Source organism: Dechloromonas denitrificans, assembly GCF_020510685.1.
GTDB classification, from domain to species: domain Bacteria; phylum Pseudomonadota; class Gammaproteobacteria; order Burkholderiales; family Rhodocyclaceae; genus Azonexus; species Azonexus denitrificans_A.
The window spans coordinates 1,816,084-1,873,754 of record NZ_CP075185.1 but is presented as its reverse complement, the minus strand read 5'-3'; the positions used below and the strand labels follow the sequence as shown (position 1 = coordinate 1,873,754).

General features: G+C 61.3%; 50 protein-coding genes and 1 tRNA gene (1 of these 51 running past the window's edge). 21 read left to right on the top strand and 30 right to left on the bottom strand.

Features of this window, described 5'->3' with window-relative positions; all coding sequences use genetic code 11:
• Positions 1–64 precede the first annotated feature (64 nt).
• From KI611_RS09065 to KI611_RS09020, 10 genes are all read left to right on the top strand, one after another.
• The gene (locus tag KI611_RS09065) at positions 65–373 is read left to right on the top strand and encodes a c-type cytochrome (RefSeq protein ID WP_226419494.1); all 309 of its coding nucleotides are present in this window, start codon (positions 65–67) and stop codon (positions 371–373) included.
• A 111-nt stretch (positions 374–484) separates the two neighbouring features.
• A complete protein-coding gene (locus tag KI611_RS09060; protein ID WP_226419493.1) occupies positions 485–1,210 on the top strand; it encodes a c-type cytochrome in 726 nt (241 codons plus the stop codon).
• A 137-nt stretch (positions 1,211–1,347) separates the two neighbouring features.
• The gene (locus tag KI611_RS09055) at positions 1,348–2,322 is read left to right on the top strand and encodes a hypothetical protein (RefSeq protein ID WP_226419492.1); all 975 of its coding nucleotides are present in this window, start codon (positions 1,348–1,350) and stop codon (positions 2,320–2,322) included.
• Between the two features lie 6 nt (positions 2,323–2,328).
• A complete protein-coding gene (nosD, locus tag KI611_RS09050; RefSeq protein WP_226419491.1) occupies positions 2,329–3,693 on the top strand; it encodes a nitrous oxide reductase family maturation protein NosD in 1,365 nt (454 codons plus the stop codon).
• Positions 3,690–4,550 carry a 4Fe-4S dicluster domain-containing protein gene (locus KI611_RS09045; RefSeq protein WP_226419490.1) on the top strand — a complete coding sequence of 287 codons (861 nt, stop codon included), beginning with the start codon at positions 3,690–3,692 and terminating at the stop codon, positions 4,548–4,550. The genes nosD and KI611_RS09045 overlap by 4 nt, the downstream gene beginning before the upstream one ends.
• A complete protein-coding gene (locus tag KI611_RS09040; protein ID WP_226419489.1) occupies positions 4,547–5,530 on the top strand; it encodes a NapH/MauN family ferredoxin-type protein in 984 nt (327 codons plus the stop codon). The genes KI611_RS09045 and KI611_RS09040 overlap by 4 nt, the downstream gene beginning before the upstream one ends.
• Before the next feature lie 52 nt (positions 5,531–5,582).
• Positions 5,583–6,440, top strand: a complete 858-nt coding sequence (locus KI611_RS09035) for an ABC transporter ATP-binding protein (RefSeq protein WP_226419488.1) — start codon at positions 5,583–5,585, stop codon at positions 6,438–6,440.
• 2 nt (positions 6,441–6,442) lie between these two features.
• Positions 6,443–6,931, top strand: a complete 489-nt coding sequence (locus KI611_RS09030) for a hypothetical protein (RefSeq protein WP_226419487.1) — start codon at positions 6,443–6,445, stop codon at positions 6,929–6,931.
• Complete coding sequence (locus tag KI611_RS09025) at positions 6,932–7,759, top strand: ABC transporter permease (RefSeq protein ID WP_226419486.1); 828 nt, start codon at positions 6,932–6,934, stop codon at positions 7,757–7,759.
• Positions 7,756–8,250 carry a TlpA family protein disulfide reductase gene (locus tag KI611_RS09020; RefSeq protein WP_226419485.1) on the top strand — a complete coding sequence of 165 codons (495 nt, stop codon included), beginning with the start codon at positions 7,756–7,758 and terminating at the stop codon, positions 8,248–8,250. Before KI611_RS09025 ends, KI611_RS09020 begins: the two co-directional genes overlap by 4 nt.
• A gap of 85 nt (positions 8,251–8,335) precedes the next feature.
• Here KI611_RS09020 and KI611_RS09015 read toward each other — a convergent pair whose 3' ends face one another.
• On the bottom strand, positions 8,336–11,422 hold the full coding sequence (locus tag KI611_RS09015; protein ID WP_226419484.1) for a hybrid sensor histidine kinase/response regulator: 3,087 nt from the start codon (positions 11,420–11,422) through the stop codon (positions 8,336–8,338).
• Between the two features lie 291 nt (positions 11,423–11,713).
• Between KI611_RS09015 and KI611_RS09010 the strand changes: the two genes are divergently transcribed.
• From KI611_RS09010 to KI611_RS08985, 6 genes are all read left to right on the top strand, one after another.
• Positions 11,714–12,694, top strand: a complete 981-nt coding sequence (locus tag KI611_RS09010) for an ABC transporter substrate-binding protein (RefSeq protein WP_226419483.1) — start codon at positions 11,714–11,716, stop codon at positions 12,692–12,694.
• A 7-nt stretch (positions 12,695–12,701) separates the two neighbouring features.
• Positions 12,702–13,514: an ABC transporter permease gene (locus KI611_RS09005; RefSeq protein ID WP_226419482.1), complete on the top strand. Its 813-nt coding sequence runs from the start codon at positions 12,702–12,704 to the stop codon at positions 13,512–13,514.
• Position 13,515: 1 nt separating this feature from the next.
• On the top strand, positions 13,516–14,307 hold the full coding sequence (locus KI611_RS09000; RefSeq protein WP_226419481.1) for an ABC transporter ATP-binding protein: 792 nt from the start codon (positions 13,516–13,518) through the stop codon (positions 14,305–14,307).
• A gap of 61 nt (positions 14,308–14,368) precedes the next feature.
• Positions 14,369–16,183: a sensor histidine kinase gene (locus KI611_RS08995; RefSeq protein WP_226419480.1), complete on the top strand. Its 1,815-nt coding sequence runs from the start codon at positions 14,369–14,371 to the stop codon at positions 16,181–16,183.
• The gene (locus tag KI611_RS08990; RefSeq protein ID WP_226419479.1) at positions 16,164–16,526 is read left to right on the top strand and encodes a 5-carboxymethyl-2-hydroxymuconate Delta-isomerase; all 363 of its coding nucleotides are present in this window, start codon (positions 16,164–16,166) and stop codon (positions 16,524–16,526) included. The genes KI611_RS08995 and KI611_RS08990 overlap by 20 nt, the downstream gene beginning before the upstream one ends.
• A complete protein-coding gene (locus KI611_RS08985) occupies positions 16,519–17,847 on the top strand; it encodes a sigma-54-dependent transcriptional regulator (protein WP_226419478.1) in 1,329 nt (442 codons plus the stop codon). The genes KI611_RS08990 and KI611_RS08985 overlap by 8 nt, the downstream gene beginning before the upstream one ends.
• Before the next feature lie 61 nt (positions 17,848–17,908).
• Here the strand turns inward: KI611_RS08985 and KI611_RS08980 are convergent, their stop codons facing one another.
• The 3 genes from KI611_RS08980 to KI611_RS08970 form a co-directional block, all read right to left on the bottom strand.
• On the bottom strand, positions 17,909–19,006 hold the full coding sequence (locus tag KI611_RS08980; RefSeq protein ID WP_226419477.1) for an NADH:flavin oxidoreductase/NADH oxidase: 1,098 nt from the start codon (positions 19,004–19,006) through the stop codon (positions 17,909–17,911).
• 21 nt (positions 19,007–19,027) lie between these two features.
• Positions 19,028–19,300: a hypothetical protein gene (locus KI611_RS08975; RefSeq protein WP_226419476.1), complete on the bottom strand. Its 273-nt coding sequence runs from the start codon at positions 19,298–19,300 to the stop codon at positions 19,028–19,030.
• Between the two features lie 104 nt (positions 19,301–19,404).
• Positions 19,405–20,322, bottom strand: a complete 918-nt coding sequence (locus KI611_RS08970; protein WP_226419475.1) for a LysR family transcriptional regulator — start codon at positions 20,320–20,322, stop codon at positions 19,405–19,407.
• Between the two features lie 97 nt (positions 20,323–20,419).
• Between KI611_RS08970 and KI611_RS08965 the strand changes: the two genes are divergently transcribed.
• Both KI611_RS08965 and KI611_RS08960 read left to right on the top strand, forming a co-directional pair.
• Positions 20,420–21,016 carry an O-methyltransferase gene (locus KI611_RS08965; RefSeq protein WP_226419474.1) on the top strand — a complete coding sequence of 199 codons (597 nt, stop codon included), beginning with the start codon at positions 20,420–20,422 and terminating at the stop codon, positions 21,014–21,016.
• Positions 21,017–21,211: 195 nt separating this feature from the next.
• On the top strand, positions 21,212–21,655 hold the full coding sequence (locus KI611_RS08960) for a hypothetical protein (RefSeq protein WP_226419473.1): 444 nt from the start codon (positions 21,212–21,214) through the stop codon (positions 21,653–21,655).
• A 92-nt stretch (positions 21,656–21,747) separates the two neighbouring features.
• Here the strand turns inward: KI611_RS08960 and KI611_RS08955 are convergent, their stop codons facing one another.
• The 26 genes from KI611_RS08955 to KI611_RS08830 all read right to left on the bottom strand — a co-directional run bounded on the left by KI611_RS08955 (position 21,748) and on the right by KI611_RS08830 (position 53,730).
• A complete protein-coding gene (locus KI611_RS08955) occupies positions 21,748–22,302 on the bottom strand; it encodes a flavodoxin (RefSeq protein WP_226419472.1) in 555 nt (184 codons plus the stop codon).
• Positions 22,303–22,434: 132 nt separating this feature from the next.
• The gene (locus tag KI611_RS08950; RefSeq protein WP_226419471.1) at positions 22,435–22,926 is read right to left on the bottom strand and encodes an RNase H family protein; all 492 of its coding nucleotides are present in this window, start codon (positions 22,924–22,926) and stop codon (positions 22,435–22,437) included.
• A gap of 62 nt (positions 22,927–22,988) precedes the next feature.
• Positions 22,989–24,116, bottom strand: a complete 1,128-nt coding sequence (locus KI611_RS08945) for an HD domain-containing phosphohydrolase (protein WP_226419470.1) — start codon at positions 24,114–24,116, stop codon at positions 22,989–22,991.
• Between the two features lie 67 nt (positions 24,117–24,183).
• Positions 24,184–26,961 carry a hybrid sensor histidine kinase/response regulator gene (locus KI611_RS08940; RefSeq protein WP_226419469.1) on the bottom strand — a complete coding sequence of 926 codons (2,778 nt, stop codon included), beginning with the start codon at positions 26,959–26,961 and terminating at the stop codon, positions 24,184–24,186.
• A 6-nt stretch (positions 26,962–26,967) separates the two neighbouring features.
• On the bottom strand, positions 26,968–27,840 hold the full coding sequence (locus KI611_RS08935) for a phosphate/phosphite/phosphonate ABC transporter substrate-binding protein (RefSeq protein WP_226419468.1): 873 nt from the start codon (positions 27,838–27,840) through the stop codon (positions 26,968–26,970).
• Positions 27,841–28,103: 263 nt separating this feature from the next.
• The gene (locus tag KI611_RS08930) at positions 28,104–29,897 is read right to left on the bottom strand and encodes an acyl-CoA dehydrogenase C-terminal domain-containing protein (RefSeq protein ID WP_226419467.1); all 1,794 of its coding nucleotides are present in this window, start codon (positions 29,895–29,897) and stop codon (positions 28,104–28,106) included.
• 80 nt (positions 29,898–29,977) lie between these two features.
• On the bottom strand, positions 29,978–30,925 hold the full coding sequence (locus KI611_RS08925) for an NAD(P)H-dependent flavin oxidoreductase (RefSeq protein ID WP_226419466.1): 948 nt from the start codon (positions 30,923–30,925) through the stop codon (positions 29,978–29,980).
• A complete protein-coding gene (locus KI611_RS08920; RefSeq protein ID WP_226419465.1) occupies positions 30,925–32,586 on the bottom strand; it encodes a long-chain-fatty-acid--CoA ligase in 1,662 nt (553 codons plus the stop codon). The genes KI611_RS08925 and KI611_RS08920 overlap by 1 nt, the downstream gene beginning before the upstream one ends.
• Positions 32,587–32,608: 22 nt before the next feature.
• Positions 32,609–33,184: a chalcone isomerase family protein gene (locus tag KI611_RS08915; RefSeq protein WP_226419464.1), complete on the bottom strand. Its 576-nt coding sequence runs from the start codon at positions 33,182–33,184 to the stop codon at positions 32,609–32,611.
• Positions 33,181–33,690 carry a DUF4442 domain-containing protein gene (locus tag KI611_RS08910; protein WP_226419463.1) on the bottom strand — a complete coding sequence of 170 codons (510 nt, stop codon included), beginning with the start codon at positions 33,688–33,690 and terminating at the stop codon, positions 33,181–33,183. The genes KI611_RS08915 and KI611_RS08910 overlap by 4 nt, the downstream gene beginning before the upstream one ends.
• Before the next feature lie 49 nt (positions 33,691–33,739).
• Entirely contained in the window at positions 33,740–34,939 is a 1,200-nt protein-coding gene (locus KI611_RS08905) for an acetyl-CoA C-acyltransferase (RefSeq protein WP_226419462.1), read from the bottom strand.
• A gap of 92 nt (positions 34,940–35,031) precedes the next feature.
• Positions 35,032–37,431, bottom strand: a complete 2,400-nt coding sequence (locus tag KI611_RS08900; RefSeq protein WP_226419461.1) for a 3-hydroxyacyl-CoA dehydrogenase/enoyl-CoA hydratase family protein — start codon at positions 37,429–37,431, stop codon at positions 35,032–35,034.
• A gap of 157 nt (positions 37,432–37,588) precedes the next feature.
• A complete protein-coding gene (locus KI611_RS08895; protein WP_226419460.1) occupies positions 37,589–38,893 on the bottom strand; it encodes an OmpP1/FadL family transporter in 1,305 nt (434 codons plus the stop codon).
• A gap of 136 nt (positions 38,894–39,029) precedes the next feature.
• Positions 39,030–40,940 carry a 3-hydroxyacyl-CoA dehydrogenase NAD-binding domain-containing protein gene (locus KI611_RS08890; RefSeq protein ID WP_226419459.1) on the bottom strand — a complete coding sequence of 637 codons (1,911 nt, stop codon included), beginning with the start codon at positions 40,938–40,940 and terminating at the stop codon, positions 39,030–39,032.
• Between the two features lie 12 nt (positions 40,941–40,952).
• A complete protein-coding gene (locus tag KI611_RS08885; RefSeq protein ID WP_226419458.1) occupies positions 40,953–41,897 on the bottom strand; it encodes a DegV family protein in 945 nt (314 codons plus the stop codon).
• A gap of 2 nt (positions 41,898–41,899) precedes the next feature.
• Positions 41,900–43,183: an acetyl-CoA C-acetyltransferase gene (locus KI611_RS08880; protein WP_413463940.1), complete on the bottom strand. Its 1,284-nt coding sequence runs from the start codon at positions 43,181–43,183 to the stop codon at positions 41,900–41,902.
• Positions 43,183–45,537, bottom strand: a complete 2,355-nt coding sequence (locus KI611_RS08875) for an acyl-CoA dehydrogenase (protein ID WP_226419457.1) — start codon at positions 45,535–45,537, stop codon at positions 43,183–43,185. The genes KI611_RS08880 and KI611_RS08875 overlap by 1 nt, the downstream gene beginning before the upstream one ends.
• Before the next feature lie 53 nt (positions 45,538–45,590).
• Positions 45,591–46,289, bottom strand: coding sequence for a TetR/AcrR family transcriptional regulator (locus KI611_RS08870; protein ID WP_226419456.1), 699 nt, complete (start codon positions 46,287–46,289; stop codon positions 45,591–45,593).
• Positions 46,290–46,364: 75 nt separating this feature from the next.
• The gene (locus tag KI611_RS08865) at positions 46,365–49,313 is read right to left on the bottom strand and encodes an EAL domain-containing protein (protein WP_226419455.1); all 2,949 of its coding nucleotides are present in this window, start codon (positions 49,311–49,313) and stop codon (positions 46,365–46,367) included.
• A gap of 104 nt (positions 49,314–49,417) precedes the next feature.
• On the bottom strand, positions 49,418–49,990 hold the full coding sequence (locus tag KI611_RS08860) for a dihydrofolate reductase (RefSeq protein ID WP_226419454.1): 573 nt from the start codon (positions 49,988–49,990) through the stop codon (positions 49,418–49,420).
• Positions 49,969–50,352 carry a dihydroneopterin aldolase gene (locus KI611_RS08855; RefSeq protein ID WP_226419453.1) on the bottom strand — a complete coding sequence of 128 codons (384 nt, stop codon included), beginning with the start codon at positions 50,350–50,352 and terminating at the stop codon, positions 49,969–49,971. The genes KI611_RS08860 and KI611_RS08855 overlap by 22 nt, the downstream gene beginning before the upstream one ends.
• 125 nt (positions 50,353–50,477) lie before the next feature.
• The gene (locus KI611_RS08850; RefSeq protein WP_226419452.1) at positions 50,478–50,882 is read right to left on the bottom strand and encodes a hypothetical protein; all 405 of its coding nucleotides are present in this window, start codon (positions 50,880–50,882) and stop codon (positions 50,478–50,480) included.
• A gap of 41 nt (positions 50,883–50,923) precedes the next feature.
• On the bottom strand, positions 50,924–51,280 hold the full coding sequence (locus KI611_RS08845; protein WP_226419451.1) for a hypothetical protein: 357 nt from the start codon (positions 51,278–51,280) through the stop codon (positions 50,924–50,926).
• A gap of 68 nt (positions 51,281–51,348) precedes the next feature.
• Positions 51,349–51,441, bottom strand: a tRNA-Ser gene (locus KI611_RS08840).
• A 56-nt stretch (positions 51,442–51,497) separates the two neighbouring features.
• Positions 51,498–52,718 carry an aspartate kinase gene (locus KI611_RS08835; protein ID WP_226419450.1) on the bottom strand — a complete coding sequence of 407 codons (1,221 nt, stop codon included), beginning with the start codon at positions 52,716–52,718 and terminating at the stop codon, positions 51,498–51,500.
• 85 nt (positions 52,719–52,803) lie between these two features.
• A complete protein-coding gene (locus KI611_RS08830) occupies positions 52,804–53,730 on the bottom strand; it encodes a histone deacetylase family protein (RefSeq protein ID WP_226419449.1) in 927 nt (308 codons plus the stop codon).
• Positions 53,731–53,850: 120 nt separating this feature from the next.
• Here KI611_RS08830 and KI611_RS08825 point away from each other — a divergent pair, with 120 nt between their 5' ends.
• The 3 genes in view from KI611_RS08825 to KI611_RS08815 are tightly spaced (at most 7 nt apart) and all read left to right on the top strand, a layout consistent with a single transcriptional unit that may run on beyond the window.
• Positions 53,851–54,798 (top strand): AAA family ATPase, encoded by a 948-nt coding sequence (locus KI611_RS08825; protein WP_226419448.1) that lies wholly within the window; start codon positions 53,851–53,853, stop codon positions 54,796–54,798.
• A gap of 7 nt (positions 54,799–54,805) precedes the next feature.
• Positions 54,806–55,759 (top strand): DUF58 domain-containing protein, encoded by a 954-nt coding sequence (locus KI611_RS08820; RefSeq protein ID WP_226419447.1) that lies wholly within the window; start codon positions 54,806–54,808, stop codon positions 55,757–55,759.
• Positions 55,756–57,671: the 5' portion of a DUF3488 and DUF4129 domain-containing transglutaminase family protein gene (locus tag KI611_RS08815; RefSeq protein ID WP_226419446.1), read on the top strand. It continues 22 nt past the right edge of the window; only the first 1,916 of its 1,938 coding nucleotides appear in the window; the start codon lies at positions 55,756–55,758; the stop codon falls past the right edge of the window. Before KI611_RS08820 ends, KI611_RS08815 begins: the two co-directional genes overlap by 4 nt.

Sequence of the window (57,671 nt, the reverse complement as noted above, 5' to 3'; positions counted from 1 at the left end):
TTAAGGCAGGAACCGGGGGGTGGCAATTAACCTACCTTCCGGTTTCTTAAAATAGGGAAAAACCATGAAATTCATTATGTCTCTGATCGCCGCCGCGCTGGTTGCCAGCCCGGTAATCGCTGCTCCGGATGGCGCCAAACTGTTCGCCGAGAAGACCTGCAACGCCTGCCACGGCCCGAAGGGCGACAAGCCGCTGATGCCGAACTACCCGAAAATCGCCGGCCAGAACGCTGCCTACACCGAACAGCAAATGAAGGACATCAAGAGCGGCGCCCGTAACAATGGGCAAACCGCGGCAATGAAAGGCGTCATGCATCTGGTCAATGACGAGGAAATCAAGGCGATATCCGAGTACCTCGTAAAGCTCAAGTAAGACAAAAAGCCCTGCCACCAAGGCGTATGACGTGTATCAAGGAATGCTGATATTGATCCAACGACAATGATTCACGCGTTCCGCTTTACCTGCACACAAAGGACACCACCCATGAAAACATCATTACTACTGATCGGTCTGCTCTCGGCAGGCATCGCCTTTGCCGGACCTCCCGCGCCAAAACATGGCGGCATCGAGAGCAAGGACTACAAATGGAATGCCGACGAGGGCGAAAAATCCGAAGCCCTCAAGCTCAAGGGCGACAAGAAGCGTGGCGAAGAAGCCTATGAAGTCTGTGGCGCCTGTCACCTGCCCTCCGGCGCCGGTCGCCCGGACGGCACCTTCCCGCAACTGGCTGGCCAGCACACGACCGTGCTGATCAAGCAGATGGCCGACATCCGTGCCGGCACCCGCGACAATCCGACGATGTACCCGTTTGCCGCGACGCTGACCGATCCGCAGGAACTGGCCGATGCCGCCGCCTACATCGAAAGCCTGTGCATCCCGATCGAACATGGCAAATACGAAGGTGCCGACGCTGCCACGCAGGTCGCCAAGGGCAAGGAACTGTATGAAAAGCAGTGTCTCGAATGCCACGGCAAGAACGGTGAAGGCGTCAAGGACAAGTTCTACCCGGTGATCGCCGGTCAGCACTACAAGTATCTGTTGCGCCAAATGACTGAAATCCGCGATGGTCACCGCCGCAACGCCAACCCGGACATGGTCAAGATCATCAAGCCCTACACCAACGACCAACTGGTGGCGATTTCCGCCTACCAGTCCAGCCTGGTGATGCCGGGCAACATGTGCAAGCCGAAAGCCGGCAAGAAGAAGTAAGATTTGCCCCGCCTCGAAAAGGCGGAACAGGGAGGGGATGAGTTTGCTGATCAGTGCATGAACTCATTCCCCCTCTTCACCTCCCCATTCAAGTGGGAGGGATAGAGATGCACGAGAACACAAAGAGAGCAGCAAACATGGAAAAGCAGAACAAAATCGTCGGTGGCTTGAGCCTGATCGCCCTGATCGCCTTGATCGCCGCCTATTTCGCGCCGATCTGGTGGGTTTCCCTGACCGCTCCGAATTACCCGCCCGATGCCTTCCCGGACGGCATCCGCATCCACTTCCATTTCGACGGTGTCTATAACGGCTGCACGGCAGCCGGCAAGGGCACGCGAATGGCCGGCGAGATCATCCAGAAGGATCTCGCCCATGAAGACGAACGTTACAACCCGATCACCGACGACAAGAAAGACCTGAACAAGGGCGCCGAAGGTCTCGATTGCGTCCATGAAATGAACACCATCAATCACTACGTCGGGATGTATCCGATCGCTACCGGCGCCCCGGTCGAGAAGCCGCTGGCCAAGTTCTTCTTCGGCTTCTTCGCAGTGATGATGCTGGCCTTCGTGACGACCACCAAGAAAGCCCGCCTGACAACCTTGAGCGCGGGATTCGCCGCCGTGGCGGCGTGGATGATCGTCGATCAATTCGTCATGGGCCACCTGGAAAGCCATGTCCAGGCCTACATGCAGGAATCCGGCACCTTCTTCAAGGACATGGAGCGGATCAAGGTATGGGGCGACAACGTTCGCAATATCTCGAAAGTCGTCATCTTCGGTCTGCTCGCCGTGATGGCGGTTGTCATTGCCGGCGTCGCCAAGATACGGCCCTTCCAGTTGCTGCTCGCCCTGGTCCCCGCCCTGCTGCCGGTCTTTTTCGTCATTACCTACGCCGGCTGGCTGTGGTTCTTCGGCCACAACATGCATCCGTGGGGCGCCTTCACCGTCAAGCCGTTCATGCCGACGGTGTTCGGCGAAGGCAAGGTCGCGCAGTTCTCGACCTTCTCCTATCCGTACTGGGGCTTTGGCCTGCTGGTCATCATTTTCGTCTGCATGATGCTGGCCCTGCTGATCCGTCGCAAGCAACTGCGTGAAGGCAAGGCCGAGTAAGCGGCCATGCGTACACTGAGCAAACTCGGCAAGGTCGGTCTGGCGACGGCACTGATCCTTGCCTTTTCCTCCGGCAACACGCAGCAGGAACGCGGCTCCAATGCCGACCTGAGCACCGCGCCACGGGTCGGCATCGACCGCCCGAAGCAGACTTTCATGCTGCATGAGCGCGACAAGCGGGTGCATGGCCTGAAGCCGTTCCAGGAGCTGGTCGACCAGGCCCCCGAGGGCTCGGTACTCAAGCCGCCACCGGGCATCTATGCCGGACCGGTGGTCATCGACAAGCCGCTGACCATCGAAGGCAATGGGCAGGTCACCATCGATTCCGGCGACAAGGGCACGGTAATGATCCTCAATGCCAGCAACACCGTGCTGCGCGGACTGCACCTGACCGGTTCCGGCGACTCGCACGACACCGACGACTCCTGTCTCGACGTGCGCGGCAACAACAACGTGATCGAGAATATCAAGGCCGACAACTGCCTGTTCGGCCTCGATTTCAAACAGTCGAATCACAATCTGATTCGCGGCAACGAGATCCGCTCCAAGGCTTTCGAACTCGGCGTGCGCGGCGACGGCCTGCGCCTCTGGTACAGCAACGACAACGTGGTCGAAAAGAACCAGATCATCGATTCGCGCGACATGGTCGCCTGGTATTCGCATCGCAACGTCTTTCGCGAGAACCTCGGCCGGCGCAGCCGCTACTCCATTCACTTCATGTTCGCCAACGACAACGTCGTCGAGCGCAATCAGTTCTACGACAACGCGGTCGGTGTCTATTTCATGTACACCGAGGGCGGCGTCGTCCGCGACAACGTGATCTCCCACGCCACCGGCGCCACCGGCATGGGCATCGGCTTCAAGGAAGCCTCGGGAACGATCATCGAAAACAACGAGATCATTTATTGCGGCGTCGGCATCGGCTCCGACCTCTCGCCCTTCCAGCCCGATGCCACGATCGAGATCCGCAACAACCGTCTGGCCTACAACGGCATCGGCATCCTGTTCAACAGCGAGACCGGCGGCAACAACATGGTCGACAACGTCTTCGAGGGCAATCTCACGCAGGTCACCTACGGCGGCCGCGGCGACAACAACAATAATCCGAAGAACTTCTGGCAAGGCAACTACTGGGACGATTACCAGGGTTTCGACCGTGACGGCGACGGCTTCGGCGATCAGACCCACGGCCTGTATTCCTACACCGACCAGATCTGGGTGGAAATGCCGGTCGCCCGCTTTTTCCGTAGTTCGCCGGTCATGGAACTGCTCGACTTTCTCGAACGCCTGGCCCCGTTCTCGGCCCCCGACCTGATTCTGCGTGATGAAAAACCACGCTTCGTCAAACCTGTGAGGGTAGCGCAATCATGAGCGAGAACGAGAAGGACGACGGGCCGGTCGCCGGACCGACGCCCCCGCTTTCCAAAGCCAAACGGCAGACCAACCGCCGCCGTTTCCTGCGCACCGCGCTGCTCACCGGCGGCGTCCTGGGCGCCGCACTCTCCGGTTTCCTGCCGCTGATCTATGCGAAGAAGAAGCGCCTGCGGCCACCCGGCGCGCTCGACGAAAAAGATTTTCTCGGCAGTTGCATCAAATGTGGTCAGTGCGTCCAGGTCTGCCCCGTATCGGCCATCAAGCTGGCCGACCTGGTCGACGGCATGGGCGTCGGCACGCCCTATATCGATCCCCGCCGCCAGGCCTGCGATTTTTCCTGCGATGCGGTGCAGTGCATTCTCGCCTGCCCGACCGGCTCGCTGACCTATCACAAGCCGGATTTCCTGGCAGTGCGGGCCGGTGCCGCGCTCAAGGCCAAGCCGATCCTGCTGGCCAAGGAAAAGGATGCCGAGCCGACGCTGAACATGACCGAGCGGATTGGCGTGGCCCGCCTGAGTCGGCCGGAAGCCTGCCTGGCCACTCAGGGCAAGGGTTTCAAAGGCCAGGCCCGGGGTGCCGATTTCACCGGCGAACTGCGCTATATGGATGTCGATCGCTGGAAGCCGATCAGGGTCAGCGAGCACCCCTACGACGTTCCCGAATGCGACCTCTGTGTGCGGGCCTGCCCGATCAAGGGGGCCATTTCGATCGAAACCGTGATGGCGCCGAATGGCAGCCAGCACAAATCGCCCGTCGTCCATGAACCCTGTGTCGGCTGTGGCGTATGCGAAATGATCTGCCCGGTCGAGCCGGCCTGCATCACCATTGAAGCCGGCGAGGTCTGGAAAATATGAGCGACGTTCTGAAGCGCCGATTTACCGAACAGATCAAAATCATGTTCGGCTGGGAACCGCGGAAGCCGGAGAAAATCACCGAGCGGGCACAGCAAGTGCACATCATGAAGCGGATGACCAACAAGCAGGACTTGCAGGCCACCAAGAGCCACATGCGGGCGCACGAAGTCAAATCGACCAAGTGGCGCAATCGCCGCTGGATCACGTTGATCGCTGCCAACCTGCTGTTCACCCTGTCGTTTTCCCTCGATATCCAGATTCTCGAAGGTGCGCTGACCGCTTCCCGTTTTGTCGGCTTCCACCTGATCGACCTCAACTCGGCCCTGCAGGTCATGCTGGCCCACAAGCACATCATCAACAATCTGATCATCGGGACCGGCACGGTATTGCTGTTGTGGGGACTGCTCGGCGGCCGCACCTTCTGCTCCTGGGTTTGCCCCTACCATCTGCTGGCCGAATGGGCTGAAAAGCTGCACCTTTTCCTCGCCAAGAAGAAGCTGGTCACCGACCAGACCATGGACCGCCGCTTGCGCACCGTGTTCTGGGTCATCTTTGCGCTGCTCGCCCTGGGCACCGGGTACACCGTCTATGAAGCCATTTCGCCGACCGGCATTGTCTCCCGCGCCCTGGTCTATGGTCCCGGCCTGGCCCTGCTCTGGGTACTGGCCCTGCTCTTTTTCGAGGTCTTTTTCTCGCGCCGCGCCTGGTGCCGCTACGCCTGCCCTATCGGCCTGACCTACGGCGTGGTTGGCATCATTTCGCCGGTCCGCATCAAGTACAAGCTCGACGGCTGCTTCCACGAGGGCGATTGCCGCAAAGTCTGTCTGGTGCCGCACGTGCTGGATACCGTCATCAAGGGACGGGCCGTCGATCTCGAAGTTCCCATCGGGCCGGACTGTACCCGTTGCGGACTCTGCGTCGACGCCTGCCCAACCGGTTCGCTGACCTTCGAGGTCAAGGGCCTACAAAAGCTGCTCTGATTTTTGATCAAAATTCAAAGTCGAACGCAGCAGCCTCCCTATAATTGAAGCCATGATCCAGTTCACCAATGTTGCCAAGAATTTCCGCCGGGCTCGCGTGCTCGACGGCATCAACCTCAATATCGGCCTCGGCGAGCGCGTCGCGCTGATCGGCTCGAACGGCGCCGGCAAGACCACCCTGATCCGCTGCCTGCTCGGCGAATACACCTTCGAAGGCAGCGTCAGCATCAACGGCCTCGACCCGCGCAGCAACCGCACCGAGGTGCTCGGCAATATCGGTTTCGTGCCGCAGCTGCCGCCGCCACTGAAAATGCCGGTCGGCCAGCTGATCGAGTTCTCCGCCGCGCTGTGCGGCACCGACCCGCAGCACATCCACCAGATCGCCAAACGGCTCGGGCTGGATCTCGACAGCATTCTCTCCCGGCAATTCGTGCGTCTGTCCGGCGGCATGAAACAGAAGCTGCTGATCGCCATCGCCCTCGGTCGCGACGCTACCGTGCTGGTGATGGATGAGCCGGCCGCCAATCTCGATCCCGAAGCGCGCAAGATTTTCTTCGACCTGCTGGCCGAACGCCTCGACGATGCCACGATGATCATCTCCAGCCACCGTCTCGACGAAGTATCGTCCCTGGTCAATCGGGTGATCGAAATGGATACCGGCAAGGTGGTGCTCGACGACAAGGTCACCGATGCGGTTTCGCTGACCGCCGTCCTCAACTGCCGTATCGTGCTGCAGCGCTTCGAGCCGGCCTTCGCCAAGGCGCTGGACGGCTGGAAATTCACCAGCCGCGACGACAACCGGGTATGGGAAGGCGAAATCGCCGGGCCGGACCGACTGCGTTTCCTCGGCATCGTTTCCCGGTACACCGGGCTGGTCAGCGACCTGTCGCTGGCCGAAACCAAGGCCTGATCATGTGCGATAGCCAGCGCCGCGAATTTCTCGGCCGGCTCGGCATCGGCGGCCTGTTGCTGACGCCGCTCGCCGCCGCCCTGTCCGGCTGCAAAAAGGACGACTGGCCGGAAGGCATGGCCGAAATAAAATGGGACCGCGACACCTGTGTCCGTTGCAGCATGGTCATCTCCGACCGCCGGTTTGCCGCCCAGGTGCGTGGCGGGCCGGATAACACGGTATTCAAATTCGACGATCCCGGCTGCCTGGCCTTCTGGCTGAAGGAGAAGGTCGACCGCTACCCGTGGCTGGCCGACCCAGCCACCCGGATCTGGGTGGCCGACTTCAACAGCAAGAGCCGGGAACAAATGAACTGGCTGGACCCGAAGCGGGCGCATTTCATTACCAAGACCTCGCCGATGGGCTACAACTTCGCTGCCGTCTCCATTCCGATGCCCGGCAGCCTCGATTTCACCGACATGCGCCAGCACACGCTGGCCAAAGGCAAATAAATGAAGCAACTGTGGCTGACTGCCAAACTCGATATCGTCGAATCCCTGCGCGCCCGCTGGTTTCAGATCTACACCCTGGTCTTCGGTGGCATCGTCGCCCTGCTCTTCCTCTTCGGCCTGACCGAATCGCGGGTCCTTGGCTTCATCGGCCTGTCCCGCCTGCTCGTCACCTATATTCAGCTGACCATGGCCATCCTGCCGATTTTCGTCCTGATCACGACGGTCCGTTCGGTGGCCGGCGACCGTGAAGCGGGCGTCTTCGAATACCTGCTGTCGCTGCCCGTCTCGCTCTCCGCCTGGTTCTGGGGCAAGATCGTCGGCCGCTACATCGTTGTCTTCGCCCCGGTTTTTCTGGCCATGCTGGGTGCCGTCGGCTGGGCGACCATTCAGGGCATCGAAGTACCCTGGGAAATGTTCGGCTATTACACCGCCCTGCTCGCCGTGATGGCGATGTGCTTCCTCGGCATCGGCATGCTCATTTCAGCCGTCGCCCGCACCACCGACATGGCGCAAGGTGCCGCCTTCATGGTCTGGCTGGTGCTGCTGCTCTTCCTCGACCTGATCCTGCTCGGCGTGATGATCCAGGGCAAGGTCTCGCCGGAATTCGCCGTCACGCTGGCCCTGGCCAACCCTTTGCAGGTATTCCGGACCGCCGCGCTGGCCCTGTTCGATCCGCAACTGATCGTCCTCGGCCCCTCCGCCTACGTCATTCTCGACCTCTTCGGGGTGGCCGGCTACAAGGTTTTCGCGCTGGCCTACCCGGCGGCGCTCGGCCTGCTCAGTGCTACCATCGGCTACTTCATTTTCCGCCGTGGCGATCTGCCTTGAAAAACCTTCTGTCCGCCCTGGTTCTTGCCCTTTTTTCGACCTTGAGTGCCGCCCAGGAGCAACCCTCCTCGGCCCCGCTGTTCGCCGCCACGCTCAATGATCTCGACGACAAGCCGGTGGCGCTGGAGCGCTACAGGGGCAAGCCGCTGGTCGTCAATTTCTGGGCCCGCTGGTGCGGTCCCTGCCGGGCCGAGATTCCCGAACTGATCAGGTTCCGCGCCGCCCACAAGGGCAAGATCGAGGTCCTCGGCATCGGTATCGAGGACAAGGCCGAACCGGCCAGGGAATTCGCCAAGGCCTACGAAATGGACTATCCGGTCTTCGTCGCCAAGGAAAAAGGCATCCCGCTGATGCAGGCGCTGGCCAATACCAAGGGCGGCCTGCCCTTCACGCTGTTCATCGACCGTAACGGCAAGGTCATCGAGAAGAAACTGGGCCTGATCAAGAAAGCCGATCTCGATGCGGTAACGGAAAAACTGCTGAAAAACTAAGCCGGCTGCATTTTCCGGACATTCAACGCGCTGCGTCATCCGGCGAAACAGAAACGCACCGGCAATCGACGGGGAAATTCCGCCATTACACCAGTCTTGGCAGCCGCAACCACTTCAGCAAGGTCGCGTACAGTCGCTCGGGATCGACCGGCTTGGCAACGAAGTCGTTCATTCCCACCGCCAAACAGCGATCCCTGTCCTCACTGAAGGCATTGGCGGTCATCGCGATGATCGGAATACCGGTCGCCACCGGCAGCTTGCGAATCTGCATTGTTGCTTCCACCCCGCCCATTCTCGGCATTTGCATATCCATCAGAATCAGCTCGTAGGTTTCGGGGCCGGCGCGCGCCATCATCTCGACCGCCACCTGGCCGTCTTCGGCGACATCGACGGCGATGCCGACATCGGCAAGAATCTCCTGGGCGATTTCCTGGTTGATCAGATTGTCTTCGACCAGCAACAGACGCAGCCCGCTGAAGTCCCTAGTCAAAATTCCTTCGGCATTCTCGGTCGTGACCGGTGCAGATTCGACATGAATTTCGTTACAGCGCGCCAGGCTGGCCGAAAACCAGAAAGTGCTACCCGCCCCCGGCGTACTTTCGGCCCCTGCCGCGCCGCCCATCAACTCAGCCAGGCGCCGGGTAATCGCCAGGCCGAGTCCGGTACCACCGAAATTGCGCGTAATTGCTTGGTCGGCCTGCTGGAAAGGCGAAAACAGCCGCGGGATGAGTTCCGAAGAAATGCCGATACCGGTATCAATAACCTCAAAGCGGACGGTCACCCATTCAGGGGTTTCGGCAATGTTCAAGACGCGCAGGGTGACCGATCCGGCTGACGTAAACTTCACGGCATTGCTGGCCAAATTGAGCAATGACTGGGTCAGACGGGTCGGATCGCCACGCAGGCGATGCGGAAACTCGCCGAACTCGGTCCGCAATTGAACGCCCTTGGCCTCAACCACTTCGGTCAGCATCGATGTGACGTTGATGGCGATCGCTCGCACATCGACGTCACGTTCTTCGAGTTGAATCTTGCCCGCTTCGATTTTCGAGAAATCGAGAATGTCGTTGATGATGCCCAGCAAATGGTTGGCGGCGCTCGATATTTTGTTCAGCTTGTCGGCATGCTCCGGGGCGCAGTCCTGTTTGCGAAGCAGATGCGTCAGCCCGATGATGGCATTCATCGGTGTCCGAATTTCGTGACTCATATTGGCAAGGAAGGCGCTCTTTGCCTGCGAGGCGGTGTCGGCGGCGGCCTTCGCCTCGAGCAACGCGGCCTCGGCTTGTTTCCGCTCGGCGACCAACCGCTCCAGATCGGCCTTTTCAAGCACCAATTGCTTGCGTTCCGTCGCATCAAGACAAATGCCCGCCATGCGCAACGGCTTCCCGGAAGTATCGTAGGCGACATCGCCGTAAGCGTAGATCCAGCGAATATCGCCAGCCGGCAGCACAATCCGGTATTCGCTGAACAACGGTTGGCGCTCTTCGAGTGCAGCGGTAAGGCGCTGCTCTGCCTCCGTCCGGTCCTCAGGATGCAGCGCCGCCAGCCAGACCTCGAAGCTGGCCGGAGTGGTAGCGGGATCGAGCCCGAACAGACCAAAGAATCCTTTTGACCAGCTAAGCTTTCCCGTCTGTATATCCCAGTCCCAGGCGCCAGCTCTGGCACAGCGCTCGGCGAGCAACATCCGCTCGTCGGCCAGGCGCAGGTCGGTAATATCGTGCGTCACCGCCAGCATGCACGGCCTCCCTCCCAGGTTGATCACCGTTCCGGAAACCAGCGTGGTGATTACCTTGCCATCCTTGGTATTGAAATCGCATTCAATATTTTCACAGCGGCCGTTTGTCTGGATTGCCTCGATCAGGGGATAACGGAGTTCCCAGTTGTGCCAGATCCCCAGTTCGCGCGAGGTCCGCCCGATGAATTCATCCCGGGACCAGCCGAACACGCGGGTGAAGCTGTCGTTGACTTCGATGTACTGACCTTGGGCAAGGTCGGTGATGCTGACCGGATCGGGGATGGTCTGGAAGGCGGTTCGATAGAGCTCCTCGCTTTCCTTCAACGCTTGACGCCGCCGCTCAAGTTCGGCCACCAGGCGATTGAAACCGCCGACCACTTGATTGACTTCATCCTGCCGGGTTGCGGGCAGCGGGTGCAGCGGCTGATCGCTGTCCGACAACTCGGCCAGGGCCTTCGCCGTCGCCAGGAGCGGCGCGAGCTGGCGCCCCAGCACCCACCAGGTCAGCCCGCCAGCCAGCAAGGTCAGAAAAAGCGTGGCAAGAAAGATACGCTGCTGCAGCGCGATGATCGGCGCGAAAGCGGCGGTTGTTGGCAAGGTCACGGCGGCGTACCAGTCGGCCGTTGGGATTCCCTTGACTGAAGCCAGGATCTCGACCCCGAGCGAGTTGACGAGGACTTCGGAGCCTTCGTGTCCATGAAAAAACCGATCGATTACCGAATTTTCCGTGGGTACGGGAAGAACCTCCATCACGCGTTTTTTGTCGGAAGCCGCAACGATCAAGCGGTGGCGCGGCGCGACAATCAGATAGTTGGCAGAACGCCCGAATTTCGCTCTTTCGGCCCGGTCCAGGAAGTTCGGGCGACTGAGATCGATCACCCCGACCAGGGCACCGATCACCTTGCTGCCGGCCGCCCGAATCGGCACGCCGATGCCGATGATCGGCCGCCCCAGTGTTTTGCCGATCACCGGCTGGCCTATTGTCGCCTTGCCCTCCTTGAGCGGAGTGGCCACATAGTCGCGCTCGAGGTAACTGATATTGCGTCGTTCGACCGATTTCGATACGGCGGCAACCACTTTACCGGTGGGATCGGTAACGAAGGTGCCTCCGTTGAACAGCTCTTGGAAAACCGGCAGAGTTTCGAGTTTCGACTGCGCCGCCGCGACGTTAGCCGGCGAATCCGGATTTATCCTGGTCGATACATCTTCGAGGGCATGCAATCGCCTGTCGAGCTCGTCGTTGATTTCCGTGGCAACCAATGAAACAGTGGAGAACTGTTGATCGCCCAGGAGGGATTGCATGTCCTTGCGTAATAGCACACCGGAATGAAGTGCCAGAGACCAGATGCTCAACAGAAAAATAATCAGCGTCAGCAACGTGATGCGCGTCTTCAGCGAGTTCAGGGAAAACCTGCTGAAGCTGATGTTGTGGCTCATTTCAGTCGTCCTCCTGAAATATCCTATGCCGGAAATTTATCACGTTGCCATAAGACAAATTCCTGACAATTGCTCATTGGACAACCCACAACGCGTAATCATTCGTTTTTTATTTTGCCTTGTGCGGTAATCCGCACCAGGCAAACCGAAAATTCCGGCAATCCGCACAAACGCGCCCCGCCCCCCCCGCCAAATCGGCTGGTATGCCTGAAAAGCGGCCTGGCACGTCTCCTGCGAACGTATTTCGGCAATCCGCACTCGCGGCCCACGAAAATACTGGAGGAGATATCCATGAACAAGTCGATCCGTCTTGCCCTGCTCGCTGCCTTTGGCATCACCGCCCCGCTCGCCGCCCAGGCCCAGGCCCCCGATGTCGTCCGTCTGGGCAACCTGAAGTTCGCCCACTACGGCGCCGTCTCCTACATGAAGGAGGCCTGTGGCAAGTACAACCTGAAGGTCGAGGAACGGATGTTCCCGAAGGGGCCGGACATCATGCCGGCCATCGTCGCCGGCGAGATCGACATCGCCGCGCTGGCTTCCGACGGCGCGATTTCCGGCCGCGCCAACGGCGTGCCGATCTACACTGTGGCCGGCTTTGCCAAGGGTGGCGCACGCATCGTCGCCGGCGTCGATAGCGGCATCAAGTCGCTGGCCGACATGAAGGGCAAGAAGGTCGGCGTCACCCGCGGCGGCGCCCACGAACTGCTGCTCTACGCGGAACTGGAAAAGGCCGGCCTCTCCTGGTCCGACAAGCCGGGCAAGGACGTGCAGATCGTCTTCCTCGCCTTCGCCGACCTCAACCAGGCGCTGGCCGCCAAGCAGATCGACGCGATGTGCCAGTCCGAACCGCAATCCTCGCAGGCCCTGAACAAGAAGTTCGGCGTCGAGATCATGAAGCCCTACACCACCAAGATGGGCGAGCCGGTCCGCCTGCTGGTGATGACCGAGAAGATGTACACCGAGAAGAAGGACGTCGCCCAGCGCCTGATGAAGTGCTTCGTCGAAACCACGGCGCTGTTCAATACCGATACCGCCCTGGCCGAGAAGTACGTCCGCGACTCGATGTTCAAGGGCCAGATCTCCTCGCAGGATTTCCGCGATGCGATGGATAACGCCGACTACACCTACGACGTCAGCCTCGAGCACATCGACACGACCACCGACTTCATGCAGAAGTATGGCGTCGGCCGCATGGCCAAGCCGCCGAAGGCCGCCGAGTGGGTCAAGCTCGACCTGCTGCAGAAGGCCAAGGCCGAGCTGAAGGTGAAGTGAGGACGTCATGCAAAAACTGAAAGACTTCGCCCACGGTGCGCTGGTGCCGGCAATCCTGATCATCCTTTGGGAAGCCGGCTCGCGCTTCGGCCTGTTTTCGGAAGTGCTGCTGCCCTCGCCGACCGCGGTCGCCATCAAATGGTGGGCCTACCTGCTGCCGCTGCAACCGCAGGAAGCCGGCCAGAGCTATCTGGCCTGGCTGTTCTCCGGCGAGATGCTGCATGACGCCTATTCCAGCCTGTTCCGCGTCATTGCCGGTTTCATCATCGGCGCCGGCCTGGCCCTGCCGCTCGGCCTGCTGATGGGCGCCAGCCCGCGCACCTACGACCTGTTCAACCCGCTGATGCAGATCCTGCGTCCGATTCCGCCGATCGCCTACATTCCGCTGGCGATCCTCTGGTTCGGTCTGGGCAATCCGCCGTCCTTCTTCCTGATCGCCATCGGCGCCTTCTTCCCGGTGCTGATGAACACCATCGCCGGCGTCCGGCAGGTGGACGGCATCTACCTGCGGGCGGCGCGCAACCTCGGCGTCAATCAATGGACGATGTTCACCCGCGTCATCCTGCCTGCCGCGACGCCCTACATCCTGGCCGGCGTGCGGATCGGCATCGGTACCGCCTTCATCGTCGTGATCGTTTCCGAGATGATCGCGGTCAATGACGGCCTCGGCTTCCGCATCCTCGAAGCGCGCGAGTTCATGTGGTCGGACAAGATCATCGCCGGCATGATCACCATCGGCCTGCTCGGCCTGCTCATCGACACCGCGGTCAGCCGCCTCAATAACCATCTGCTGCGCTGGCACCGCGGCCTGGAGCACTAACATGGCCCAAATCATCGTCAACAACGTCCAGAAAGTCTTCAAGACGCCGGGCAAGGATGTCGTCGCGCTCAAGGACATCAATCTCGAAATCAAGGCCGGCGAATTCGTCTGCCTGCTCGGCCCCTCGGGCTGCGGCAAGTCGACGCTGCTCAACGCCGTGGCCGGTTTCGCCCTGCCCTCGGCCGGCGAGATCACCGTCGAAGGCAAGAAGATCAGCGGCCCCGGCCCGGATCGCGGCATGGTTTTCCAGGAATACGCGCTGTTCCCGTGGATGACCGTCGGCCAGAACATCGCCTTCGGCCTGGAAGTGCAGAAGAAGGAGAAGGCCGAGATCGACCTCACCGTCAATCAGCTGCTCGAGCTACTGCACCTCAACGACTTCCGCGACCGCTTCCCGAAGGATCTGTCCGGCGGCATGCGCCAGCGCGTCGCCATCGCCCGCGTATTGGCACTCGACTCGCCGATCATGCTGATGGACGAGCCGTTCGGCGCCCTCGATGCGCTGACCCGGCGCAACCTGCAGGATGAATTGCTGCGCATCTGGAACAAGCTCGGCAAGACCATCCTGTTCGTCACCCACTCGATTGAAGAGTCGATCTATCTGGCCGATCGCATCGTCGTGATGACCTATCGCCCGGGGACGGTGAAGCGCGACCAGGTGGTCGACATGCCGCGGCCGCGCGACCCGTCGTCGGCCGCCTTCAATGATCTGAAGCGCGAGCTTGGCCGGCTGGTCATGGAAGAACAGGCGCGCCATGCCAGCGACGAAATGAAGCTGGCGGCAGTCGATTAGAATCCCCCCATTCTGATCAAGGAACTGCCATGACCGCTGGCAAGCCGACCGCCGCCGCTTGATGCCCCTGCGCCCCTTCCGCAAACGCCACCCGGCACTGCAGATCGGCGCAGCGGCATGCTTTTGCCTGCTGCTCGGCTGGCTGAGCTACCGCGCGCTGTTCGGCATCTATCTCGACAACGAGCGACACAGCGCGGCGCAGCGTCTCGATGCCTTCGCGCTGTCGCTCGAAGCCACCCTCTCCCGGCACGAGTCGCTGCCCGGCCTGCTGGCCCTCGATCCCTCGCTGGCGGCCGTGCTGCGCGAACCGGATAACCCGCAGCGCAGCGCTGCCGCCAATGCCTATCTCGAAGCCGTGCAGCAAGGCGCGGCGGTCGCCGTCACCTTCCTGATCGACGCTCAGGGCAACACGCTGGCCGCCAGCAACTGGCGCCTGCCGCGCAGCTTCGTCGGCCACAACTACGCCTTCCGCCCGTATTTTCGCGATGCGCTGAACAATGGCCTCGGCCGTTTCTACGGCGTCGGATTCACCACCGGCGAATCCGGCTATTTCCTTGCCGCCCCGGTGCGCGAGCACGGCAAGGCGCTTGGCGTCATCGTCGTCAAGGTCGGCCTGGAGGCGATGGAACAGGCCTTGATCGGGGCGGGCGACACCCTGTTGCTGGCCGACGCCGACGGCGTGGTTTTCCTCTCCTCCGACCACAAGCTGCGCTACCACACGCTGGCGCCGCTCAGCCCGGCGGCCATTGCCCGGCTCACCGAAACGCGCCAGTACGGCAGCCAGAATTTCGCCCCGCTCGCCAACCGCAGCATCCCGACCACGCCATCCGCCCTGCTCCACCTCGCCCTGCCCGGCGAAGCGGCGCGCGACCGGCTGATCCACGCCCGGGCGGTTGGCGGCCAGGGCTGGCAAGTCGTCCAGCTCGGCGACCCCGGCGAAGCCCGCGCCGCCGCGCTCGGCGCCGCCACCGCCGTCGCCTTTGCCGCCGCCTTCGGCCTTGGCCTGGCCGCCCACTTCCGCCACCGCGCCCGCCGCCGCGAGGAATTGCGCCGGGTCTATGACGAACTCGAAGCGCGCATCGCCGAACGCACCGCCGACCTGACTGAACAGATCGCCGCGCTGGAAAGCACCAAGGCGATCCTGCGCGAAACCCGCGATGCCGCCGTGCAGGCCGGCAAGCTGGCGACGCTCGGCCAGATGTCGGCCGGCATCAGCCACGAGCTGAACCAGCCGCTGGCCGCCCTGCAAACCTTTGCCGACAACGCCAGCGCCCTGCTGGCGCGCGGCCGTTACGAAGAGGTCGGAGAAAACCTGCAGATGATCAGCGACCTGGTCGACCGCACCGGGCGCATCGTCCGCCAGTTGAAGACCTTCGCCCGCAAGGAAGCGCCGACCCCGCAGGCGGTTACCGTGGCCAGCGCCATCGAGCACGCCCTGATAATCGTCGAACCGCGCCGGCGCGAAACGGCCGCCCGCATCGCCGTCGCCCCGGTGGCCAGAAACCTGCAACTGATCGCCGAGGCCGGCCGCCTCGAACAGGTGCTGGTCAACCTGCTGCGCAACGGGCTGGATGCGATGGCCGGGCAGGCTGAACCTTTGCTGGAAATCGATGCCCATGGGATGGGCGACCGGGTCGCCATCGCCGTCCGCGACCATGGCCCCGGCCTGCCCGACGAAGTCCGCGACCACCTGTTCGAACCTTTCTACACCACCAAGCCGGCCGGCGAAGGCCTCGGTCTCGGCTTGGCCATTTCACTGACCATCGTCGAAAGTTACGGCGGCACGCTAAGCGCCCACAATGCGCCCGACGGCGGTGCCGTTTTCGTGCTGACGTTGCCTGCCGCAGGAGAACCCGATGCCCCATCTGACGCTTGAATACAGCCGCAACCTGAGCAATTTCAACCCGATGCGCGCGCTGCTCGCGCTCAACACGGCGATGTTCGATTCCGGGCTGTTCAGCGAGCCGGACATCAAGAGCCGGGCCATTGCGCTGGAAACCTTCCTAGTCGGCATCAGCCCGACCCCGCGCGGCTTCGCCCACGTCCGCATCGCGCTGCTCTCCGGGCGCAGTGACGAGGAACGCAAGGAACTGGCCGATGCCGTCCTGGCCGCGCTGAGCGCCACCATCGACCGGCACAACCGGGCGGAAATCCAGCTCAGCGTCGAAACCACCGAACTCGACCGGGCCAGCTACGCCAAGGCCGTGATCAATGGCTGACTTCCCGGTTTTTCTCGTCGAGGACGATGCGGCGGTGCGCAAAGGCTGCGAACAGGCGCTGTCGATCGCCGACATCCCGGTGCGCGGCTTTGCCGACGGCGAAAGCATGCTCGCCGCGCTGGCCAGCGCCAGCCCGGCACTGGTCGTCAGCGATGTCCGCCTGCCCGGCCGCGACGGCCTGACCTTGCTGCGCGAACTGCGCCAGTACGACCGCGAACTGCCGGTGCTGCTGATCACCGGCCATGGCGACGTGGCGATGGCCGTCGAGGCGATGCGCGAAGGCGCCCACGACTTCATCGAAAAGCCCTTCCCCTCCGAACGGCTGGTCGCCGCCGTGCGCAGCGCGCTGGAAAAGCGGGCGCTAATTGTCGAAAACCGCCAGCTCAAGGAACGCCTCGGCCACGGCATCAACCAGATCGTCGGCCAGTCGCCGGCCATCCAGCACATCCGCCGCCTGGTCGCCACGCTGGCGCCGACCGGCGTCGATATCCTGATCAATGGCGAAACCGGCAGCGGCAAGGAAGTCATCGCCCGCGCCATCCACGAAGCGAGCGGCCGACGCGGCCCGTTCGTCGCCATCAACTGCGGCGCGCTGCCGGAAACGGTCTTTGAAAGCGAGCTGTTCGGCCACGAAGCCGGTGCCTTCACCGGTGCCGGCAAGCGGCGCATCGGGCGCATCGAACACGCCAATGGCGGCACGCTGTTTCTCGACGAAATCGAATCGATGCCACTCAACCTGCAGGTCAAGCTGCTGCGTGTGCTGCAGGAACGCAGCGTCGAGCGCCTGGGCAGCAACACGACGACGCCCGTCGATTGCCGCCTGGTTGCCGCCAGCAAGACCGATCTCAAGGCCGCTTCGGCGGCCGGCCAGTTCCGCGCCGATCTCTATTACCGGCTCAACGTCGTCAGTATCGACCTGCCGCCACTGCGCGAACGGCGCGACGACATTCCGCTGCTGATCGCCCTGTTTCTCCAGGAAGCCGCCCTGCGCTACCAGCGCCCGCCCGCCACCTGGACGCCGGCCGACCTCGCCCGCTGGACGGCACACGACTGGCCCGGCAACGTCCGCGAACTGAAAAACGTCGCCGACCGCTGGGCGCTCGGCCTGCCCGACGCGCTGACGAGCAGCGCCGCGCCGGCGGGCACCGGCCTGTCGCTGGCCGAGCAGGTCGATGCGGCGGAAAAACGCAGCATCGAGAACGCGCTCAAAAGCTGCGCCGGCAACGTCGCCCAGACCGCCGAACTGCTGCAGACCCCGAAAAAGACGCTGTACGACAAGCTGACCAAGCACGGCATCGTCGCCGAGCGGTTTCGCGCCTGACTAAAGCGCGAAATCTCTTTCCGGCTCACCACCGGTTCGCACCGGCGACGAGCACTCAAAATCAGCTTGGGCTATAACGCTCCAACCAGTGCGCATAAGGTGCCGGCAATACCCAGGAAGGTTTCTCTTCTTTGAGCGCCAGCGCCGCGTGATACGACCAGTGCGGATTTGCCAGGTGAGCGCGGCCAATCATGACCAAATCCATCTGCTGGTCGGCAACGACGCGGTCGGCGATGGCCGGCACGTCGATACACCAGGAGGAAGCAACGGGCAGCCCCGCTGCACTGCGCACTTTCTCGGCAATTGGCGCGAGGAAAGCAGGCCCCCAGGGCACCTTGGCTTTCAGCGTCGAGAAGCCGACGCTGACATTGAGCATGTCCAAGCCGGCTTTACGGAACGCGATTGCCAGTTCGATCGACTCGGCCAGCGTTTCCGCATCCCGGCCGTCATATTCGATCACCCCAAAGCGGGCGGTCAGTGGCAAGTGCTCTGGCCAAACCTCGCGAACCGCGGACAGGGTTTCGAGAAGGAAGCGGCTGCGCCCCGCGAAGTCGCCACCGTACTGGTCGGTGCGCTGATTGGCATGGACCGAGAAGAAGCTCTGCGCCAGATAGCCATGGGCGAAATGAAGCTCCAGCCATTCAAACCCGGCATCGCGGGCGCGGCATGCCGCCGCCACGAAATCATCACGAATTCGAGCGATGTCATCGAGCGTCATCTCCTTGGGGACTTTCGGCAGATTCGCCCCGAACGCGACAGCTGACGGTGAAAGCGTCGCCCAGGCACGCGGGTCGTCTTCGGCAATGTGGTCATCGCCTTCCCAAGGACGGTTGGCGCTGGCCTTGCGGCCGGCGTGACCGATTTGAATCCCCGGCACCGCACCACCGGCCTTGATTGCTGCCGCAATTTTAGCGAGCCCGGCCGCCTGTTCGTCGTTCCACAGACCCAGGCACGCCGGCGTTATGCGACCTTCCGGGGCGACCCCGGTAGCCTCGACGATAACCAGGCCCGCGCCACCTCGGGCCAGACTGGCGTAATGAACTGCGTGCCAATCATTCGTCAGGCCATCTACGGCGCTGTACTGGCACATCGGCGGAATGGCGATGCGATTGCGCAGGGTAACGTCTTTGAGTTTGAAGCTGGAAAACAATGCGGACATGAAATTGACCTCTTGAAGCGGTTAGGGCAGCTCAACGATGCAGAAGTAATCGGGCTCATCGAACAGCAGGCTCATGAACACTCGCCCGGGATTGCAGGCAAGGCATGCGCGGATGTCTTCGACTTGGCCGGGCAGTTCATCGACACCGAGCTCAAAAACGCGGTTGCCTTCGCTGATGATGTCGTGGAGCAGATCTTCGGCGCTCGCGTAACCATCGGTATCGGTTTGAACTGTCCCGTAAGTGTATTTCTCGGGGCTGCCGTGACTAGGGACGAGGGAGGCGAGATAGAACATCGGGAAAAGCCTTGTAAGTTGAGCAGGAACTATAGCGCGTCTATGTCTGACTTCGGCAACTGGCCGGCAACCGCTACGACGTAAGCGTCATTAACGCCCCGCCGTCAGTGCTCAGCCGCCCAAGGCGGTAGCGGGAGACTGCCGTCCGGCATCATGATGTCGGCAAATGCCTGAGCCAGCAAGGTCGGCTGGAGCGGAAGTAGCAAGGCGCAGGAGGATTTTGCATCTTCATCCTCTAGCGGTATGTAGGTGACTCCCTGGCCCCCGAGTGTCGTCATTCGTTCAGGAACAATGGCAATCCCCAGTTTGGCGGCGACGAGATTCAACATCGAAGTCTTCGGCGAGACTATCCGGGCCTTATTGGGAACAAACCCGCGTTTCAAGCAGAGGTCGGTTACCACCCGTGCCAAACCGCCCCGCTCATGGTAGACCGCCGACACGAACAACTCCTGCTGCAAGCTGGCGACGGTGGCGCTTTCCTGCTGCGCCAGCGGATGCTCATCAGGCAGAGCCAACCACAAGCGCTCGGCCGGCAGTTCGATAAAACGAACCCGCGAATCCCGCCGCAACACGGGTAACCGGATAACGCCGACATCGGCGTTGCCATTGGCAACCAAAGAAACCTGCTGCTCGGAAGATGCCCGGTCCAGGTTGATTCGAGCCTTCGAGCAAACAGCCATGAAATGCGTGAACGCCGGCATCAGGCTAGCGGCTGGAATTGTGCTGGAGTGAAGCAATCTCAGCACACCGGCCTCCCCGCGGGCCAATTGTAGACCTTCCTCGGCGGCTGCAGCCAGCGTAATCGGGATGGAGCTGACCCGGTCCCGGTAGGCTGCGCCAGCGGGGGTCAGTCGCACGCCTCTCGGCTCCCGCTCAAACAGGATAAAGCCGAGCTCTTCCTCCAGTTGTGAAATCTGCCTGCTCAGTGCGGATTGAGCAATGAACAGCGTCGCAGCCGCTTGGGTGAAGCCACCGAAGTCGGCGACGGTCACGAAATACTGGATTTGCTTGAAGCTAGGCATGCCGATATGAGATGGATTGGTGGCTAAATTGGCATTTGTTTTATACCGCACCGCTTAACAAAATGGAACCTCAACATTTTTTGCGGAGAAACCCGATATGACCGAAACGCTTGAAGCCTTGCTGCATGAATTGGAAGAATACGGCGCCAGCAACGATGCCGTCATTGCCGAGCGCCCTCGCCGGATGCTCAACATTACGCACGACACCGGAGAATTCCTTTCGGTCCTGGTCCGGGCAAGCGATGCCCGGCGGGTGCTTGAAATCGGAACCTCCAACGGTTATTCCACCTTATGGCTTGCCGAGGCAGCGCTTGCGGTTGGCGGGAGCGTGACTACCGTCGAATTTTCAGATTTCAAACTGCAACTGGCCGCCAAGAGTTTCGAGCGCTCCGGCATCGCTCATGCCATCACCCAGATTCGCGGAGAGGCGGGGGAGTTTCTGCGAACCGCATCCGAATCCAGCTTCGACATCGTATTTCTGGACTCGGAACGCGCCGAATATCCAGCATGGCTGGCCGACCTAAAGCGGATTCTGCGCGCTGGCGGTTTGCTTGTGGTCGATAACGCCATTTCTCATGCGACCGAAATGACATCCTTCATGGAGCAGGTAAAAGGCGACGCTGACTTCACCACCTGCACCGTGCCGGTTGGCAACGGTGAGTTTCTTGCAACCCTTCAGAGGAGCTCCGGATAAACCGAGCACCAGCGGATCGTCTCGCCCACCGGCCGTCCTTCAAATACGCCGCATTGCTTGATGAAACTCATCCGATCAATCCTGGTCCGATCAGGATGAGTTCTTCGGCCTGGATCAACAGGTTGCCGAGTATCGTATTCAAACAGTGGCCAACGCTAATGGATACATTGGTCACTGCCAAATATCGAGGCGCATATGAAATCTGTGCTTGCACTGCTAATGGCAACATCGGCACTTTCCGGCAATTTGCCGGCATATGCCGAGGACCTCACCGACCCACGACAGATCGTGAACTTGTTGCCAGCCGAGAGGGTTTGGATGCTCGGTGAAATGCGCACCAACCTAAATACAATTTCCACAATTTTGACTGCCCTTTCAAGCGGAAACGCCGAACAAGCGCGAAATGCCGCATTGGATCGAGGAACGGTTCGTCTAAACGACCCGGAAAGAAAGAAAATCAGCGAAAAGGCGCCCGATGGCTGGAAGCCGTTATCGAAAAATATCCACCAAGGCTTTGATTCGATAGCCAAAAGCATAGGCGCTGGCGCGCCTCAATCGCAGACGCTGTCGCAACTGGGTAGCCTGATGCAGAATTGCGTGGCCTGTCATGCTGCTTACCGAGTTTCTGAGAACGACTGAGAGGCTGTTCACAATCGACTGCCATGCTTCGTTCTCGATTCGCCAAGGGTTCTCGAGCAAATTTTGAGTAACCAGGCAAGCATACTTTCGCCCTATTCGGCCGCAGCGATCTTCTCCAGCAGCAAGGGCTTGATCTGTTCCAGCCAGGTAGCGAGGCGCTCGTCGGTATGCATGCCTTGCGTCCGCTGATCGATCACCAGTCCGACGAAGCGGCCGTCGACCACGGCCGCAGAATGCTGGAAGGTATAACCGTCGGTACTCCAGTCACCGACGATTTCCGCGCCGAAATCCGTGAAGACCTGGTGCAGCGCGCGTAGCGAGCTGGCAAAGCGGTCGGCGTAACGTTCCTGTGCGCCGAGACCGAAGAAGGCGATGCGTTTGCCGGAGAAATTCGGGTTTTGCATCTTGACCAGGAATTCTTCCCAGTTGGGCTCGAGACAGCCGGCGCTAAGCCCGGGAATCTCGCCCTCGCCATAGCTCGGCGTGCCGAGTATCAGGGCGTCGTACTGCAGCATTTCTTCCGGGGTGATGCGATTGACGTTGAGCGGTTTGCTGGCGATCTCGTCGCCGAGCATCTTCTGCAGCTTCTTGGCGATCAGCCGGGTCGTTCCGGTTTCGGTTCCGAAAAATATTCCGATTTTTTTCATGGCGGATGGCGGTCATGGTTTGAATGAAACCGATGTCACGCAATTGATATGCCACGCTCAGGCGCTGGGTTTTCCGGCCGTTTTCCCGACTGGCCGGCGATCAATGTCGGCTTTCCGACACGCCACCGGCCGCTATGCTGCAGCCCGCGCCGCATGCAGGTCAGCCAGGATATTGCCGCGACAGGTGCCGTGGCCGGGCACCCAGCGGAACGAGGCGGCGGCCAGCGTGGCGGCGATGCCCAAGCCGGCACACAGCGCGGCCAGCGGCGGGTCCTGGGCCAGGCCGAGGGTGGCGGCGCGAGCGAGCCGGGTCGCCGCGTCCTGATTGTCGGAGAACAGGCTCAACGGCCGGCCGGGGAAGCGACTGCCGGCTTCGCTGAGGGCGAACAGGGCCGCCTGCAATTCCAGCTCGTTGCTGCCGGTCAGCGGCACCGTCCGCGTACTGATCTGCGGTTCGCCATCGTGATCGTCGAAGATCACCGCCGCCAGCCCGCCGTGCCGCTTCTGGCTGGCATCGCTGAAGACCAGCAGGCGCCCGGCGAATTGCCCGGCGAGCCGCAACGGCAAGGGGCCGACCGATGGGTGGATGATCCGGACGATCTTCTTTTTTCTTCTTTTTGGCATGGTGATTCCACAGCTCGGCGGCATGGCGCCATGAACAGTCAGTACCCGGCCGGCGAAAAACCTTAAAAAGGCCCGGCGGGGTCGGTATCCAGATAGCTCAGTGCGATATTTTCAAACTGATCGGCAACGCGCAGAAAGGCATCGACCATATCCGGATCGAACTGCTTTCCCCGCTCCTCGGCAATGATGCCGACGACCTGCGGATGAGGGAAAGCCGGCTTGTACACCCGCCGCGAAATCAGCGCATCATAAACATCGGCGATGGCCATCAGTCGTGCCGACAGCGGGATTGCCGTGCCTTGCAGGCCTTGCGGATAGCCCGTGCCGTCCCAACGCTCGTGGTGGCTGTAGGCGATTTCCTCGGCGTAGTGCAGATAGGAGCCGGAATCCGCCGCCATCCCGCCAATCGCGCGGGCGATGGTGTCCCGGCCATAGGCGCAGTGGTGTTGCATGATGGCGCGCTCGTCGGCATCGAGCTTGCCCGGCTTGAGCAGAATGGCATCGGGAATCGCCACCTTGCCGACATCGTGCAGGGCCGCCGACTTGGTGATCATGGCGATATTTTCTTCATCGAGCTGCGGCGCAAAAGCCGGCTGGGTACGCAAATCTTCCGCCAGCAACCTGACATAGGCCTGGGTGCGGAGAATATGGTTGCCCGTCTCGTTGTCCCGCACATCGGCCAGCGAACACAGCGCCGTAATGATGGCGTCCTGCGCGCTGATCAATTGCTCGCCCCGGCGCACCACCTCGCGCGTCCGCTCCGCCACCAGTTGTTCCAGCTCGTCGTTGCGCCGCGACAGCTGTTTGCTGGCGTCGGCCAGGGCCAGGTGATTGCGGACCCGGGCCAGCACGACCGGCAAGGAAAAGGGTTTATGAATAAAATCTTCCGCCCCCAGCGAAAGACCGAAGGCTTCGTCGGTGTCGCTCTCCAGACTGGAAAGAAAAAGGACGGGAATATCGCGGGTCTGCTCGTCCGCCTTGAGCTGGCGGCATACCTCGAAGCCATCGACCAGCGGCATGACCACATCGGTCAGAACCAGGTCGACCGCCCCGCCCTGGTGGACATAGTCGAGTAAGCCTTTGCCATCGGCGAAGGCATGGACCTCGAAGCGCTCTTCGAGCATTTCTTCGAGCACCAGCAAAATGCTGGGTTGATCATCGGCGATCAGGATATGACGCTTGTAGGGCATTAATTGGTTTCGGCTGAGCGGGACTCACTGGCGTCCAGTATAGACCGCCCTGTCGGCGGCTTAAGGCTTACCGAGCGACATCCGCTCCTGGCATGACCGTGGTCTCGCCAGGCACGGCCTGCCGTTCGCCAAGGTAGGCGGTAATTTCGCCAGACAGATGATCGAGGGCATCAGCCAGCGCCCGGCTCTGCGGGATTGCCTCGGGAATGCCTTCGCGGGCGGCCAACTCGGTAGCCCGCGCCTGGGCGAACAAACCATCGGCCATGATGCTTCCGGCCATGCCCTTCAGGGCATGAGCCAGGGTGACCAGCCGGGAAAAGTCGCCGGCCTCGGCAGTTTGCCGAAGGCTGACGGCATCGCTCGACAGCTGCTGGAGAACGACACCGAGCAGTTTCTGGATGAAGGCCGGCTTGCTCTTGTAGCGCAACTCGAGTTTGCCGAAATCGAGCAACCCGACCGAAGCATCGGGCATTGGCTCGGCGGCCACGGCGCCCGCCCCCTCCTTCACCGTTCCGGGCAACGGCAGCCAGGTCGAGAGGATCTTGTAGAGCCGCTCGGGATCCACCGGTTTCGGCACATGCCCGTTCATGCCTGCGGCCAGACAGCTTTCGCGATCTTCGGCAAAGGCATTAGCGGTCATCGCCAGGATCGGCAGAAGGCGCCCCGACGGCAGCTGGCGGATGCGCCGGGTGGCTTCCAGCCCATCCATCACCGGCATCTGCACGTCCATCAGGATCAGGTCGTAGTGCTCGCCCTCCGCCATCCGCTCCACGGCAATCGCCCCGTTGCCCGCGACATCGACGGTCAGTCCGACATCCTCGAGAAGATCCCGGCCAACCTGCTGATTCACCAGGTTGTCTTCGACCAGCAAAATGCGGGCACCGGACTTTTCCGGATCAAACGTGCTCAACCGGGCTTCGTCCGGCACCTCGGACGCCGGACCGGACAGCGCCCGGGCCAGGGTTTCCATCAGATTGGCGCGCAGAACGGGCTTGCTCAACACCCCGTCAAAACGCGCCGAGGATGTCGTATAGGGCGGCAAATCCGCGCCATAGGCCGTCACCAGCAGGATCTGTGGCGGTGATTTGAGTGGCAGTTGCCGAATGCGCACGGCTGTTTCGTTGCCATCCATATCGGGCATCCGCCAGTCGAGCAGAATCACCGGATAGGGTTCGTCGGCGGCATCGGCGCTGGCAATCAATGCCAGGGCATCTCGTCCTGATCCTGCGGTGTCGGCCTGCAACCCCATCGATTCCAGCATGACCTGCAGCATTTCCCTGGCATCCGGCAGATCATCGACAACCAGCATCCGCTGCCCGGAAAACCGCACCGGGTGGATGACGGTATCGCTCTTGCCCGGCCGCAGATGGATGAGCGACCAGAAGGTACTGCCTTGTCCAACAATGCTGTCGACACCGACCTCTCCACCCATCAGCGCGGACAGCCGCTTGACGATGGCCAGTCCGAGACCGCTCCCCCCGTAGCGCCGGGTGGTTCCACCGCTGGCCTGCTCAAATGCCTCGAACAAGCGGGGCCGCAATTCCTGCGGTACGCCGATGCCGGTATCCTGCACTTCTAGACGCAGCGTCAGCTCGTCCTGCCCGATGCTCTCGGCTTTGGCACGCAAGGTAATGCTGCCCCGGTCGGTGAACTTAACGGCATTACTGGCGAAATTAAGCAGAATCTGGGCTACGCGTAGCCCATCGCCGCGCAACACGGACGGAATCCGCGGGTCTATCTGGATTATCACCTCCACGCCTTTTTCTGCCGCCCGACTGCCGATCAGCGCTGCCGTATTTTCCAGGAGTGGTTCGAGATTGAAGTCGGCGGATTCCAGCTCGATCTTCCCCGCCTCGATTTTGGAAAAATCGAGGATGTCATTGAGGATACCGAGCAGCGATTGCGCCGATTCGGCGATGGTCGAAAGTTGCTGCAGTTGTCGGGGATTGCTCAGGTGACGCCGCAGCAAATGGGTCAGCCCGACAATGGCATTCATCGGCGTCCGGATTTCGTGGCTCATCGTCGCCAGAAAAACGCTCTTCGCCCGGCTGGCTTGCTCGGCCGCTTCCTTGGCCGCAAACAATTCCGCCGTCCGTTCGGCAACCTGATCTTCCAGATGCTGGCGATGTTCGAGCAAGGCCTGCTCGATCTGTTCGCGCTCGGTGATTTCATCCAGGAGTTCAGAATGATAGGCCTGCAGATCCTGGCGCATGGACGCAAAACTTTCGACCAGCCCCCCGACCTCGTCCCGCCCGGCCGGTGGCAGGGGCACGTCGAAACGGCGCTGGGCCAGCGCCTTGGCTGCTTTCGACAAGCGACGGATGGGCCGGAGCACAACCGCCTCGACCATCATGCCCCAGATCAAGCCAAGCAGCACAACGATCCCCATCAACATGAACGTCAGCTCTTGGTGCTGGGTCTGGCGTTTTTTCAACCATCCGGTCAAATCGAGCTGGACCGTCAAATGCCCCAGCGGCATATCCAGATAGCCGATGTCCTTGTCCAGCGTTTGCAGCGCGGCACCATTCCTGCTGGCCGGGGTTGCGCCCAGCATTGGCGGATAGATTTGCTGGCCGCGCGCATTGGTCAACCGAACTTCATGCCAGTCGCGATTTTTCTTTTTCAGCTCGCCAAGATTTTCGCTGATGATGTCCAGCTGGCTTGACAGCATCAGGGGAATCAATCCCTCGATGACGCTGTCCAGATGATGATTTACATCTTCCAGATACTCGATTTTCTGAGCTTCGAGATAGCGCGGCCCCCAGACGAAGTTGAGAATCGCCAGGATCAACAAGCTCCCGAGCAGCAGCGGGAGCAACAACTTCCAACGCAGTGAAATGGACACGGTTACCTATTTTCGTTCGTTAACCCAGTATTTTTCGAGCCCCCACTGGCGCATCGGCAGGTAATCCTCAAGCGAAGTAGCCACCGGCACTGGCATCGGGATTTCGTCGAGCAGCGCTTTGCCGGCCGTCGTCGCGGCCATGTCCAGCAGGGCCTGTTTGAGTTGCCCGCGAACCACAGGCGGAATGCGGGGATGGACGGCAACCGGATGCGAAGGCATATCGCGGGTGGTGTACAACACCCTGAGTTGCGCCTGGATATCCGGGGCTTGCTCGGCCAGGGTTTTTTGCACTCCACCTCCCGCTTCGGTCAAACCGTTCAGCACATGCAGATAGACCGAGCTATGGTTTTTTGCATTCAACAGCGAGAGCCGGACGCCATGCACTCGCTCCAACTCGGCCCGCAACAGCAGGCTTGCCCCGAGCGCATTGGGCGAAGGTACGGCCAGGGTTTTGCCCTGGAGATCCTTGATGTTTTTGAAGGGACTATCCTGGCGGACCACCAGGATGCCACGCAGCGGTGCCGTGTCCCGGATCAATGGAATATAGCCCTGAGAATCGCTGACGCGCAGGATGTGGTAGGGATTGGCATAGACAAAGTCGAATGTCCCGTTCTCCAGCGCCCCCTCGAACTCCGGAACGGAGAGCGTGACCATCAACTTGATATCCACCCCGGTGCGTCGCCGGAGTTCCTCGACAATCGGTTTCCAGATGGCAAACAATTTGCGCTGCTCGAACTGCGGCACCACACCCATGGTGTAGGTTGCCCCAGCCGTGGCACTGCCCGGCAGCATAAAAAAAGCGAGGGCGGCGAGACTGAGCGCCCCCCCTTTCCGGCAAAACCGGGTAGCGCGAAAAATCCAGTCAGAAAGCATGTTCATGTCGAAGCCCCCCTCGAAACACCACGACGCCGCCCCGTTTTGCCGGGAGCAAACAAGCAACGCACAAGATTGGCGCTCTGCAACGCCAGGCTAGAGTATAGCGACCAGAAAAGGGAATCCGGTTCCCGGCATTCCCGGCATTCCCGGCGGAGAGCGTAGCGGCGGCCAACCCCGGACGAAAAAAAGGGCCCGAAGGCCCTGTGAATTAGAGAAGCAACCGGCAAACAGCCGGCCGCCACCCTGCAGAGAAGATTTTGACCAGCCTAGAACACCTCGTCACCAACAGTGGCCAGCGCGGCGTTGCCGGCCTTGACGGTTTCGCCGTAGGAAGCGGCCTGCGGCAGCAACTGGTCGGCGTAGAAGCGGGCGGTAGCGATCTTGGCGCGGTAGAAAGCCTGGTCGCCAGACCCGGTGTCGAGATGGCCGGCCGCCGCCAAGGCTGCCTTCCCCATGAACCAACCGCCACAGACGGTGACCGCGAGATGCAGGTAAGGCACCGCCGCGGTCAGGACGCCGGACAGGTCGGTTTTAACATTGCCGGCCAGCCATTCGGTGGCCTCCGTCCAGGCTTTCAGCGCAGAGCCGAGGCGTTGGCCGATGGCCTGCAGTTCCGGTTTGCCGGAGACGCCAAGGGCCTTGGCGGTGGCATACACTTCGCCGAAAACGAGCTTGGCCGTGGCGCCCTGGTCACGCATCAGCTTGCGGAACAGCAGGTCGTTGGCCTGGATGCCGGTCGTCCCTTCGTAGATGGTGGTGATGCGCGAATCGCGCCAGTGCTGGGCGGCGCCGGTTTCCTCGATGAAGCCCATGCCGCCGTGGATCTGGATGCCGAGCGAGGTGACTTCGATACCCATTTCGGTACCGCCGCCCTTGACGATGGGGATCATGAATTCGGCCAGCCAGAGCTGGCGCTTCTTCTCCTCGGCATTGGTCGCCGCGTGGGCACGGTCGAGCAGACCCGAGGTGTAGTAGGTCATGGCGCGATTGGCTTCGACGCGGCTCTTCATCAACATCAGCATGCGGCGGATGTCGGGGTGCTTGTCGAGGGTGACCAGCGCCTCGCCGGTCAGCGCATCGCGGCCCTGTTTGCGTTCGCGGGCGAAGGCCAGGGCCTGCTGGTAGGCGCGCTCGCCGAGCGCAATGCCCTGCAGACCGACGCCGAGACGGGCTTCGTTCATCATGATGAACATGTATTCCAGGCCGCGGTTGGCTTCGCCGAGCAGATAACCGACCGCCCCGCCATTGTCGCCATAGGCCATGACGCAGGTCGGGCTGGCGTGGATGCCGAGCTTGTGTTCGATCGAGACGCAATGCGCGTCGTTGCGCGCGCCGAGCGAGCCGTCGGCATTGACCAGGAATTTCGGCACCAGGAACATCGAGATGCCCTTCACACCGGCCGGCGCATCCGGCAGGCGGGCGAGCACGAGGTGGACGATGTTGTCCGTCATGTCGTGGTCGCCGTAGGTGATGAAAATCTTTTGCCCGAAAACGCGATAGCTACCGTCGGCCTGCGGCTCGGCGCGCGAACGGATCAGCGCCAGATCGGAGCCGGCCTGCGGCTCGGTCAGGTTCATCGTGCCGGTCCACTCGCCGGTCACCATCTTTTCCAGGTAGATCGCCTTCAGTTCATCGCTGGCACAGGTCAGCAGCGCTTCGACGGCGCCGGTGGTGAGCAAGGGGCCGAGCGAGAAGGAGAGATTGGCCGAGCAGACCATTTCCTTGACCGCGATACCCAACGTATCGGGCAGGCCCTGGCCGCCGAAATCGGCCGGCGAGGTGATGCCGTTCCAGCCGGCTTCGCGGAAGGCCTTGTAGGCCGCCTTCCAGCCGGTCGGCGTGGTGACGCCGGTGGCGGTCAGTTGGCAGCCTTCCTGGTCGCCGACCCGGTTGAGCGGGGCCAGCACTTCGCCGGCAAACTTGGCGGCTTCGTCGAGCACGGCATCGGCCAGATCCGGCGTCGCTTCCTCGAAACCGGCGATCTGGCTCAGCTCCTTGAAGCCGGCCAGTTCGTCCATCACGAAGCGCATGTCTTTTACGGGGGCGCGGTAATCACTCATTTGTCTATCTCCTTGTTAGTCGCTAGTCGGCAGTCATTAGTCGCTAGCGGTTGGATTTTGGGTTTTGGGGTTGCCAGCAACTAATAACCAGCAACCAACAACTGCTCTCTAGCGGCGCGATACTCTTCACGCAGCCGGGCAACCAGCTCGGCCGTCGGCATCACCTCGGCTATCGTGCCGACGCCCTGCCCGGCACCCCAGATATCCTTCCAGGCCTTGGCGTCGCCGGCGCTGCCGAAGCTCATCGCGGTCTTGTCCTTGACCGGCAGATTGGCCGGGTCGAGGCCGGCGGCGAGGATGCTCTTGCTGAGGTAATTGCCATGCACACCGGTGAAATACGGCGTGTAGACCACATCCTTGGCCGCCGAATCGACGATGGCCTGCTTGTAGGCTTCGACGGCATTGGCTTCCCGGGTGGCGATGAAGCGCGTGCCGATGTAGGCAAAGTCGGCTCCCAGCGCCTGCGCCGAGAGAATGGCACGGCCGTTGGTGATAGCGCCGGACAGGGCAATCGGCCCGTCGTAGAACTTGCGGATCTCGCCAACCAGCGCAAACGGGCTGAGCGTGCCGGCATGGCCGCCGGCCCCGGCGCAGACCAGGATCAGGCCATCGACACCGGCTTCCAGCGCTTTTTCGGCATGGCGGACGCTGATCACGTCATGGAAGACCTTGCCGCCATAACGATGGACATGCGGCACGATGGCGGTCGGCGCCGACAGGCTGGTGATGATCAGCGGCACCTCGTGCTTCACGCACAAGGCCATGTCGTGCTCCAGCCGCTCGTTGGAAGGATGGATGATCTGATTGACGGCGAACGGCGCGGCGTTCGGGTCGGCCGCCAGTTCAGCCTTGATGCGGATCAGCCAGTCGTCGAGCAAGTCCTTCGGCCGGGCGTTGAGCGCCGGAAAGGAGCCGATGACGCCGCTCTTGCACTGGGCAATGACCAGATCGGGGTTGGAGACGATGAACATCGGCGCGCAGATCACCGGCAGCCGGAGGTTCTTGTTCAATGATGCGGGAATCGGCATTACGCCCCCTCTTTCAGTGCGCGACGCAGGATCTTGCCGACGTTGGTACGCGGCAGGTCGTCACGGAATTCAATATGACGCGGAATCTTGTAGCCGGTCAGGACGCCCCGGCAATGCTCGATCAACATGTGTTCGGTCAGCGCTGGGTCTTTGCGCACGACGAAGATCTTGACCGCCTCGCCGGAATGCTCGTCGGGCACGCCGATGGCGGCGACATCGCGCACCCCGGGGTGCATGGCGACCGCTTCCTCGACCTCGTTCGGATAGACATTGAAGCCGGAGACCAGAATCATGTCTTTCTTGCGATCGACCAGGAAGACGAAACCGTTCGGATCGACATAGCCCATGTCGCCGGTACGCAAAAAGCCGTCCGGGAAGAAAGCCAGCTCGGTTTCTTCCTTGCGCTGCCAGTAGCCCTTCATCACCTGCGGTCCGCGAATGCCGATTTCGCCGACCTGGGTCAGCGGCACCTCGTTGCCGTAATCGTCGCGGATCGATATTTCGGTCGAGGAAATCGGCAGACCGATCGAACCGTTGAAGTTCTGCATGTCGAGCGGATTGATCGTCGCCGCCGGCGAGGTTTCGGTCAGGCCATAGGCTTGCAGCAACGGATTGCCGGTGACCTTCAGCCAGTGTTCGGCAACCGGCACCTGGACCGCCATGCCGCCGCCGAGCGTGACGTTCATCGTCGAGAAATCGAGCTTGGCGAAATCCGGATTGTGGAGCAGCGCATTGAACAGGGTATTGACCCCGGTGACCACCGTCACCGGATACTTGCTCCACTCCTTGATGAAGCCGGGAATGTCGCGCGGATTGGCGATCAGCAGATTGCGCGCGCCGATCATCAGGAAAGTCAGGCAGTTCGCCGTCAGCGCGAAGATGTGATAAAGCGGCAAGGCAGTGATGATGAATTCCTGCCCGTCCCTGACCACCGGCTTGATCCAGGCATGCGCCTGCATCACGTTGGAGGCAATGTTGCCATGGCTGAGCATGGCCCCCTTGGAAATGCCGGTCGTGCCGCCGGTATATTGCAGGAAGGCGATATCGTCATGGTTCAGCGCCACCGGCTGCCAGCCCTGCCGCCGGCCAGCCGCCAGCGCCGTCTTGAAACCGATGGTCTTGGGCAGTTTCCAGGCCGGCACCAGTTTCTTGACATGGCGGACGACGAAATTGACCAGCGCCCCCTTCACCGCCCCGAGCATTTCGCCCATCGGCGTCACGACGATATGTTTGATCGCCGTGTGGGCGACGATCTGCTCCAGCGTATGGGCGAAGTTCTCGACGATGACGATGGTCGTCGCCCCGCAATCCTTCAACTGATGCTCCAGTTCGCGCGGCGTGTACAGCGGGTTGCAGTTCACCACGATGCAGCCGGCGCGCAAGGTGCCGAACAGCGCCACCGGATATTGCAGCAGGTTGGGCATCATCAGCGCGACGCGGTCGCCCTTCTTCAAGCCCAGCGACTGCAGCCAGCCGGCGAAAGCCTTCGACTGCTCGTCGAGCTCGCCGTAGGTCATTTCGTGGTCCATGCTGATGTAGGCCACCTTGTCGGCGTAGGTCGCGCAGGCTTTCTCGAACAACGCCACCAGCGACGGCACGTGGGCAATGCTGATTTCAGCCGGCACGCCCTTGGGATAGCTTTTTAGCCAGATTTTTTCCATGTTTGTCTCCTCCTTGAGTGCCTTAAATTCCGAGCAGCGCCTTCTTCAGCGAGGCGTCCACCGGCTTGTCGCCGAGCCAGACCTTGAGCAGCGCCCGGGCAATGGCCGGACCGGCCACCTTGCCGCGTCCTTCGCCGTTCAGGCTGACGCTGATGCCATCGGCGGAAAAGTCGATGGCAACGGTATCACCTTCCCGGACTTTGCCTATCCCTTTCATGATTGCCGCCAACTGCTCGGATTGCGGCTTGATCGCGGCCAGTTCGGCCGGGCTGTGATTATTGGCCAGCCCCTCTTCCAGCGCCTCGTGCAGCGCATCGCCCCCCAGATCGCGGAGCAGGCGGAGGACCATCCGGCGCGGCGCCGTACTGTCGAGCACGCCGGCCGGGACCGACGACTTCTCGTTCACGTAGAGCGCCCCGACATAAACCTTGATGAACAGCTTGCTGCGCAAGCCGGCACCGTTGAGCAGCAAGTCGCTGTTGCCGACACGCAGCTTGTCTTCCAGCCGGATGCCAGCCACCTCGGCCGCCTGCAGCCCCGGTACGGCGAGCAAGGCGGCAATCAGGGCCGCCCGGCGCACGCTTGTCGATGTAATCATTTGTCTCCACCCGCTTTTTGTTGGTAGTGCTTCTTTTCTGCAATATAAACAGTGCGTTCGACCACGGCATGAACCACGCCATGGCTGTCTTTCAGCTCGACCAGATAGGTCCGCTCCAGTTCGGGCCTCTCGCGCAAGGCGGCATGGATGCTGGCGATCTCGTCGGCGCTCAGAATGAAATCGGCATACAGCGTCGAGTAGCCCGGCTTGCGATAACGGATGCTCGCCGCCTTGTCCCAGACGATGTAACCGTCACCGAGCGCCGCCATCAGCATCATTGGATGCGCCCCGTCGGTGATCGCGAACAGCGAACCGCCGTACAGCGAGCCGACGATGTTTTTCGTCTTCCAGTTGAGCGCCAGGCAAATGCGGATGTGCCGCAAATCCTTGGCGACATGCACCACCCGGCCACCGGTGCCGCGAAAGGCGGGATGGAAGTTGAATCCCATCCGCACCATGCGCGCCCGCCAGGTTGGCGATAGTCTGGCCAGCCAGGCGGGTTTCATCGGCGCTTGCTGCCCCGCAAGGGGACTTCCTGCAGGGCGCGGTAGACGATCACAGACGCTCGATGATGCCGGCGGCGCCCATGCCGGTGCCGATGCACATCGTCACCATGCCGTAACGGCCGCCGGTGCGCTGCAGGCCATGGACGACGGTGGCGATGCGGATGGCGCCGGTAGCGCCGAGCGGATGGCCAAGCGCGATGGCGCCGCCGAGCGGATTGACCTTGGCCGGGTTGATGCCGAGTTCCTGCATCACCGCCAGCGACTGCGCCGCGAAGGCTTCGTTGAGTTCGATCCAGTCGAGGTCATCCTGCCCGATGCCAACCTGGGCCAGCACCTTGGGAATCGCCGCAACCGGGCCGATGCCCATGATTTCCGGCGCCACACCGCCAACCGCGTAACCGGCAAAGCGGGCCAGCGGCGTCAGGTTGTGTTCCTTCAAGACCTTCTCGGAAACCAGCATCACCGCCCCCGCGCCGTCCGACATCTGCGAGGAATTGCCGGCGGTAACCGAACCGCGCGCATGGAATACAGGCTTCAGCTTGGCCAGCTTGTCGAGCGCCGAGTCCGGCCGCGGCCCTTCGTCGGTGTCGGCCAGCCGCTCGCGGATGCGGATCTCGCCGCTCTTCAGGTCGGGCAGGCTTTCGCGAATGGCATAGGGGGAAATCTCGGCCTTGAAGTGGCCGGCGGCAATCGCCGCGCAAGCCCGGCGGTGCGACTCGACGGCGAAGGCGTCCTGCGCTTCGCGGCTGACCTTCCACTGGTTGGCCACTTTCTCGGCGGTCAAACCCATGCCGTAAGCGATGCCGAGGTTTTCCTCCTTGGCGAAGATGGCCGGGTTCATCGACATCTTGTTGCCCATGATCTGCGGCATGATGCTCATCGACTCGGTACCGGCGGCGATCATCACGTCGGCCAGGCCGAGGCGGATCTGGTTGGCGGCATCGGCCACCGCCTGTACCCCGGAGGAGCAGAAGCGGTTGATCGTGAGACCCGGCACGGTGATCGGCAAGCCGGCCAGCAGCAGGCCGATGCGGGCGACGTTCATGCCCTGCTCGGCTTCCGGCATGGCGCAACCGACGATGACATCGCCGATACGCGCCGGATCGACACCCGGCACCTGGGCGATCACCGCCTTGATGACGTGGGCCAGCATGTCGTCCGGGCGGACGTTCTTGAACATGCCGTTCTTCTTCGCCACCGGCAGACGCGTGGCGGCGACGATGTAGGCATCTTGAATCTGTTTGCTCATTTGAAATTCCTTTTTGAGTTGCTAGTTACTAGTAATCTTGAGTCGCTAGCGCATCTGCTGGCAGCTAACGACTAGCGACTAATAACTACCGACTAGTTCCTCAACGGCTTGCCGGTTTCCAGCATGTGCTTGATCCGGGCCTGGGTTTCGGGGGTTTTCAGCAGCTCGACGAACAAGCAGCGCTCGACGGTGATCAGCCATTCCTCATCGACCAGGCTACCGGTCTCGACCTCGCCGCCGCACAGGGCGACCGCGGCCGAACGGGCCACCTTGTAGTCGTGGGCGGAGATCATGCCGCCCTCCTTCATGTTGACCAACATCATCTCGAAGGTCGCGATACCGTTCTTGCCGGCCACCGGAATGGCGCGCGGCATCGGCGGCGGCGCATAGCCGGCATCGGCCATGGCGCGGGCTTCCTTGATGGCGACGAAGAGCAGTTCGTTGGCGTTGAACAGGATGGTGTCGGACGGTTTGGCGAAGCCGAAATCGACCGCCTCGACCGCACTCTTCGCCACCTTGGCCATGGCAATGGTCTGGAATACCGGCTGCAGGAAGTTGAACACTTCGCCCGGCGTCGCCGACTGGGCCGCCCACTCGGCCGCCCGCACGGCGAATTCCTTGCAGCCGCCGCCAGCCGGAATCAGGCCGACCCCGGCCTCGACCAGGCCGACATAACTTTCCAGCGCCATGACGCGCTTGCTGGCATGCATCACGAACTCGCAACCACCGCCCAGGGCCATGCCCTGCACCGCAGCCACCGTCGGCACTTGCGCATATTTCAGGATCTGCGAGGCGCGCTGGAATTTTTCGACGGTCTCTTCCAGCCGGTCGAACAGTCCGGCCGCACAGGCTTCACCGACCTGCTGCAGATTGGCCCCGACGGCAAACGGCGCTTCGTGCCAGACGACCACGCCATCCAGCGTCCGCTCGGCCTGGCGCACGGCGGTGATCAGGCCGTCCAGCACCTCGTCGCCGATGCTGTGCATCTTCGACTTGAAGGAAACGATGCCGATCTTGTTATCGACCGCCGGCAGGGTCCACAACCGCACGCCGTCGTTCTCATAGAGCGTTTCGCCGGCTTTTTCGGGGGTGGCGGCAGCTTCGCCGAGCACGCGTTCCGGGAACAGCTGACGCTGATAGACCGGCAGTGCGGAACGCGCCGTGTAGGCGTTGTCGCGGGCCGAGTAGGAACCGTTCGGCGTATGCACGCCGGTGCGGCCGGCTTCCAGCGCCCAGGCCGGCAGCGGCGTGGCACTCATGCTCTTGCCGGCGGCGATATCGGCCGCGACGGCTTGGGCAATCTCGGACCAACCAGCCGCCTGCCAGGTTTCGAACGGGCCTTGCGCCCAGCCGAAGCCCCAGCGCATCGCGAAGTCGAGGTCGCGGGCATTGTCGGCAACGTGTTCCAGCTGGACGGCGGCGTAATGGAAGATGTCGCGGAAAATGGCCCACAGGAACTGGGCTTGCGGGTGGCCGGAGGCGCGCAGCGCGGCGAACTTCTCGGCCGGGTTCTTCAGCTTGAGAATGGCGGCGACGTCGTCGGCGAGCTCGCCAGCCGACTTGCGGTAGTCCTGAGCCGCCAGATCGAGCACCTGGATTTCCTTGCCCTGCTTGCGGAAGATGCCGCAGCGGGTCTTCTGGCCGAGCGCGCCCTTGGCGATCAAGGCCTGCAGCCAGGCCGGATTGGTGAAGTATTGATGCCACGGATCGTTGGGCAGCGTGTCCTGCATCGTCTTGACGACGTGGGCCAGCGTATCGAGGCCGACCACATCGGCGGTGCGATAGGTGGCGCTCTTCGGGCGGCCGATCTTCGGCCCGGTCAGCGCATCGACTTCATCGAAGCCAAGACCGAAGGCAGCGGTATGGTGCATCACCGCAAGAATGGAGAAGACGCCGATGCGGTTGGCGACGAAATTCGGGGTATCGAGGGCGCGGATCACGCCTTTGCCGAGGCGCGAAGTCAGCCAGGTTTCCAGCGCATCGAGCGTGCCCGGATCGGTGCTTTCGGTGGCGATGATTTCAACCAGATGCATGTAGCGCGGCGGATTGAAGAAGTGGATACCGCAGAAACGCGGCCGCACCGCATCGGGCAAGCCCTGGGCCAGCGCATTCATCGACAGGCCGGAGGTATTGGAAGCGACCACCGTGTTGGCGCCCAGATGCGGGGCGATCTTGGCATAGAGATCGTTCTTCCAGTCCATGCGTTCGGCAATCGCTTCGATCACCAGATCGCACTCGGCGAGCAGCGGCAAGTGTTCGTCGTAATTGGCGGCGTCGATGAACTGCAGCTTGGCCTTGTTGGCCAGCGGTGCCGGATCCAGCTTCTTCAGGCCATCGAGGGCCTTGCGGACGACGCCATTCTTGTCTCCCTCCTTGGCAGGAAGGTCAAACAGCACGACCGGCACGTTGGCATTGGCGAGGTGCGCGGCAATCTGCGCCCCCATCACGCCCGCGCCGAGGACGGCGGCTTTCTTCACGATCAGCTTGTTCAAGCGGTTCTCCTTTGGTCTCTTTTTAGACTTCGTTCAAAAATAAAACGAACGTTTGAATTATAGATAGCAGATACCTGCGGTCAACTATTTTTTGCGGCAAATTTCAAAAAAATCCCCGGACTGGCCGGGGAATAAATGACGCAAGAAATAGTTTGAATCAGAAAGCCAGCGAAACCTGTCCGCCAAGAATCCACGCGCTGTCCTCATAGTTGCCGGTAACCCGGCCGCGATTGGTCAGCGGGCTGGTCGCCCCCGTGGTGATCTGGTTGTTGTCGATCTTGGCATCCTTGACATAGAGATAAGCACCGCCCAGATCAAAGGTCATCGAGTTGCTGGCTTTCCACTGCGCGCCGAGAGAGAACCAGGTGCGGTTGTTGTCGGGCAGAGAAACCAGGCGAGTAGACGGGCCTTTGACCGGACTCTGGTCATATGCGACACCGGCCCGCAGCATGAAGTCGTTGTTCAGCTTGTAATTGGCACCGACCGCGACCCGCCAGGTATCCCGAAAATCGCTGTCCAGAACCTGAGCGGTGGTTCCCGCTGCGGCAGCACCATTCTGGGTCGCCGAGGCCCGGATGATGTCGATCTTGGGAATGGAGCTCCAACCGGTCCAGGATACATCCCCCAACAGCTCAAGACGGTCCGACACGGCGTGGGTCAGACTGAGAATGAAGGTATCCGGCAGCGTGATATCAGCCTTGGCATCCGCACTATAAGTGCGAAGCGGGCCACTGATGTCGATCTTGCCGGTCGTTTCGTATTTGATTTTGGAACGGTAGGAGACACCGACTTTGGTGCTCGGCGCAACCTTGAAAAGGGCACCGATATTCCAGCCCCACGAATCGTCCTCAAGGGTCAGCTTGAGCGGCGAGGTCGTGCCGCCGGCCGCCCCGACAACTGAAACCAGTCGACGATAATCCGCCTCGATACGTTGCCAATTCAAACCGCCACCGATCGAAACCACATCATTGACGCGATAGGCGATGGATGGATTGATATTGATCGTCTTGACATCGAAGTGAGTCGATTGGGCCGCACCGATCCACTGATCATCGTATTTCGTCCGCAAACCGAACGGAGCGCCCACCCCAAGGCCGACGAAAAGATCCTTGGTGATGCCCCAGGACAGGAAACCATTTGGCACGTAGCCAATGCCGCCGCCATTGTTGCCATTGCCGGTATTGGCCAGACTGCCGACGCTCGACCCTTCGTTGGTGAAGTCAAAGCTGGTCTTGATCGCCGTCAGGCCACCGGAAACCTCGATCTGCTTGAGCTGCGTCATACCGGCCGGGTTGTAGAACACCGTACTGGCGTTCTCTGCTACTGCCGCAGAACCGGCGTATGAATTACCCAGGCCGCTCGCATTCTGTTCGAGCAACTGAAAGCCGGAAGCCGTGGCACCGCCGGAAAATGCGACGGCAACAAGCACCGGAATAAGACGAGGGGTGATGACTTTATGCATGTGGTTTGTCTCCATTTATATATGTTTTGGGAATTATTCCCGTTACTGCTGCTGCGATTAAATCTCAAACGTGCGTTTGAAACCCTGTTTTATCGAACAAACAATCAAACGTATGTTGGGTAAACACAACAAATTTTTAAATCGATTTACTATAGTTCAATGGGCCGCCGGTAAACGGCGCAAAACCGGTTCCAAAAATTACGCCAGCATCGGCCAGTTCGGCATCGCCAACGACACCGTCGGCCACCAGGCGCCGGGTACGCTTGATCAGCGGCGAAACCAGGCGCTCGGCCAATCCGGCCGGCACACTGCCCGGCTGGCCCTTGACCGCCTTGCCGGCATTCCAGACATAGAAGCCATTACCGGTTTTCTTGCCCAACTGCTTTGCCTCGACCCGCTGCACCAGGCAGCGCGGTGCCTGGACGCCACCGGCCAGTTGTTGCCCGGCAGCCAGCGCAATATCCAGCCCGACCGTATCGACCAGTTCGATCGGCCCCATCGGCATGCCGAAGGCAAGCATCGCGGCATCGATGGTTTCCGGCGCGACGCCCTCATCCACCGCCTGCATCGCTTCCAGCATGTAAGGGGCCAGCACGGCATTGACCAGAAAGCCCGGCGTGCTGCGGACCGGCAAGGGCAGCTTGTCGATCTGCCGGACGAAGGCGCAGGCCGCCTGCACGGCGGCCGGGTCGGCTCCGTCGGCGGCAACGACCTCGACTAACGGCATCATCGCCACCGGGTTGAAGAAGTGGATGCCGACCAGGCGTTCCGGTTGCTGCAACACCGTCCGCAAGTCTTCCAGCTTCAGGCTCGAAGTATTGGTGGCGAGCACCGCCCCCGGTTTCAGCCGCGGCTCCAGCGCCTTGAACAGCGCATGCTTGGCCTCGACATTCTCGAAAATCGCCTCGATCACCACATCGGCATGGGCGACACCATCGCCGTTGACGTCGGGAATCAGCCGGTCGAAGGCGGCCCGTGCCTTGAGCGGGTCGCGCAGGCGGCGCGTGAATAGCTTGTTGGCCCGCTGCAAGGCAGGCCCCATGCGTTCGAGGCTCTGATCCTGCAGCGTTACGGTCATGCCGCGCAGGGCGCACCAGGCAGCAATGTCGCCGCCCATGACACCGGCTCCGATGACATGGACCCGCCCGGCCTTGAAGGGAGATTCCTTGCCGAATGCTTTCAGCCTTTCCTGCAGGAAGAACACCCGGACCAGATTGCGTGCCGTCGGCGAACTGATGATGCGGTCGATAATGGCCGGCGCGGCCAGCGCATTGCCATTATGTTTCTGCCAGATCTCGATGATGGCGTAAGGCGCCGGGTAATGTTCCGGCCGTGCCTTCTTTGCCACCTGCTTGCGGGCGCCGCTGGCGACGATGGCCTTGAGCGGCCCGTTGAGCAGGCGCTGCAGCGTCGGCAGTGGGCGCCGGGGCTGGCCGGAAAGCAGCAGTTGCCGCGCCGCCGGCTCCATAACCCGGGGCGGCACGCATTCATCGGCCAGGCCCATGCGCTTGGCTCGTTTGGCGTCGATGCTCTTGCCGGTCAGCATCATGTCGAGCGCAGCGGCCGGACCAACCCGTTGCGGCAGGCGCAGCATGCCGCCCCAGCCCGGGAAGATGCCGAGCATGACTTCCGGCAGGCCCATTTTGGTCGCCGGTTCGTCAACCGCCAGCAGGTAGCGGCAGGCCAGCGCCAGTTCGAGGCCGCCGCCCAGGCAATGGCCGCGGATGATGGCCAATGTCGGGTAGTCGACCGCAGCCAGACGGTTGAACAGCTGCCAGCCCCGCTCGACCAGCGCCCGCCCCTTTTCCGGTGTATCGAGTTGGGTGAATTCCTCGATGTCGGCCCCGGCGATGAAGCCGGCTGCCTTGCCGGAGCGGAAGATCAACCCTTTCGGCGGCTGCCTGTCGAAACCATCGAGGATCTGGGCCAGTTCCGCCATCACGGCAACCGACAGCGAATTGGCCGACTCGCCGGCCTTGTCCAGGGTGACGGTGGCGAGACCGTCGGCATCGCGCTCGACCCGCCAGTGTTGAAGATTGAGATTCATCATGTGCTTTCTTTAATGCGGACGATGGCCAGTTGCAGCGAAGGCCAGCGACAGCGCGCCCGGCCCGACGTTGACCGCGGCCGTCTTGCTCATCGGAGAAACGAGAATTTGGACGCCCTGCTCCGCCGCGGCCCGGGTCAGCCGGGCATAACCGGGCAGATTGGCCACCAAGCCCGGCGCTCCGCCGTAGCTGATGCAGATATGCGGCGCATCGAGTCCATCATCGATGCGCTTGACCGCCTTGTTGAACAGTTGCTCGACGCCGGCTTCGAAGCCGCGCACCTTGTCGACCGTGGTCGTCTGGTCGCAATGGCAATGCAGGATCGGTTTGACATCCAGCCACGAACCGAGCGTGTAGGAACCCCAGCTGAGGCTGGTATCGCCTTTCTTAGAGGCCCGCTTGTAGATATGAAACAGGTCGGCCGGCACCAGGTAGGTGTGGGTCTGATCGATCAGATGGCGCAAGCGGGCGCCAATTTCGCTCGGCGAACCGCCGGCCCGGATCAGGCGCACGGCTTCGGCCACCGGTACGGCCTGGCCGGTAAACAGGTTGCGCGTCGACAGCACGGCCAGCCCGAAACGCTCCGGCACGCCAGCGGCGCGGCGAATGGCCTTGTACTGGGTGAGGATGGCGCGCGACGCCTGCATCGCATGATTGAAAATCGGGCTGCGCGTGCTGGTGATGGTCAGACAGAAGACATAGTCGAAATCGAGGACCAGCCGTTCGAGGAAAAGCTGTTCGATCTGCTGCACCGAATACGGAATCGACTCGGCGAAATCCTCGCCTTTCCGGTCCAGATGCCGGGCGTAGAAGGCCTGGGTTTCCTCGGGATCGCGCCGATCCTCGATCAGCAGGTCGCCGATGCGCAGCGTGATCGGCATGACCAGCACGCCGTTGGCGGCGAGAAAATCCCTCGGCAAATCGCAAGCCGAATCAACCACAATACCGATCCGCATGCTCAGCTTCCGGCTTCGACCAGCATGGCGCCGCCCAGGCCGCCACCGATACAGATGGTCGCGATGCCCCGCCTGGCCTTTTGCCGGCGCAGGACATGCAGCAGATGCAGCACGATGCGCGCCCCGGAGGCGCCGACCGGATGGCCGATGGCCACCGCCCCACCATCGACATTCAGCTTGTTCTCGTCGATGGCGCCGAGTGCCGCCGGCAGACCAAGCTGCTCACGACAGTACTCGTCGGATTGCCAGGCAGCCTGGCAGCCCATGACCTGGGCGGCGAAGGCCTCGTTCAGTTCCCAGGCGTCGATATCGTTCAGTCCCAGGCCGTGGCGCTGCAGGATGGGCGTCGAGGCATGCACCGGGCCGAGGCCCATCTGCGCAGGATCGAGGCCGGACCACTGGCTATCGACGATTTTGCCGAGCGGCTTGAGATTCCATTTTTTCACTGCTTCTTCCGAAGCGAGGATCAGCCAGGCGGCACCATCGGTAATCTGCGAACTGTTGGCCGCCGTGATGTTGCCGTATTTCTTGTCGAAGAAGGGTTTCAGCTTGGCCATGCCGGCCATGCTGGCATCGGCCCGCACGCCGTCGTCCTCGGCGTAAACCTTGCCGTTGCCATCAACCAGCGGCACGATCTCGCCAAAATACCCGGCCGTACGAGCGGCCAGCGAGCGCTGGTGGCTACGCACGGCGAACGCGTCCATCTGTTGCCGATCGATGCCGAACTTCCAGGCGATGTTTTCCGCCGTCTGGCCCATCAGCAGGCCAACCACCGGGTCGGTCAAACCTTTCATCAGTCCGATGACCGGGCTGAGCAAGGCCGCCGGTTTCAGCTTGAGGAAATGACCGAGCTTCTGGCCGGCCGTCCGCATCGACATCATGCCGGCGAACCAGCGCACCATCGTGTCGGAGTACAGCAGCGGCGCTCGCGACAGGGCATCGACGCCGCCGGCCAGCACCAGTTCGGAGCGACCGCACTGAATATTGGCGATGGCCGAATCGAGCGCCTGCATGCCGGAAGCGCAGTTGCGCATCACCGTCCAGCCCGGCACTTTCTCGCCACAGCCAAGACGCAGCGCCACCATGCGGCCGATATTGGTTTCGTCTGGCGACGGCGCAGCGCAACCGAGAATGACCTCGTCGAGATCGCTCGGCAGAAAAGGCTGACGCAGCAGCAGCGCCCGCCCGGCCTGGGTGGCGAGGTCGGATGCCGCGAACGGCCCCGGCCCTTTCTGCGCCTTCAAGAACGGCGTACGGGCGCCGTCAACCACATAGATTGTTTTCATCAGGCCACCATGCGGCACTCGGCCGGCTTGTTGGCGGTAGCCACGTTGTAGTCGAAGGGAAAATCGTCGACATGTACGACGATGTCGCGCAGGTGATTGCGCCGCTTCATCAGCTCGAACTCGGCGGCATTGATCACCCCGGCCTCGAAGGCAACGATGGCAATGTCGCGGACATTGGCCAGCGGGTTGTTATCGAAGCGGCCGTCCTTCTCGGCGACACGGATCTTCGCCTCAACGGCCTCGGCCGCCAGCGTCGCCTTCAATGCCAGTTCGATGGCACCGATCGGTTCGTTCTCGATCAGCGGCAGGAAACATTCGGCGGTCAGCCGATCGCGGGTGGCGGACGGCGCAATCAACAGCTTGGCTACCTGGTGCCCAACTTCATCGGCCGGCACGACATACGGATGACCCCACGGGAAGATCGAACGCTGCAGGAAGGCGGCGATGAAACGGACCGGGAAGTTGGCGATGACGCCATCGAAGGCTTCCTGTGCCTTGTACATGGCATCCCAGATCGCCCAGTGGGCGAGCGGCGCATCGGCTGCCTTGCGCCCTTCGGCTTCGTAGCGTTTCAGTGTGCAGGAGATCAGATACATCTGCGACAGGATGTCGCCGAGCCGGGCCGACAACTTTTCCCGACGCTTGACGCTGCCGCCGAGCACCAGCAGCGAAATGTCGGCCATGAAAGCAAAGGCCGCCGAAAAACGCGTCAGTTGCTGGTAGTAGCGCTTCATTTCCGGCGCCGTATCGACGTTGACCACAGCAAAGTGCGAACCGGTCATGCCCAGCCATAGCGCGCGGAAACCGTTCTTGATGGTGAAGCCGATATGGCCGAACAACGCCTTGTCGAAATCGACCAGGCCCCGCTTTTGATCCGGGTTCTGCGCTGCCTGCATTTCCGGCAGCAGGAACGGATGACAGCGGATGGCCCCCTGCCCGAAGATGATCAGCGAGCGGGTCAGGATATTGGCGCCTTCGACGGTGATGCCGATCGGCACCTGCTGATAGGCGCGGCCGAGGAAGTTGGAGGGGCCAAGGCAGATGCCCTTGCCGCCGATCACGTCCATGCCGTCATTGACCACCTGGCGAGCCCGTTCGGTGACGTGGTACTTGGCGATAGCGGAAACCACCGACGGCTTCTCGCCGAGATCGACGGCGCCGGCCGTCATCGTGCGCACGGCATCCATCATGTAGGTGTAAGCACCGATCCGGGTCAGCGCCTCCTCGACGCCCTCAAACTTGCCGACGGCCATCTTGAACTGCGAACGGACGCGGGCATAACCGCCAACGGCGCGCGCCGTCATCTGCGCCATGCCGGTATTGGACGACGGCAGCGAAATCGAACGGCCGGCCGCCAGGCACTCCATCAACATCCGCCAGCCGTGGCCAGCTTTTTCCGGGCCGCCGATGATGAAATCGAGCGGCATGAAAACTTCGTTGCCGCGCGTCGGGCCATTCATGAACATCGCATTGAGCGGAAAATGGCGACGCCCGGTATCGACCCCCGGATGATCGTAGGGCACCAGCGCACAGGTAATGCCGATATGCTTCTTGTTGCCAAGCAAGCCATCCGGGTCATACAAGTGGAAAGCCAGGCCGAACACGGTACACACCGGGGCCAGCGTGATGTAGCGCTTATCCCAGGAAACGCGCATACCGAGGACTTCCTTGCCCTGCCAGAGTCCCTTGCAGACGACGCCGCTATCGGGAATCGACGCGGCATCCGAACCGGCCCACGGACTGGTCAATGCGAAAGCCGGTACTTCGATGCCCTTGGCCAGCCGCGGCAGGTAGTGCTGCTTCTGCTCCTCGGTGCCGTAGTGCAGCAGCAACTCGGCCGGGCCGAGCGAGTTGGGCACCATCACCGATACCGACAACGCCGAGGAACGGGTCGACAGCTTGGTCACCACCTGCGAATGGGCGTAGGCCGAGAATTCCAGGCCACCATACTTCTTCGGAATGATCATCCCGAGGAAGCCCTTGTCCTTGATGTAGCGCCAGGCCTCGTTCGGCAGGTCGTACAGCTCGTGCGTCACCTTCCAGTCATCAACCAGACGGCAGGCCTCTTCGCACTCATTGTCCATGAACGACTGCTCTTCCGCCGTCAGCTTCGGCTGCGGGTAGGCATGCAGCTTCTGCCAGTCCGGCTGGCCGCGGAACAGCTCGCCTTCCCACCAGACGGTTCCGGCCTCCAGCGCATCGCGTTCGGTATCCGACATCTGCGGCAGCACCTTGCGATAGGTGGAAAAAATGGGCCGGGTGATCAGGCTTCGGCGCAATGGCCGAATCAGGATCAGCCCGGCCAAAGCCACCAGGGCGACTAACCCAAGCAGAGGGATGAGGCTGTTGAACATGTTGTTTGTCTCCTTTTATATTTTTGGTTCTGGTCGTTTATTTGCTGTCGATCCTAGGACCCAGGCTTTGCTTCCATGGCCGAAGCATCTGAAAACTGCGGCAGCGGCGCGCGCAAACCACCGAGCAGGAAGGACATCAGGCGCGGCACCAGGCGATCCAGGCGATCGGTGGAGTCCTCTTCCTCGATTTGCCAGTCGGTGACCAGGCGCAGCGCATCGGTTCCGGCAATGGCGTAGGAAGTGGCACCGAGCATGAAGTGAAAACGCCAGACGATTTCCGCTTTGGGCACGTCGGGCAGCGCCTTGAACAGCGCCTCCTTGTAGCGGTCCACCACCACGGCATACTCATGCGCCATGAAGGTACGAATGAACTCGGAAGGATCGGTCAGCGTGCGGCCGAGCAGGCGCAGAAAGGTCATGCCGCCCCGTTTGTCGTCGTCCGCCATGCGCAGCAGCGTGCCGAAAAAGCCGTCAACGATCTGCGAAGGTTTCAGGGACTTGCCGGCCGCTTCATGCTCAAGTGCATTAAGGACGCGCATCCGTTCCTCGTTCAGCCAATCGAGCCGACGGCGGAACACCTCCTGCATCAGCGATTCCTTGGAGCCGAAGTGGTAATTCACTGCCGCCAGATTGACCCCGGCCTCGCTGGTGATCTGACGCATCGACGTGCCGTCGTAACCATGCACCATGAAGAGTTGCTCAGCCGCATCGAGAATGCGCTCGCGGGTATCGACAGTTCGGACTTCAGCCATTAAAGGTTCCTATAATTCATACGTTCGTTTGAATCATAGGAAAAACGCCTGATCAACGCAAGCGTTTTCTCGCGATTAGTGGTTGAGCTGTCGAATGAAGGTCATCACCTCGTCAGCCGGTACCGGCCGACTGAACAGAAAACCCTGCATCAGATCGCAGCCCCGGCCGCGCAGGTAATCGCGCTGCTGCTCGGTCTCGACGCCTTCGGCGACGATCTTCAGGCCAAGATTGTGGGCCAGTCCGATGGTCGCATCGCAGATCACCTCGCCATCGGCACTCTGTCCGATTTCTTCGACAAACGAGCGGTCGAGCTTGAGGTAATCGATCGGAAATTGCCGCAGGTAACTAAGCGAAGAATATCCGGTACCAAAATCGTCAATCGCGATGCTGGTGCCCATATCGTGCAGCATATCGAGAATGCGGATGGTTTCGGCCGGTTGGTGCATCGCCACCGACTCGGTAATTTCAAAAGCCAGCTCCGAAGCATCCAGCCCGAAAGCCTCGATTGCCCCCTTGGCAAGAATGGGCAGATTGCCATTACGCATCTGGATGGCCGAAATATTCACACCCATCTTGATGCCATAAATGCCGGCCGCCCGGAAGTCCGCCAGTTGTTTGCAGGCAGCCCAGAAAACCCATTCGCCGAGCGGCTGGATCAGCCCGGTCTCTTCGGCGATGGCGATGAACTTACCCGGTAAGAGCAACCCCTTTTCCGGATGCTGCCAGCGCACCAGCGCCTCGACGCCGGCCACCCGGCCGCTGCCGATCTCGATGACTGGCTGGAAATGCAGGCGAAACTCATCGCGCGACAAGGCCTGGCGCAGACTATGCTCGATCTTCAAGCGCTCCAGCGCAGCATCGTTCATCTTCGGATCGAAGAACTGGAAATTGTTCCGCCCCACCGATTTGGCGTGATACATCGCGGCGTCGGCATTCTTCATCAGGATTTCGCCATCATCTCCATCCATCGGAAAAATGGCGATGCCGATACTCGGCGTACTGTAAAGATCGTGCCCCTCGATCGAATAGGGATCGGCAATATTCAACACCACTTTTTCCGCAACCATGGCCACCGAATTAGTGTGATCGACACCGGCCAGCATGATCACGAACTCATCGCCGCCGAGGCGGGCCACGACATCACTGTCCCGCACGCTGTCACGGAGACGCCCGGCAACCTCGATCAGCAACTTATCGCCAAGGTGATGCCCCAGCGTATCGTTGATCACCTTGAAGCGATCAAGATCGATAAACAGCAGCGCTACCCGCGAACCATCCCGCCGGGCGGCCGCCAAGGCCTGGTCGAGCCGACCATTGAGACTAAAACGATTAAGCAGACCGGTCAGCGCATCGTGATGCGCCATATGGTGCAATTTTGCTTCGGCCGCACGCTCCGACGAGACATCGGTAAAGTGGGCAACGTGATAGCGGATCTTCCCCGCATCGTCGCGAATGACCGATATCGACATCCATTTCGGATAAGTGGCGCCATCCTTGCGCCGATCCCATATTTCGCCCTGCCAGAATCCCCCGGTATTGATGGTCTGCCACATCGCTTCGAAATCTTGCTGCGTCGACCGCCCTGCCGAGAGAAAGCGGGGATTGCGGCCGACGACATCCTCCAGCGTGTAGCCGGTCAATCGGGTGAAAGCGGGGTTGACCGTTACGATATTGTTGTCCGTATCGGTAATCAGGATCGCCTCGCCGCTGAATTGAAAGGCGCTGACCAGCAGCTGCATCTGCGCCTCCATCTGATGCTGACTGGTCACATCCTGCGCAGTGCCGATCAAACGGAGCGGTGCGCCATCCTTGCCATACTCCGTCTCGCAACACTCCTGAACATACTTGATCCGGCCATCGGGCATTAACAGCCGGTGCTTGAAGGAGACCGGGTGATGTTCGCGCACTGAGTTGTTCAGCGCGACGTCGGCCTGGTCGCGCTCATCCGGATGGACTTTGGCGAGGAAGTCGTCATACGGCGTTCCGCCAGCTTTCGCCTCGATTTCAAAAATCCGGAAAAGCTCGTCGGAACAAGTTATCACCCTGGACGCAAGATCAAGCTCCCAACTTCCCACCTGGGCGATTCGCTGCGCCGCTTTCAACTGATCCTGATGACGGCGTAACGCTTCTGCCGCAAGCAACTCCCGCTTCTGGGCGCGAAACAGCCAGACCAGCACGACACCCAGACAAAAGAACAACGCCAGCCCGATGCCGCCAACGTAATAGGAACGCTGTCGCCAGGTCGCCATCACATCGGCCTCGGACAGACCGGCCAGCACGTAAAACGGATAGCTATCGAGAACACTGTAGGCATAAATGCGCTGCACGCCATCAGATTGCGCGGCAAACACCAGCACGCCCTTTCGCTCGCCGCTCAATATATGCTGCATGACCGGATGCGAAGGATCGAGCACCCGGTTGATTTCAGATGGAACTGGCGGCAGGCGAACAACTAGGGCATGGTTATCGGCGCGCCGAATAGCCAAGGCCCCGGCCGCGCCGGAATGGATCATCTGGAACAGCCGCTCAAAATAACTCAACTCGATGGCGATGCTGACGACACCGAGAAAACGCCCATCCGACGCACGGATCGGCTGGGAAGCCACCATTGTTGGCCGCCCGGTAATACGCGAGGTGATAACTTCGGAAAAAACCACCCCGGCGCTTTTGTTGTCGCGCGCCTCAATGAAATACAAACGGTCCGCCAGATTGACCTTGCTCCCGCCACCGGCGAGATAAAGGACATTGCCGTGGGCATCGATCACCCGAAAACCGGCGACCTCGGGAAACGCCAACCGGTGTCGCTCGAGCACCGCTTCGACACGGTCGCGAAAGATCGGCACAGCGTCCTTGGCGAGCGACTCGGGAGGGATGCTTTGAATCAGCTTGCCGAGATCGCCATCAACCCGGCGCAACGTCGCTTCGAGACGGGATTCAAGCAAGGCGGCCTGATTGGTGGCAAGTCCTTGCGCCTCGCTCCAAGTCTCTTTGTACCCCGACCAGAGCACGTAGCCGAGCAGCAAAAAGCCCCCCAGGGCCAACGAAAACAAAGCGACCCACAACTGCCGCCCAACGGGTACGATTTTTTCTGGCGCTTGCCGCATGTTCGCCATTTGATCTGGAGTTATCACTGCGAGTATGGGCGAGCAGACATCGAATTGAAATTGAAAGCGTTCAAAGGACGGGGATTTTTCGGCGCATATTCGATGAATCGACAAAGAACATCCTGCCCCGTCTTTCTTTCGCGAAAACTTTTACAAGTTTCGTTAATGACATCCCACTCATCCAGCGGGATATCGTCGGGAAACAAGGTATCGCCAGCAAACGGCATTTCGATGCGCGTCAGGTAGAAGCGATGGCAATACGGCCAGGCGGCGGCATAAACGGACGCGCCACCAATGACGAAAACCGGCTTTCCGGTAGCAACAGCCAAGCGCAATCCCTCCTCAACGGAATCGACGCGCTGGCAGCCCTTCCGCACAACCAGACCTGCTTGGCGGCTGACGATGAACGAATCCTCCGGCACCACATCCATCGATTCATACGTTGCCCGACCAATGACCAGCGCAGCTCCCGCCACCTTATGTTCGAAGTAAGCGAGTTCTTCCGGAATATCCCAAGGCAGCCAGCCGGCAAGCCCGAGCATGCCGTTACTTGCCACGGCGCCAATTGCCGCGATCAACGGTGCGTCTTGGCCCATTGCTCGCGCGTCATCGAAAGTGAAATCGCCGGCGTACCCTGACCGTTGTACACATGAGGTTTGTGCATGGAAATGAATGCCGACGTCACGATGGGCATGGCGAAAATGGCATCCATCACTTCCAGAATGCTCGACTCCAGACACTCGCAATGGTCGTTCTGCTCCAGCCGGCGAATGGCCAGAAAAATAACCTCGTAATCGACAACCTGCCGAATGTCGTGCGGATCGCTCACCGCATCGATTGGCGCCCACGCGTCGGCATGCACGACAACCGCCTGCGCCCCATGTTTTTCCAGCGGATTGCAACCCGTCCGCAATTGTATGGTGGCATCGACCGACGCGCACCAATGATTGGCTAACACAAACAAACTCCTTTTCAGCCAGGTCAATTCGACATGCCGGCAAGATACCAGAGCCCGGCGCGGCTCGCTGGCCAAAAAGAAGGGCGCTTGCGCGCCCTTTTTGCACTTCCGACCACCTCAAGGAGTCAGGCCGTCACATTGACCAAGGTTCCCGTCTGCTGCCCCAAGTCATTAATCACCGGCGCAACCGACTCGGCAACCGGCTGTACAACCTTCTGCGCCGCGAGTGCCACGCCAATCTGCTCACGCAAGCCACTCAACTGGGTTTGTATCTTCCCCAATGCCGCCTGCGCCGCCAAACCAAGCTTCGCGCTATTGGCCTCACTCTGCGCCTGCCCTGACTGGACTTCGAGCGAACGCGCAGTTTCCTGTGCCTGATCCGCCGCTGACTGGGCTTCGCGCGCCCTCATCTGAAGTGAACGCGCCCGTTGATCAGCCTGATCGGCACTCCGCTGCGCCTGCTGTTGCTGGATTTGTAACCAAATCCCGCTCCCTGCAGATTGGACACCAGAGGTTGAAGTAACCGGCATCTCGCCTCCCATTGGCAGTGTACGACACCGCCAACAAACACTCAGGCAGTTACGTTAATCAACGTACCGGTACGCTGCCCTTGAACATTCGTCACCGGCTGTGGCGCCACTTCCTGTTGCGCTGCTTTCTCCTCAGCCCGCGACTGGCGCTCTTCAGCTTGCTGCATCTGCTGCGCTTGTTGGGCCTGACTCGCTTGACTACTGGGAGTAGCAGTGTAGGCACTTACATTGGAAGTCACTGATTGGATTGCCATTACAACCTCCTGAATAAGACGATTTCCTGATTTGACTTTACACCATACAGGAAAATATTCCAGCGGTAATTGCCGCAAACCGGCCACCGACAAGGCTCCCCGACCATCGCTACGCATCGTCGCGAAGTCGAAAAACCTGACCAAGCCTTACCTTTACCCCTTAAAAGCAAAAAGCCCGGAATTATCCGGGCCTTAGGCTATCGTTGGGTCGCTGGCGGAGACGGAGGGATTCGAACCCTCGATGCAGGTTTTGCCCGCATGCTCCCTTAGCAGGGGAGTGCCTTCGACCTCTCGGCCACGTCTCCGGATCCAGACTTCAACGAGGCGCGGATGATATAGCCTTCGCGCCCTTTGGTCAAACTTACTGATCGAGCTCGAAAGTGCGATGCAGCACGCGCACAGCCAACTCCAGATATTTTTCGTCAAGTACGACGGAAATTTTGATCTCGGAAGTCGAGATCATCTGGATGTTGATGCCTTCATCGGCCAGCGCCTTGAACATCTTGCTGGCGACGCCCGGGTGGGAACGCATGCCGACGCCAACCGCGGAGACCTTGCAGATCTTGTTGTCGCCCCTCACCTCGCGGGCCCCCAGCTTGAGCTTGACGGTCTCGAGGATCGCCTTGGCCTTGGCAAATTCGCCGCGGTTCACCGTGAAGGAGAAATCCGTGGTGCCGTCGCTACCGATGTTCTGGATGATCATGTCGACGTCGATATTGGCATCGGCAATGGCACCCAGGATCTGGTAGGCGATGCCCGGGGTGTCCGGAACACCCAGCATGGTCAGCTTGGCTTCGTCGCGATTGAAGGCGATACCGGAGATGATCGGTTGTTCCATGTTCTTGTCTTCCTCAACAGTGATCAGCGTACCTTCCCCTTCGTCCTGGAAGCTGGAAAGAACGCGCAGTTTGACCTTGTACTTGCCGGCGAATTCGACCGAGCGGATCTGCAGCACCTTGGAGCCGAGGCTGGCCATTTCCAGCATTTCCTCGAAGGTGATGGTATCGAGCTTTTTGGCCTCGGAAACGACGCGCGGATCGGTCGTATAGACGCCATCGACATCGGTGTAGATCTGGCACTCGTCGGCCTTCAGCGCTGCAGCGAGCGCGACGCCGGAGGTATCGGAACCGCCACGGCCGAGCGTCGTGATATTACCGTCGGCATCGACCCCCTGGAAGCCAGCGACAACGACCACGTTACCGGCATCGAGATCGCGGCGCATGTTGCCTTCGTCGATCGACAGGATGCGCGCCTTGGTGAAGGTACTGTCGGTCAGCACTTTGACCTGGCCGCCGGTATAGCTCTTCGCCTTGACACCGATTTCCTGGAGCGCCATGGCCAGCAGACCGATGGTGACCTGTTCGCCGGTGGACATGATCATGTCCAGCTCGCGCGGATCGGGGTTGGCCTGAATTTCCTTGGCCAGGGCAATCAGTTTGTTGGTTTCGCCGCTCATCGCCGAGAGAACCACTACTACCTGATGGCCTTGGGCCTGGAACTTGGCAACCCGTTTGGCGACATTCTTGATGCGCTCGGGATTGGCGACCGAGGTGCCACCGTATTTTTGAACAATCAACGCCATGGATTCATCCGGTTAAACGTTGGAAACATGAAAAAGAGGGCGGGATTTTACCCCACCCTCGTCGTTTTCTGACGAGAATCAGCGCTTAAAGATCGGCCAGTGCCCGCAGATGCGCGCCGACGCTGCGCGCCAGCGAGGTCATCACGTAGCCGCCTTCGAGCATCGAGACGATGCGCTTTTGGCACAACTCGGCCGCCAGCTTTTTCATATGCTCGGTGCACCAGGCGAAGTCCTTTTCGAGCAACTTCAGGCCACCCATGTCGTCTTCATAGTGACCGTCAAAGCCGGCCGAGATGAAGATCATCTGCGGCTTGAACTCCTTGAGACGCGGCGTCCATACCTGCAGCACGGCATCGCGGAACTCCTCGCCGCCGCAACCGGCAGCCAGCGGCACATTGCACATGTTGGCAGCCTGCTTGTCGGCGCCGCTGTACGGATAAAAAGGGTGCTGGAAGATGCTGCACATCAGCACCTGCTCGTCGCCGGCAAAAACGTCTTCAGTCCCATTGCCGTGGTGCACATCGAAGTCGATGATCGCCACGCGTTCCAGACCATGCACCTTGAGCGCATGACGAGCGGCGACACCAATATTGTTGAAGAAGCAGAAACCCATCGGATTCGCCTTTTCAGCGTGATGACCAGGCGGGCGAACGGCACAGAAGGCATTTTCGCATTCGCCGCTCATTACCAGATCGACCGCCATGCAACCGGCGCCGGCCGCCCGCAACGCGGCTTGCCAGGTATGGGGATTCATCGCCGTGTCCGGGTCGAGATGGACCACGCCATGCTCCGGCGAAGCACGTTTGATGCGCTCGAGGTGCGATGCGGGATGAACCCGCAGCAGTTGCTCGAAGGTCGCAAGCGGTGCATCGTGATAGACAAAATAGGCATCGATCCCTTGGGCAATCAGGTGATCGTTGATGGCGGTAAGACGTTGCGGGGACTCGGGGTGATGCGAACCCATGTCATGTAACTGACAGTCTCTATGGGTGATGAAGGCAGTGGTTGTCACTTGTTCTCTCTCTGCGAACCGGCGCCCTGAGCGACGCACGTCGAATTGGCATTATCGTCCCATTCGCCGCGCAGCTTCAAGCATTAGAATTGGCCCCAATTGTTATCGAGGAAATCCCGCATGTTTGGCAATGCAGCAGCACTTCTCTCCGGCCGGCCTCGCCCATTCGACGCCGTCCTGACGCGGGCTGGCGAGATCATTCTCGGCAAGGAAAATGAAATCCGACTGGCCTTGACCTGCCTGCTGGCCGGCGGGCATTTATTGATCGAAGACCTGCCCGGCATGGGCAAGACGACACTGGCCCACGCCCTCGCCCGCTTGCTCGGCCTGCAATTCTCACGCATCCAGTTCACCAGCGACCTGCTGCCGGCCGATATCACCGGCGTATCGATATTCGACCGCGACAAAAGCGCCTTTCGTTTCCTGCCCGGCCCGGTCTTTGCCCAACTGGTCCTGGCCGACGAAATCAACCGCGCCACACCGAAAACCCAAAGCGCGCTACTCGAAGCGATGGAAGAAGGCCAGGTCACGGCCGAGGGCCAGACACGCGCCCTGCCGCGCCCGTTCTTCGTCATCGCGACGCAGAACCCGGCCCACCAGATCGGCACCTTTCCGCTACCGGAATCGCAGCTCGACCGCTTTCTGATGCGCATCGAACTCGGCTACCCGGACCGCGCGGCCGAACGCGCCCTGCTCGCCGCCGGCAGCCAGCGGGCGCAGGCCGAGCATTTAGCGCCCTGCTTCCAGGCCGACGATCTGCCCGCCGTGCAGAAGGAGATTGCCGCCGTTCATACGGCCGGGCCGCTGATCGATTACGTACAGAACCTGATCGAAGCGACCCGGAACAATCCGAATTTCCAGCACGGCCTGTCGCCCCGCGCCGGCCTGGCCCTGCTCGCCGCCGCCCGCGCCTGGGCCTGGCTGGCCGGACGCGACATGGTTCTGCCGGATGACGTACAGGCGGTATTGCCGGCGGTCGCCCGCCACCGACTGCGCTCGGCACAAGGCAGCGGCTTCGCCAGTCTAGAAGACATCGCCACGTTGATGCGCAGCGTTGCCATTCCCTGATCCGCACGTGGGTATCGTCGCCAGGCTCAAGCAGCAACTGTTCCGCTGGCAAAGCGACGGCACGGCCCCGTTACGTCTGGGCCAGCGGCGCATATTCATCATCCCGACGCGCGGCGGGCTGCTTTTTGCGCTGGCGCTGCTCGTCATGCTTCTCGGGGCGATCAACTACACATTGGCGCTCGGCCATGCCCTGGTTTTTCTGCTTGGCGGCCTGGGCATCATCGGCATGGTCCATACCTTTCGCAACCTCCATGCCCTACTGATCAGCCCCGGGCGTTGCGAGCCGGTTTTTTGCGGTGAAACGGCGCACTTCCAGATAACCCTCAGCAACGACCGTTCGACACCGCGCCTCGCCCTGGAGCTGGAAGCCGAACCCGGCCAAGCGGTGATTGTTGCGGTCAATGCGCAGGACAGCACAAAAATCGGCATCCCGCTCAACACCCGCCGGCGCGGCTGGCTCGAACTGCCGCGAGTCCGCCTGGCGACGCGCTACCCGCTGGGCCTTTTCGTCGCCTGGTGCTATCTGCAACCGGCCATGCGTTGCCTGGTCTACCCGGCGCCGCTGGCGAGCCCTTTGCCCCCGCCCTCGCCGACACCGGCTGGCGGCGAGCGCAGCGGTGACGGCGGTCAGGAAGATTTCGCCGGATTCCGCGAACGCCAGCCGGCCGACTCGCCCCGCCACGTAGCCTGGAAAGCCAGCGCCCGCGATGCCGGCGAGCGACCGTTGCTGGTCAAGCAGTTCGCAGGGGGTGGCCAGGTCGAACTGCAGTTGGATTGGGTGCTGACCGACCCGGCACAGCCCGTCGAAATCCGCCTGTCGCAGCTGACCGGCTGGGTCTGCGCGGCCGAAGCCGAGGGCTGCGGTTACAACCTGCGCCTGCCCGGGCTGGAAATTCCGCCGGGTTGCGGTGTGGCTCATCGCCGGCGCTGTCTTGAAGCCCTCGCCCTGTGGCAGCCATGAGCACACCCGCCCGTGAAGCGCTTGACCACACGGCAGTGCCCTGGCTTTTCGCGGCGGCACTGGCGACCATTGCGCCGCACTTCGTACATCAGCCACTCTGGCTCTCCATCCTGACCGGCGTGATGCTTTGTTGGGGTGTCTGGTTGTGGTGGCGCGATCAGCGCCTGCCCGGTCGCTGGCTGTTGGTACTGCTGGTGATCGCTGGCTGCACCGGCATATTCATCGAATTCCGCACCCTGTTCGGGCGCGATGCCGGCGTCGCCATGCTGGTCATGTTCATGGCCATGAAGTTGCTCGAACTGAAGCGGCGGCGCGACGGCATCGTCGCCGTGACGCTCGGCTACTTTTTGCTGCTGACTCATTATCTCTATTCGCAAAGCATTCCGACCGGGCTATGGCTGCTGACCGCGATGTGGATCGTTACCGCCGCGCTGATCCGCCTGCACGGCGGGCCGGCCAGCTTTTTACGCGCAACCTTGAGTTATGCCGTGCTACTCATTGCCCAGGCGTTGCCGTTCATGCTCGTTCTCTACCTGCTCTTCCCGCGTGTCTCCGGCCCGCTCTGGGGCTTGCCGCAGGATGCCCACGCCGGCAAGACCGGCCTGTCCGACAGCATGTCGCCGGGCAGCGTCGCCCAGCTCGCACAGAGTAGCGAAATAGCTTTCCGCGTCCGCTTCGACGGCGAAATACCGGCCAAGGACAAACTCTACTGGCGCGGTCCGGTAATGGAAAATTTCGACGGCACGACCTGGCGCCCTTTCGCCGGACGTTACCAGACCGCACGCCTGCAAATCATCGCGTCGCCAATCGGCTACGAAACCACGCTGGAAGCCCACAACCAGCGCTGGTTACTGGCCCTTGACGCGCCCGCCAGCCTGCCGTCGGAAACGGTCCTGAACGGGGTACTGACCGCAGCAAGTCGCCAGCCACTGACCAGCCGCCAGCGCTACCGCCTTTCGGCCAGCCTCGACTATCGCTTCAACACGGTCGAAGATCCCGCCGTATTGCAGCGTAGTTTGGCGCTGCCAGCCGGCCGCAATGAGCAAGCACGCCAATTGGCAAAAAGCTGGCGGGAGCGTGAAGCATCGCCGGAAGCCGTCATCCGGAAAGCACTCAGCCTGTTCAGCAGCGAATTTTTCTACACGCTGCAGCCCCCGCTGCTTGGCGAGAACAGCGTCGACGAATTCCTGTTCCAGAGCAAGCGCGGCTTTTGCGAGCACTATGCCGCCGCCTTCGTCGTACTGATGCGCAGCGCCGGCATACCGGCCCGCGTCGTCGGCGGCTATCAGGGTGGTGAGCGTAATCCGGTGGACGGCTACCTGGTGGTGCGCCAGTCCGATGCACACGCCTGGGCCGAAGTCTGGTTGGAAGGGCGCGGCTGGGTACGCGTCGACCCAACGGCGGCGGTCTCACCGGCCCGGATCGAAACCGGCATCGCTGACGCACTGCCGACCGGTGAACCGTTGCCGGCTCTGATCCAGGTCCGCACGGCATGGCTGCGCACGCTGCGCCACCGCTGGGAAGCCATCAACAACGCCTGGAACCAGCAGGTGCTTGGTTACGACCCGCAACGCCAGCGCGAACTGCTGTCCCGCCTCGGCCTGCCGGATACCGACTGGCGCAGCCTGGCGATCACACTCGGGCTGGTCAGCAGCCTGCTGCTCGCCACCCTCACGGCCTGGACGCTTTACCAGAAACCGCATCACGACCCGGCCAGCCGACTTTGGCATAAAGCCTTGCGACATCTGCAGCGCCGACAGGTAAACTGCGCGCCTTGGGAAACGCCGCTGGCCCTGGCTCGTCGAATTCAAGACGAGCATCCGGATCTGGCCGAACCGTTGATGCGCGTTGTCGAGGCCTACCTGCTGGCCCGCTACGGAAGCAGCCCCAACGATCTGAAAACCTTGCGCGA

Excerpts from the sequence above, each read along its gene's own strand:
- KI611_RS09030 (WP_226419487.1), top strand. The coding sequence starts at position 6,443 with ATGTGCGATAGCCAGCGCCGCGAATTTCTCGGCCGGCTCGGCATCGGC.
- KI611_RS08925 (WP_226419466.1), bottom strand. The coding sequence starts at position 30,925 with ATGCCGATTCCCGCATCATTGAACAAGAACCTCCGGCTGCCGGTGATC.
- KI611_RS09010 (WP_226419483.1), top strand. The coding sequence starts at position 11,714 with ATGAACAAGTCGATCCGTCTTGCCCTGCTCGCTGCCTTTGGCATCACC.
- KI611_RS09040 (WP_226419489.1), top strand. The coding sequence starts at position 4,547 with ATGAGCGACGTTCTGAAGCGCCGATTTACCGAACAGATCAAAATCATG.
- KI611_RS08980 (WP_226419477.1), bottom strand. The coding sequence starts at position 19,006 with ATGTCCGCATTGTTTTCCAGCTTCAAACTCAAAGACGTTACCCTGCGC.
- KI611_RS08875 (WP_226419457.1), bottom strand. The coding sequence starts at position 45,537 with ATGTTCAACAGCCTCATCCCTCTGCTTGGGTTAGTCGCCCTGGTGGCT.
- KI611_RS08995 (WP_226419480.1), top strand. The coding sequence starts at position 14,369 with ATGCCCCTGCGCCCCTTCCGCAAACGCCACCCGGCACTGCAGATCGGC.
- KI611_RS08970 (WP_226419475.1), bottom strand. The coding sequence starts at position 20,322 with ATGCCTAGCTTCAAGCAAATCCAGTATTTCGTGACCGTCGCCGACTTC.
- KI611_RS09025 (WP_226419486.1), top strand. The coding sequence starts at position 6,932 with ATGAAGCAACTGTGGCTGACTGCCAAACTCGATATCGTCGAATCCCTG.
- KI611_RS08950 (WP_226419471.1), bottom strand. The coding sequence starts at position 22,926 with ATGCCAAAAAGAAGAAAAAAGAAGATCGTCCGGATCATCCACCCATCG.
- KI611_RS08930 (WP_226419467.1), bottom strand. The coding sequence starts at position 29,897 with ATGAGTGATTACCGCGCCCCCGTAAAAGACATGCGCTTCGTGATGGAC.
- nosD (WP_226419491.1), top strand. The coding sequence starts at position 2,329 with ATGCGTACACTGAGCAAACTCGGCAAGGTCGGTCTGGCGACGGCACTG.
- KI611_RS09000 (WP_226419481.1), top strand. The coding sequence starts at position 13,516 with ATGGCCCAAATCATCGTCAACAACGTCCAGAAAGTCTTCAAGACGCCG.
- KI611_RS08920 (WP_226419465.1), bottom strand. The coding sequence starts at position 32,586 with ATGGAAAAAATCTGGCTAAAAAGCTATCCCAAGGGCGTGCCGGCTGAA.
- KI611_RS08895 (WP_226419460.1), bottom strand. The coding sequence starts at position 38,893 with ATGCATAAAGTCATCACCCCTCGTCTTATTCCGGTGCTTGTTGCCGTC.
- KI611_RS08890 (WP_226419459.1), bottom strand. The coding sequence starts at position 40,940 with ATGAATCTCAATCTTCAACACTGGCGGGTCGAGCGCGATGCCGACGGT.
- KI611_RS08965 (WP_226419474.1), top strand. The coding sequence starts at position 20,420 with ATGACCGAAACGCTTGAAGCCTTGCTGCATGAATTGGAAGAATACGGC.
- KI611_RS08835 (WP_226419450.1), bottom strand. The coding sequence starts at position 52,718 with ATGGCGTTGATTGTTCAAAAATACGGTGGCACCTCGGTCGCCAATCCC.
- KI611_RS08955 (WP_226419472.1), bottom strand. The coding sequence starts at position 22,302 with ATGAAAAAAATCGGAATATTTTTCGGAACCGAAACCGGAACGACCCGG.
- KI611_RS08880 (WP_413463940.1), bottom strand. The coding sequence starts at position 43,183 with ATGAAAACAATCTATGTGGTTGACGGCGCCCGTACGCCGTTCTTGAAG.
- KI611_RS08825 (WP_226419448.1), top strand. The coding sequence starts at position 53,851 with ATGTTTGGCAATGCAGCAGCACTTCTCTCCGGCCGGCCTCGCCCATTC.
- KI611_RS09045 (WP_226419490.1), top strand. The coding sequence starts at position 3,690 with ATGAGCGAGAACGAGAAGGACGACGGGCCGGTCGCCGGACCGACGCCC.
- KI611_RS08885 (WP_226419458.1), bottom strand. The coding sequence starts at position 41,897 with ATGCGGATCGGTATTGTGGTTGATTCGGCTTGCGATTTGCCGAGGGAT.
- KI611_RS09015 (WP_226419484.1), bottom strand. The coding sequence starts at position 11,422 with ATGAGCCACAACATCAGCTTCAGCAGGTTTTCCCTGAACTCGCTGAAG.
- KI611_RS08905 (WP_226419462.1), bottom strand. The coding sequence starts at position 34,939 with ATGAGCAAACAGATTCAAGATGCCTACATCGTCGCCGCCACGCGTCTG.
- KI611_RS09055 (WP_226419492.1), top strand. The coding sequence starts at position 1,348 with ATGGAAAAGCAGAACAAAATCGTCGGTGGCTTGAGCCTGATCGCCCTG.
- KI611_RS08860 (WP_226419454.1), bottom strand. The coding sequence starts at position 49,990 with ATGGGCCAAGACGCACCGTTGATCGCGGCAATTGGCGCCGTGGCAAGT.
- KI611_RS08870 (WP_226419456.1), bottom strand. The coding sequence starts at position 46,289 with ATGGCTGAAGTCCGAACTGTCGATACCCGCGAGCGCATTCTCGATGCG.
- KI611_RS08985 (WP_226419478.1), top strand. The coding sequence starts at position 16,519 with ATGGCTGACTTCCCGGTTTTTCTCGTCGAGGACGATGCGGCGGTGCGC.
- KI611_RS09005 (WP_226419482.1), top strand. The coding sequence starts at position 12,702 with ATGCAAAAACTGAAAGACTTCGCCCACGGTGCGCTGGTGCCGGCAATC.
- KI611_RS09035 (WP_226419488.1), top strand. The coding sequence starts at position 5,583 with ATGATCCAGTTCACCAATGTTGCCAAGAATTTCCGCCGGGCTCGCGTG.
- KI611_RS08850 (WP_226419452.1), bottom strand. The coding sequence starts at position 50,882 with ATGCCGGTTACTTCAACCTCTGGTGTCCAATCTGCAGGGAGCGGGATT.
- KI611_RS08990 (WP_226419479.1), top strand. The coding sequence starts at position 16,164 with ATGCCCCATCTGACGCTTGAATACAGCCGCAACCTGAGCAATTTCAAC.
- KI611_RS08960 (WP_226419473.1), top strand. The coding sequence starts at position 21,212 with ATGAAATCTGTGCTTGCACTGCTAATGGCAACATCGGCACTTTCCGGC.
- KI611_RS08945 (WP_226419470.1), bottom strand. The coding sequence starts at position 24,116 with ATGCCCTACAAGCGTCATATCCTGATCGCCGATGATCAACCCAGCATT.
- KI611_RS08910 (WP_226419463.1), bottom strand. The coding sequence starts at position 33,690 with ATGAAACCCGCCTGGCTGGCCAGACTATCGCCAACCTGGCGGGCGCGC.
- KI611_RS09065 (WP_226419494.1), top strand. The coding sequence starts at position 65 with ATGAAATTCATTATGTCTCTGATCGCCGCCGCGCTGGTTGCCAGCCCG.
- KI611_RS08975 (WP_226419476.1), bottom strand. The coding sequence starts at position 19,300 with ATGTTCTATCTCGCCTCCCTCGTCCCTAGTCACGGCAGCCCCGAGAAA.
- KI611_RS09060 (WP_226419493.1), top strand. The coding sequence starts at position 485 with ATGAAAACATCATTACTACTGATCGGTCTGCTCTCGGCAGGCATCGCC.
- KI611_RS08915 (WP_226419464.1), bottom strand. The coding sequence starts at position 33,184 with ATGATTACATCGACAAGCGTGCGCCGGGCGGCCCTGATTGCCGCCTTG.
- KI611_RS08935 (WP_226419468.1), bottom strand. The coding sequence starts at position 27,840 with ATGAACATGCTTTCTGACTGGATTTTTCGCGCTACCCGGTTTTGCCGG.